This window comes from Pseudomonas fluorescens, assembly GCF_902497625.1.
GTDB lineage: Bacteria > Pseudomonadota > Gammaproteobacteria > Pseudomonadales > Pseudomonadaceae > Aquipseudomonas > Aquipseudomonas fluorescens_BQ.
In genome coordinates this window covers 1-55,996 of the sequence record NZ_CABVGX010000023.1, presented here as the reverse complement: position 1 = coordinate 55,996, position 55,996 = coordinate 1, and the positions used below count along the sequence as shown (strand labels likewise).

The 55,996-nt window shown below is 58.2% G+C and carries 54 protein-coding genes, 2 tRNA genes and 4 pseudogenes (1 of these 60 cut by a window edge); 32 read left to right on the top strand and 28 right to left on the bottom strand.

Annotated elements, in window-relative coordinates:
- The 11 genes and pseudogenes from F8N12_RS15595 to rarD all read left to right on the top strand — a co-directional run.
- Positions 1-1,284 carry the end of an efflux RND transporter permease subunit gene (locus F8N12_RS15595; protein WP_150581227.1) on the top strand. It extends 1,833 nt beyond the left edge of the window, so the window shows 1,284 of its 3,117 coding nt (coding positions 1,834-3,117); its start codon lies beyond the left edge, outside the window; the stop codon is at positions 1,282-1,284.
- Between the two features lie 242 nt (positions 1,285-1,526).
- Positions 1,527-2,168 carry a DUF1345 domain-containing protein gene (locus tag F8N12_RS15590; RefSeq protein ID WP_150581226.1) on the top strand — a complete coding sequence of 214 codons (642 nt, stop codon included), beginning with the start codon at positions 1,527-1,529 and terminating at the stop codon, positions 2,166-2,168.
- A 311-nt stretch (positions 2,169-2,479) separates the two neighbouring features.
- Positions 2,480-2,740 (top strand): annotated as a pseudogene (locus tag F8N12_RS15585) (transcriptional regulator); the annotation flags it as partial.
- Positions 2,733-2,990: pseudogene (locus tag F8N12_RS15580) on the top strand (AP endonuclease); the annotation flags it as partial. The pseudogenes F8N12_RS15585 and F8N12_RS15580, both read left to right, overlap by 8 nt.
- A complete protein-coding gene (locus F8N12_RS15575; protein WP_150581225.1) occupies positions 2,983-4,065 on the top strand; it encodes a sugar kinase in 1,083 nt (360 codons plus the stop codon). The pseudogene F8N12_RS15580 and the gene F8N12_RS15575, both read left to right, overlap by 8 nt.
- 44 nt (positions 4,066-4,109) lie before the next feature.
- Positions 4,110-5,249: pseudogene (locus F8N12_RS15570) on the top strand (MFS transporter); the annotation flags it as partial.
- A gap of 975 nt (positions 5,250-6,224) precedes the next feature.
- On the top strand, positions 6,225-6,776 hold the full coding sequence (locus F8N12_RS15565; RefSeq protein ID WP_150581224.1) for a fimbrial protein: 552 nt from the start codon (positions 6,225-6,227) through the stop codon (positions 6,774-6,776).
- 91 nt (positions 6,777-6,867) lie between these two features.
- Positions 6,868-7,623: a molecular chaperone gene (locus tag F8N12_RS15560; RefSeq protein ID WP_150581223.1), complete on the top strand. Its 756-nt coding sequence runs from the start codon at positions 6,868-6,870 to the stop codon at positions 7,621-7,623.
- A gap of 36 nt (positions 7,624-7,659) precedes the next feature.
- Positions 7,660-10,172 (top strand): annotated as a pseudogene (locus tag F8N12_RS15555) (fimbria/pilus outer membrane usher protein).
- A 72-nt stretch (positions 10,173-10,244) separates the two neighbouring features.
- Positions 10,245-11,339 (top strand): fimbrial protein, encoded by a 1,095-nt coding sequence (locus F8N12_RS15550; protein WP_191623171.1) that lies wholly within the window; start codon positions 10,245-10,247, stop codon positions 11,337-11,339.
- 466 nt (positions 11,340-11,805) lie between these two features.
- Positions 11,806-12,687: an EamA family transporter RarD gene (gene rarD / locus F8N12_RS15545; RefSeq protein WP_150581221.1), complete on the top strand. Its 882-nt coding sequence runs from the start codon at positions 11,806-11,808 to the stop codon at positions 12,685-12,687.
- A 61-nt stretch (positions 12,688-12,748) separates the two neighbouring features.
- Here the strand turns inward: rarD and hppD are convergent, their stop codons facing one another.
- Positions 12,749-13,825 (bottom strand): 4-hydroxyphenylpyruvate dioxygenase, encoded by a 1,077-nt coding sequence (gene hppD, locus F8N12_RS15540; protein ID WP_150581220.1) that lies wholly within the window; start codon positions 13,823-13,825, stop codon positions 12,749-12,751.
- Between the two features lie 424 nt (positions 13,826-14,249).
- Between hppD and F8N12_RS15535 the strand changes: the two genes are divergently transcribed.
- Positions 14,250-15,785, top strand: a complete 1,536-nt coding sequence (locus tag F8N12_RS15535; RefSeq protein WP_150581219.1) for an EAL domain-containing protein — start codon at positions 14,250-14,252, stop codon at positions 15,783-15,785.
- A 234-nt stretch (positions 15,786-16,019) separates the two neighbouring features.
- Positions 16,020-16,385, top strand: coding sequence for a histone-like nucleoid-structuring protein, MvaT/MvaU family (locus tag F8N12_RS15530; RefSeq protein ID WP_150581218.1), 366 nt, complete (start codon positions 16,020-16,022; stop codon positions 16,383-16,385).
- Between the two features lie 150 nt (positions 16,386-16,535).
- Here F8N12_RS15530 and F8N12_RS15525 read toward each other — a convergent pair whose 3' ends face one another.
- The gene (locus F8N12_RS15525; protein WP_150581217.1) at positions 16,536-17,060 is read right to left on the bottom strand and encodes a DUF4946 domain-containing protein; all 525 of its coding nucleotides are present in this window, start codon (positions 17,058-17,060) and stop codon (positions 16,536-16,538) included.
- 143 nt (positions 17,061-17,203) lie between these two features.
- Here F8N12_RS15525 and gloA point away from each other — a divergent pair, with 143 nt between their 5' ends.
- Positions 17,204-17,725 carry a lactoylglutathione lyase gene (gloA, locus tag F8N12_RS15520; RefSeq protein WP_150581216.1) on the top strand — a complete coding sequence of 174 codons (522 nt, stop codon included), beginning with the start codon at positions 17,204-17,206 and terminating at the stop codon, positions 17,723-17,725.
- A gap of 132 nt (positions 17,726-17,857) precedes the next feature.
- Here the strand turns inward: gloA and ahpF are convergent, their stop codons facing one another.
- The 3 genes from ahpF to F8N12_RS15505 all read right to left on the bottom strand — a co-directional run bounded on the left by ahpF (position 17,858) and on the right by F8N12_RS15505 (position 21,190).
- Entirely contained in the window at positions 17,858-19,423 is a 1,566-nt protein-coding gene (gene ahpF, locus F8N12_RS15515; protein WP_150581215.1) for an alkyl hydroperoxide reductase subunit F, read from the bottom strand.
- 127 nt (positions 19,424-19,550) lie between these two features.
- Complete coding sequence (gene ahpC / locus F8N12_RS15510) at positions 19,551-20,114, bottom strand: alkyl hydroperoxide reductase subunit C (RefSeq protein ID WP_028620043.1); 564 nt, start codon at positions 20,112-20,114, stop codon at positions 19,551-19,553.
- A 137-nt stretch (positions 20,115-20,251) separates the two neighbouring features.
- Positions 20,252-21,190 (bottom strand): site-specific integrase, encoded by a 939-nt coding sequence (locus F8N12_RS15505; RefSeq protein ID WP_150581214.1) that lies wholly within the window; start codon positions 21,188-21,190, stop codon positions 20,252-20,254.
- Positions 21,191-21,371: 181 nt separating this feature from the next.
- Between F8N12_RS15505 and F8N12_RS15500 the strand changes: the two genes are divergently transcribed.
- Entirely contained in the window at positions 21,372-22,382 is a 1,011-nt protein-coding gene (locus tag F8N12_RS15500) for a DNA-binding protein (RefSeq protein WP_150581213.1), read from the top strand.
- Here F8N12_RS15500 and gorA read toward each other — a convergent pair.
- Entirely contained in the window at positions 22,379-23,737 is a 1,359-nt protein-coding gene (gene gorA, locus F8N12_RS15495) for a glutathione-disulfide reductase (RefSeq protein WP_150581212.1), read from the bottom strand. The genes F8N12_RS15500 and gorA overlap by 4 nt on opposite strands.
- Positions 23,738-23,866: 129 nt before the next feature.
- Positions 23,867-24,706, bottom strand: coding sequence for a UTP--glucose-1-phosphate uridylyltransferase GalU (gene galU / locus F8N12_RS15490; RefSeq protein WP_150581211.1), 840 nt, complete (start codon positions 24,704-24,706; stop codon positions 23,867-23,869).
- Positions 24,707-24,996: 290 nt separating this feature from the next.
- Between galU and F8N12_RS15485 the strand changes: the two genes are divergently transcribed.
- Both F8N12_RS15485 and F8N12_RS15480 read left to right on the top strand, forming a co-directional pair.
- Positions 24,997-25,185 (top strand): hypothetical protein, encoded by a 189-nt coding sequence (locus F8N12_RS15485; protein ID WP_150581210.1) that lies wholly within the window; start codon positions 24,997-24,999, stop codon positions 25,183-25,185.
- A gap of 142 nt (positions 25,186-25,327) precedes the next feature.
- Positions 25,328-25,609, top strand: coding sequence for a hypothetical protein (locus F8N12_RS15480; protein WP_150581209.1), 282 nt, complete (start codon positions 25,328-25,330; stop codon positions 25,607-25,609).
- 12 nt (positions 25,610-25,621) lie between these two features.
- On the opposite strand, the gene F8N12_RS15475 is transcribed toward F8N12_RS15480, so the two are convergent.
- A complete protein-coding gene (locus tag F8N12_RS15475; protein WP_150581208.1) occupies positions 25,622-25,852 on the bottom strand; it encodes a hypothetical protein in 231 nt (76 codons plus the stop codon).
- 71 nt (positions 25,853-25,923) lie between these two features.
- A complete protein-coding gene (locus F8N12_RS15470) occupies positions 25,924-26,280 on the bottom strand; it encodes a hypothetical protein (protein WP_150581207.1) in 357 nt (118 codons plus the stop codon).
- Between the two features lie 212 nt (positions 26,281-26,492).
- Between F8N12_RS15470 and F8N12_RS15465 the strand changes: the two genes are divergently transcribed.
- The 11 genes from F8N12_RS15465 (at position 26,493) to F8N12_RS15415 (ending at position 34,204) form a co-directional block, all read left to right on the top strand.
- The gene (locus F8N12_RS15465) at positions 26,493-26,795 is read left to right on the top strand and encodes a DUF1883 domain-containing protein (protein WP_150581206.1); all 303 of its coding nucleotides are present in this window, start codon (positions 26,493-26,495) and stop codon (positions 26,793-26,795) included.
- Positions 26,796-26,829: 34 nt separating this feature from the next.
- On the top strand, positions 26,830-27,000 hold the full coding sequence (locus F8N12_RS15460; protein WP_191623173.1) for a hypothetical protein: 171 nt from the start codon (positions 26,830-26,832) through the stop codon (positions 26,998-27,000).
- 127 nt (positions 27,001-27,127) lie between these two features.
- Positions 27,128-27,835, top strand: a complete 708-nt coding sequence (locus tag F8N12_RS15455) for a 2OG-Fe(II) oxygenase (protein WP_150581204.1) — start codon at positions 27,128-27,130, stop codon at positions 27,833-27,835.
- Positions 27,836-27,838: 3 nt separating this feature from the next.
- Positions 27,839-28,504 (top strand): DNA oxidative demethylase AlkB, encoded by a 666-nt coding sequence (gene alkB / locus F8N12_RS15450; protein ID WP_150581203.1) that lies wholly within the window; start codon positions 27,839-27,841, stop codon positions 28,502-28,504.
- Positions 28,505-28,589: 85 nt separating this feature from the next.
- A complete protein-coding gene (ada, locus tag F8N12_RS15445; protein ID WP_150581202.1) occupies positions 28,590-29,654 on the top strand; it encodes a bifunctional DNA-binding transcriptional regulator/O6-methylguanine-DNA methyltransferase Ada in 1,065 nt (354 codons plus the stop codon).
- Between the two features lie 234 nt (positions 29,655-29,888).
- Positions 29,889-30,656 (top strand): molybdate ABC transporter substrate-binding protein, encoded by a 768-nt coding sequence (gene modA / locus F8N12_RS15440; protein ID WP_150581201.1) that lies wholly within the window; start codon positions 29,889-29,891, stop codon positions 30,654-30,656.
- Positions 30,657-31,337: a molybdate ABC transporter permease subunit gene (gene modB, locus F8N12_RS15435; RefSeq protein WP_150581200.1), complete on the top strand. Its 681-nt coding sequence runs from the start codon at positions 30,657-30,659 to the stop codon at positions 31,335-31,337.
- Between the two features lie 3 nt (positions 31,338-31,340).
- Positions 31,341-32,420, top strand: a complete 1,080-nt coding sequence (gene modC, locus F8N12_RS15430) for a molybdenum ABC transporter ATP-binding protein (RefSeq protein ID WP_150581199.1) — start codon at positions 31,341-31,343, stop codon at positions 32,418-32,420.
- 74 nt (positions 32,421-32,494) lie between these two features.
- Positions 32,495-33,565 (top strand): DNA topoisomerase IB, encoded by a 1,071-nt coding sequence (locus F8N12_RS15425; protein ID WP_150581198.1) that lies wholly within the window; start codon positions 32,495-32,497, stop codon positions 33,563-33,565.
- 72 nt (positions 33,566-33,637) lie between these two features.
- Complete coding sequence (locus tag F8N12_RS15420; protein ID WP_150581197.1) at positions 33,638-33,859, top strand: hypothetical protein; 222 nt, start codon at positions 33,638-33,640, stop codon at positions 33,857-33,859.
- A 114-nt stretch (positions 33,860-33,973) separates the two neighbouring features.
- The gene (locus F8N12_RS15415) at positions 33,974-34,204 is read left to right on the top strand and encodes a hypothetical protein (protein WP_028620024.1); all 231 of its coding nucleotides are present in this window, start codon (positions 33,974-33,976) and stop codon (positions 34,202-34,204) included.
- A 333-nt stretch (positions 34,205-34,537) separates the two neighbouring features.
- Here the strand turns inward: F8N12_RS15415 and F8N12_RS15410 are convergent.
- The 3 genes from F8N12_RS15410 to F8N12_RS15400 all read right to left on the bottom strand — a co-directional run bounded on the left by F8N12_RS15410 (position 34,538) and on the right by F8N12_RS15400 (position 36,499).
- Positions 34,538-34,624 (bottom strand) — tRNA-Leu (locus tag F8N12_RS15410).
- A gap of 193 nt (positions 34,625-34,817) precedes the next feature.
- Positions 34,818-34,891 (bottom strand) — tRNA-Cys (locus tag F8N12_RS15405).
- 405 nt (positions 34,892-35,296) lie between these two features.
- Entirely contained in the window at positions 35,297-36,499 is a 1,203-nt protein-coding gene (locus F8N12_RS15400) for an NAD(P)/FAD-dependent oxidoreductase (protein WP_150581196.1), read from the bottom strand.
- Between the two features lie 263 nt (positions 36,500-36,762).
- On the opposite strand from F8N12_RS15400, the gene F8N12_RS15395 reads away from it, so the two are divergent.
- On the top strand, positions 36,763-37,332 hold the full coding sequence (locus tag F8N12_RS15395; RefSeq protein WP_150581195.1) for an RrF2 family transcriptional regulator: 570 nt from the start codon (positions 36,763-36,765) through the stop codon (positions 37,330-37,332).
- A 3-nt stretch (positions 37,333-37,335) separates the two neighbouring features.
- Here F8N12_RS15395 and F8N12_RS15390 read toward each other — a convergent pair whose 3' ends face one another.
- From F8N12_RS15390 to F8N12_RS15380, 3 genes are all read right to left on the bottom strand, one after another.
- Positions 37,336-37,671, bottom strand: coding sequence for a hypothetical protein (locus F8N12_RS15390; RefSeq protein WP_150581194.1), 336 nt, complete (start codon positions 37,669-37,671; stop codon positions 37,336-37,338).
- A 68-nt stretch (positions 37,672-37,739) separates the two neighbouring features.
- Positions 37,740-37,958, bottom strand: a complete 219-nt coding sequence (locus F8N12_RS15385) for a hypothetical protein (protein ID WP_150581193.1) — start codon at positions 37,956-37,958, stop codon at positions 37,740-37,742.
- Positions 37,959-38,133: 175 nt separating this feature from the next.
- Positions 38,134-38,334 carry an SPOR domain-containing protein gene (locus F8N12_RS15380; protein ID WP_150581192.1) on the bottom strand — a complete coding sequence of 67 codons (201 nt, stop codon included), beginning with the start codon at positions 38,332-38,334 and terminating at the stop codon, positions 38,134-38,136.
- A 217-nt stretch (positions 38,335-38,551) separates the two neighbouring features.
- Here F8N12_RS15380 and F8N12_RS15375 point away from each other — a divergent pair, with 217 nt between their 5' ends.
- Positions 38,552-38,914, top strand: a complete 363-nt coding sequence (locus F8N12_RS15375) for an NUDIX hydrolase (protein ID WP_150581191.1) — start codon at positions 38,552-38,554, stop codon at positions 38,912-38,914.
- A 7-nt stretch (positions 38,915-38,921) separates the two neighbouring features.
- On the opposite strand, the gene F8N12_RS15370 is transcribed toward F8N12_RS15375, so the two are convergent.
- The 8 genes from F8N12_RS15370 to F8N12_RS15325 all read right to left on the bottom strand — a co-directional run bounded on the left by F8N12_RS15370 (position 38,922) and on the right by F8N12_RS15325 (position 47,012).
- Positions 38,922-39,695 carry a 1,6-dihydroxycyclohexa-2,4-diene-1-carboxylate dehydrogenase gene (locus F8N12_RS15370; RefSeq protein WP_150581190.1) on the bottom strand — a complete coding sequence of 258 codons (774 nt, stop codon included), beginning with the start codon at positions 39,693-39,695 and terminating at the stop codon, positions 38,922-38,924.
- A gap of 12 nt (positions 39,696-39,707) precedes the next feature.
- Positions 39,708-40,721, bottom strand: a complete 1,014-nt coding sequence (gene benC, locus F8N12_RS15365; RefSeq protein WP_150581189.1) for a benzoate 1,2-dioxygenase electron transfer component BenC — start codon at positions 40,719-40,721, stop codon at positions 39,708-39,710.
- Between the two features lie 10 nt (positions 40,722-40,731).
- Positions 40,732-41,220 carry a benzoate 1,2-dioxygenase small subunit gene (gene benB / locus F8N12_RS15360; protein ID WP_150581188.1) on the bottom strand — a complete coding sequence of 163 codons (489 nt, stop codon included), beginning with the start codon at positions 41,218-41,220 and terminating at the stop codon, positions 40,732-40,734.
- Positions 41,217-42,581, bottom strand: coding sequence for a benzoate 1,2-dioxygenase large subunit (benA, locus tag F8N12_RS15355; protein ID WP_150581187.1), 1,365 nt, complete (start codon positions 42,579-42,581; stop codon positions 41,217-41,219). Before benA ends, benB begins: the two co-directional genes overlap by 4 nt.
- A 900-nt stretch (positions 42,582-43,481) precedes the next feature.
- Positions 43,482-44,438: an AraC family transcriptional regulator gene (locus tag F8N12_RS15345; protein ID WP_150581186.1), complete on the bottom strand. Its 957-nt coding sequence runs from the start codon at positions 44,436-44,438 to the stop codon at positions 43,482-43,484.
- Positions 44,439-44,581: 143 nt separating this feature from the next.
- Positions 44,582-45,511 (bottom strand): catechol 1,2-dioxygenase, encoded by a 930-nt coding sequence (gene catA, locus F8N12_RS15335; RefSeq protein ID WP_150581185.1) that lies wholly within the window; start codon positions 45,509-45,511, stop codon positions 44,582-44,584.
- 51 nt (positions 45,512-45,562) lie between these two features.
- The gene (catC, locus tag F8N12_RS15330; protein WP_028620010.1) at positions 45,563-45,853 is read right to left on the bottom strand and encodes a muconolactone Delta-isomerase; all 291 of its coding nucleotides are present in this window, start codon (positions 45,851-45,853) and stop codon (positions 45,563-45,565) included.
- Between the two features lie 10 nt (positions 45,854-45,863).
- Positions 45,864-47,012 (bottom strand): muconate cycloisomerase family protein, encoded by a 1,149-nt coding sequence (locus F8N12_RS15325; protein WP_191623170.1) that lies wholly within the window; start codon positions 47,010-47,012, stop codon positions 45,864-45,866.
- A 123-nt stretch (positions 47,013-47,135) separates the two neighbouring features.
- On the opposite strand from F8N12_RS15325, the gene F8N12_RS15320 reads away from it, so the two are divergent.
- Positions 47,136-48,020, top strand: a complete 885-nt coding sequence (locus F8N12_RS15320; RefSeq protein WP_150581184.1) for a LysR family transcriptional regulator — start codon at positions 47,136-47,138, stop codon at positions 48,018-48,020.
- A 587-nt stretch (positions 48,021-48,607) separates the two neighbouring features.
- Here F8N12_RS15320 and F8N12_RS15315 read toward each other — a convergent pair.
- A complete protein-coding gene (locus F8N12_RS15315) occupies positions 48,608-49,507 on the bottom strand; it encodes a polysaccharide deacetylase family protein (protein ID WP_150581183.1) in 900 nt (299 codons plus the stop codon).
- 310 nt (positions 49,508-49,817) lie between these two features.
- Here F8N12_RS15315 and F8N12_RS15310 point away from each other — a divergent pair, with 310 nt between their 5' ends.
- Positions 49,818-50,219 carry a hypothetical protein gene (locus F8N12_RS15310; RefSeq protein ID WP_150581182.1) on the top strand — a complete coding sequence of 134 codons (402 nt, stop codon included), beginning with the start codon at positions 49,818-49,820 and terminating at the stop codon, positions 50,217-50,219.
- Positions 50,220-50,232: 13 nt separating this feature from the next.
- Here F8N12_RS15310 and ligD read toward each other — a convergent pair whose 3' ends face one another.
- The 4 genes from ligD to F8N12_RS15290 all read right to left on the bottom strand — a co-directional run.
- Entirely contained in the window at positions 50,233-52,920 is a 2,688-nt protein-coding gene (ligD, locus tag F8N12_RS15305) for a DNA ligase D (RefSeq protein ID WP_150581181.1), read from the bottom strand.
- Positions 52,917-53,909, bottom strand: coding sequence for a methyltransferase (locus F8N12_RS15300; RefSeq protein WP_150581180.1), 993 nt, complete (start codon positions 53,907-53,909; stop codon positions 52,917-52,919). Before F8N12_RS15300 ends, ligD begins: the two co-directional genes overlap by 4 nt.
- Positions 53,910-53,919: 10 nt before the next feature.
- On the bottom strand, positions 53,920-55,305 hold the full coding sequence (locus F8N12_RS15295) for an iron-containing redox enzyme family protein (RefSeq protein ID WP_150581179.1): 1,386 nt from the start codon (positions 55,303-55,305) through the stop codon (positions 53,920-53,922).
- Positions 55,306-55,458: 153 nt separating this feature from the next.
- Positions 55,459-55,996: tellurite resistance TerB family protein (locus F8N12_RS15290; RefSeq protein WP_150581178.1), on the bottom strand; the 538-nt coding region annotated here is incomplete at its 5' end.

Here is a 55,996-nt window from a genome sequence, read left to right as displayed (position 1 = left end):
AGTTTCTCCGGCAGCGGACAGAACGCAGCCTTGGCGTTTACCACGTTGAAAGACTGGTCGGAACGCGGCAGCGACGATTCGGCCAGCTCCATCGCCGACCGCGCCAATATCGCCTTCAGCCAGATCAAGGATGCCGCGGCGTTCTCGGTCCTGCCCCCGCCGGTGGACGGCCTGGGCACTTCGAGCGGTTTCGAATTCCGCCTGCAAGACCGTGGCGGCCTCGGTCATGCGGCATTGATGAAAGCTCGAAGCGAACTGCTCGAGGCCGCCGATAACAGCCCGATTCTGATGAACGTGCGTGAAAGCGCCCTGGCCGAAGCGCCGCAAGTGCAGCTGGAAGTCGACCGCAAGCAGGCGAACGCTCTGGGTGTGTCGTTCGCCGACCTCGGCAACGTGCTATCCACGGCGGTGGGGTCGGCGTACATCAACGACTTCCCCAATCAGGGGCGGATGCAGCGGGTGGTGGTCCAGGCCGAAGGCGATCAGCGCAGCCAGGTCGCCGATCTGCTGAGGATGAACGTGCGCAACGATGCCGGGAAAATGGTCCCGCTGTCTGCTTTCGTGGAAGCGAAATGGACCCAGGGACCGGCGCAACTGACCCGTTACAACGGCTACCCGGCGATCAGCATTTCCGGCGAGCCGAAACCGGGTTACAGCACCGGTGAAGCCATGGCGGAGATCGAGCGACTGGTTGCACTGGGCCCGGCAGGTTTGGGTCAGGAATGGACCGGGCTGTCGCTGCAGGAACGCTTGTCCGGCAGCCAGGCACCGATCCTGCTCGGACTGTCGTTGCTGATTGTGTTTTTGTGTCTGGCGGCGCTGTACGAGAGTTGGTCGATCCCTACCTCGGTATTGTTGGTCGTGCCGCTGGGTGTGCTTGGCGCGGTGCTCGCCGTGACCTTGCGCGGGATGCCCAACGACGTATTCTTCAAGGTCGGGCTGATCACCATCATAGGGCTGTCGGCGAAAAACGCGATCCTGATCATCGAGTTTGCCAAGAGCCTGTACGACGAAGGCCACGACCTGATCGACGCCACCTTGCAGGCCGCGCGCTTGCGTCTGCGGCCGATAGTCATGACATCACTGGCATTCATTCTCGGCGTGGTGCCGCTGGCGATTGCCACAGGCGCGAGTTCGGCGAGTCAGCAAGCCATCGGCACCGGGGTGATCGGCGGGATGATCACGGCGACCTTGGCCGTGGTGTTTGTGCCGGTGTTTTTCGTGGTGGTGATGAAGTTGGTGCGCAAGCGCCATAAACAACCCAAACCTACCGGGTTGGAATAAATCCCCACTGTAGGAGCTGACGAGTGAAACGAGGCTGCGATCTGTTGATCTTGCTTTTATGACCCGTATTTGAGATCAACAGCAAGAGATCGCAGCCTCGTTTCACTCGACAGCTGCTACCCAGTTCAGACATAGCTCGTACACCGCTCCCACACCGCGCCTGCACAGTTCAGACATAGCTGCTACGCAAAGCCTGGTGGCGTGCGTTATGGTGCATAGACCCGCCGCCGTAGTGAGCCCCCATGCCCCATCTCGCCCGCACTCACCCGCGCCTGTCCACCGCAGCCACACTTGGCGTCGCGGTGGGGATTCTGGCGCCGTCCGATTCACTCATCAGCAAAATTCTGTTCGGCTGGAATGCCGGCGTGTGGACCTACCTGGTGTTGATGTTATGGCTAAGTGCGCGAGCCAAGGCGCCGGACGTCAAGCGGATCGCCGAAGTCGAGGATGAAAACGCCGGCCTGGTGCTGTTCGTGGTCTGCATCGCCGCGATCGCCAGCCTGGCGACCATCGCCTTCGAACTGGCGGGCAGCAAAGACCTGGAAAGCACCAGCAGACTGCTGCACTACGGCTTCACTGCACTCACCGTGATCGGTTCATGGCTGCTGATCGGGGTGATCTTCAGCGTCCATTATGCGCGTCTGTTTTACACCTGGGACGGAAAAGACCCGGCGCTGCGTTTCGCTGAAGGCCTGAACACACCCAACTATTGGGATTTTCTGTATTTCTCCTTCACCGTCAGCGTCGCAGTACAGACCTCCGATGTCGGTGTAGCCACGCGGCAAATGCGCCAGATTGTCCTGGCGCAATCCCTGATCTGTTTTCTGTTCAATACCGCGATCCTCGGATTCTCGATCAACATTGCAGCGGGCCTTTTTGGGTAATGCCCGCATTCCGCTACCACCCTCCAGGAGTGCTGCTGTCGCAGGTGTGGGACGAACCGCTACCACCGATAGCTTTTCACGGCACGCTTGCACGGTAGCCAACGGTGGGCGGTTCAGTGGTGGATCCGAGGGTCACCGAAATCATGGTAGATGGCTGACCCAGGGTGTCCCGGGCTGGACAGGTGGTGTTACATCCTTTCGGCCTTGGTGTAAAACCGGATTCGCGCGGGGTCGGACTGCGTGGAGGCGGCAGTTCGCGCGTGGACCTCGATCGTATAATCAGTCGCCGCGATCAAACCCGTCAGTGTGTATTGTCCGACGCGATTGCCTTGCGCATCGAGCAGTCGATTGCCGAATTGGGCTATCGCCCGAACCAGATGGCTCGCGGTCTGAAACGTGGCAGGACCCGCCTGATCGGCATGCTGGTCGCCGACATCCGTAACCCTTATTCGATTGCCGTGATGCACGGTGTGGAAACCGCCTGTCGTCAGCACGGTTACAGCCTTGTGGTATGCAACACTGATCGCGATGACGAGCAGGAACGCCAGCACCTCGCCTTGCTGCGCTCGTATACTGGGACGGCATGTTGGTTACGTGCACTGTAAAGCGGTACAGCGTCGCGCCGACGGCAAACTGGTTGCGACACCGCCGGCCGCGAGCGATTTGCGTGAGTGGGAGCAACTGCTGCGGCACATGCCGCAAGGCGTGATGCGCGCTGCGGAATATCCGCTGCAGGGCGACGACCTGGTGCAACTGACGACTGAGCATGTCGCCACCCTGGCTTGCCTTGGCCAAACCCGACTGGAGCCTGCTGATGTCTGAGATCGATATCCTCTCGTTCGGCGAAACCATGGCGATGTTCGTTGCCGATTACAACGGCGATCTGGCCCACGTCGACCACTTCCACAAGCGTATCGCCGGGGCGGACAGCAACGTCGCCATTGGCCTTTCGCGCCTGGGTTTCAACGTGACGTGGCTGAGTCGGGTCGGCGACGACTCCCTCGGCCGTTTTGTAATGGACACACTGCAAAAGGAAGGCGTGGATTGCAGCCATGTCACCATCGACCCGGCACACCCGACTGGCTTCCAGATGAAATCCCGCGCCGAGGATGGCAGCGATCCGCTGGTTGAATATTTCCGGCGCGGGTCAGCGGCGAGCCATTTGTCAGCGCAGTCGATCATGCCCGAGCTACTCAGGGCTCGGCATTTGCATGCCACGGGCATTCCGCCGGCGCTGTCCGCGACAGCTCGGGAAATGTCCTTTGAATTGATGACGCGCATGCGTGAGGCCGGGCGCAGCGTTTCTTTCGATCCCAACCTGCGACCGGGCCTGTGGGCCTGTACGCAGCAAATGATCACCGAGGTAAACCGTCTCGCCGTCCTCGCCCACTGGGTGCTGCCGGGTTTGAGCGAAGGACAATTGCTGACCGGTTTCGACGACCCCGCCGACATTGCCGCGTTTTATCTGGACAAGGGCGCCGAAGCCGTGGCGATCAAGCTTGGCCCGCATGGCGCTTATTACCGGACTCAGCTGGACGCCGGGTTTGTGGCCGGCGTGGCGGTGGAAACGGTGGTGGACACTGTCGGTGCCGGCGATGGGTTTGCGGTCGGAATGATCAGCGCATTGCTGGAAAATCTCAGCTTTGCAGACGCCGTCAAACGTGCCAACTGGATCGGCAGCCGGGCGGTGCAGAGTCGTGGGGATATGGAGGGGTTGCCGACCCGGGCGCAGATGTCTGTCGAATTCGAGTCCGCCATCGCGAGCAGGCTCGCTCCCACAGTGGATTTGCGCTGTTCTCACCGCCCATGTCCCACAGGAGATCTGCAGAGCCTGGACAATCCCTGTGGGAGTGAGCCTGCTCGCGATGAGGCCCGCCCGGTCACTGAAGATTTTTAACCGTTACCTGCTGCGACAAAAACAACAAGCTCAGGAGCACCCTTATGAAAACTGCAACACTTGCCGCCCGCCGCTGGTGGTACATCATGCCCATCGTGTTCATCACCTACAGCCTGGCGTATCTGGATCGCGCCAACTACGGTTTCGCCGCCGCGTCGGGCATGGCGGCCGACCTGATGATCACTCCGGGCATGTCTTCATTGCTCGGCGCGCTGTTCTTCCTTGGTTACTTTTTCTTCCAGGTACCCGGTGCGATCTATGCGCAAAGGCACAGCGTGAAGAAGCTGATTTTCGTCAGCCTGATTCTCTGGGGCGGCCTCGCGACATTGACCGGCGTGGTCTCCAGCGCCTATTGGCTGATCGTCATCCGTTTCATGCTCGGCGTGGTCGAAGCCGCGGTGATGCCGGCGATGCTGGTCTACCTCTGCCACTGGTTCACCCGTGCCGAACGCTCGCGGGCCAACACCTTCCTGATCCTCGGCAACCCGGTAACCATGCTCTGGATGTCGGTGGTTTCTGGCTACCTGGTGCAGCATTACAGCTGGCGCTGGATGTTCATCATCGAAGGTTTGCCGGCGGTGTTCTGGGCGTTCATCTGGTGGCGCCTGGCGGATGATCGTCCATCGCAGGCGAAGTGGCTGAGCGAAGAGGAAAAGCATGACCTGGAAAGCGCCCTCGCCGCCGAACAGGTTGGCATGAAAGCGGTGAAGAATTACGCCGAAGCGTTTCGCTCGCCAAAGGTGATCATTCTGGCGTTGCAGTTCTTCTGCTGGAGCATCGGCGTCTACGGCTTCGTGCTGTGGCTGCCATCGATCCTCAAGGCCGGCGCGCAGATGGACATGGTCGAAGCGGGCTGGCTGTCGGCCCTGCCCTATCTGGCTGCGGTGATCGCGATGCTGCTGGTGTCGTGGGGCTCGGACAAACTGCAAAAACGTAAGCGCTTTGTCTGGCCGCCGCTGCTGATCGCCTCGATCGCGTTCTACGGCTCCTACGCCCTCGGTGCCGAACATTTCTGGTGGTCCTACACCTTGCTGGTGATTGCCGGTGCCTGCATGTACGCGCCTTACGGACCGTTCTTCGCCATCGTGCCGGAGATTCTTCCGGCCAACGTTGCCGGTGGCGCAATGGCCTTGATCAACAGCATGGGCGCACTCGGGTCGTTCGGCGGCTCGTATCTGGTCGGCTAGGGTATGCCATCGGTTTTGCTATTGCCGCTGTTGTGGCGATCGGGATGGCAGTCCCCACAGGCGGTGCTTCTATATCCTGGGTAGCGGTCGGCATTGCCGTAGTTACAACCGCATTCGCAGGCGTCGGTATAGCAGGTGTTTTTTATGAAAATTCAATGCTCACGAACATCGGCATGATAGGGACGGCCGTCGTGGGCGCTTTGACACTTGCGCGCTTTGGCAGAAACAAAGTAACCGCCAGACTCGAGAAGTCGAGAAACAAAAAAGCGGAAATCCAAAATTCAGACATCCCGGACGCACAGGGGACATCCAATTCGGCGGTGCCATCCGCGAACCCGGTCACGACTGCCCCCCGTCCAGGCTTCGACAACACGGATGCGATAGCATCAAACACCCGACCAAGCGGTGCCACAGCACTTGCTTATGACGGAGGCGATGTCCAACCACCACCTCGTAGAGATTACGCAGGTCGCACTGATACGCTCGGGGACTCAGCTACGAAACAAGTTAAGTATAAAGGCGATTCAGCCCCCCCCCAACCGCCCCACCACAACCAGTTGGGAGGCACGTGGGCGAGAAAATCACGAGCCAGGACGCAGGCTGAAGCGGATAGAAAAGCCGCCGAAGGTGCTCCGGTACATAATTACGAGATGAGACCGGCTGCTGGAGGAATAAGTTACTAATAAGCATTAACCCAAGTGCAAACCCGTTGCGGTTTGCACTTGGCTTTCTCCGTTGATAAATGTCGACACCGTCAGACCTTCAACACTTCTCGCAACACTCCCGCGTAGAATCTCAAACAACAAACTCTAATTGAGAGTTCTCTCATATCTCCGCTTTTTTCTCCCCTATAGCATCTCCTCCCGTCGCGACACCACACTTAACCAAATGAAGCTCGCCTGTTGCAGCAGACTACCTGCATCGTCTCGACCATTAACGCCAGGCACTGCTTACTTGAAAAGGAATTAAATTTTGAAAACGTCGCAACTTGCACTTTGCCTCGGCCTGGCTGCCAGCCTTGCAGGCACTTCGGCATTCGCCACTACCGGCACTGTTAATTTCGAGGGCTCGATCACTGCCAGCACTTGCCCGATCGAAGTCATCAACCCGGGAGATAATTTGGTTGGCATGCCGGTAAAAATGGGCAGCGTTTCAGCCGCTCGCTTCATCGCCATAGGCCATGAGGAACTGGGCGCCCAGTTCGGCTTGCGCATATCGGGAGCTCCAGGCTGCGGCATAACCGCTACCAGTAAGGCAAAAGTCACATTCAATGGCTTCCCCGACCCTACAGACGCTGATTATTTCCAGGTCACACCCGGCGCCCAAGGCGCCAAAGGCGTCGCTATCGCGATCAAGGACACAAGCGGCACTGCAATTGCCCCCGGCGGCACCTCAGTTGAATACAAGCTGAACGAAACTGGCCATTCCGACCTGTTATTCAACGCACTGTACCGCTCGACAGAGGCAATGGTCACTCAGGGAACTGCTTCAGCAGCAGTGCAGTTCAGCGTCGACATCTACTGACACCTGATTCTGCCCCCCTTGGCCATAAACGATCAAGGGGGCTCTACCCGCTATTCAACACGCCCTTTACTCCTGAAAAGGCACCAACCCTATGTTCGCTTTATTCAAGCAGACGGCAATCTCGACGCCTACGTTCAGCGCCAGAATGATTGCGACCATGCTGGCGTTGGGCATGTCCAGCAGCCAGGCAGCCTTGACCCTCAATGGCACTCGCGTGGTACTAGACAGTGATAAGCGCAACGCATCTTTGGTAGTCACCAACCCCGGCAACCAGACATTCGCCGTGCAAACCTGGGTTAACACGGCTGATGATGATGCCGCCACTGCGGTGCCATTTATTTCTTCGCCATCGTTGTTCCGGCTCAATCCAGGCAAAGAACAACAAGTGCGGATTAATGGTCTGCCGAACGATCTGCCAACTGATCGGGAATCACTATTTTATTTCAATGTTCAAGAAATTCCGCAGGCAACTGTCAGCGAAGGCAATGTACTGAACATTGCACTACGCACACGGATAAAGATGTTTTATCGCCCCAGCGAAATCAAGGATAAACCGCTCGCGCGCTTGAAAGACTTGCAGTGGACAGTCACGAGCATTCAAGGCGAAGTTAAATTGGAAGTTTACAACCCTACCCCGTTCCACGTGTCGTTTATCACCATTGCTGTCAAAGACGATCGCGACAAACAGGTCATTGAAAACGCTGGAATGGTCGCCCCGTTATCCCGTCATACCTTTGCACTGAAGGGCACCCATCCCAAACCTGGCCTGCAAGTTGAGTTTTCAGTCATCAACGATTACGGCGGTTATTCCGCTCCGCTGAGCCTGCCCATTCAGATCGCCCCTTGAGAAGTGCCTACTGAGTTCACGGCCAGGATCATGACCATGCCCCTATCTTACGGGCGCCTGCGAGCGCCTGACCGCCTGCATCTTATCCGTCTGTTTGTGCTGGGCGTCAGCAGCGCTTCTATCGCCGAAGCGGGCGCCTCACAACCTACAGCAGCTTTACAATTTCAATCCGGCTTCCTGCGTCAGAGCCCGGGACATGCCAGTAATGCCGGCGATCTGGCTCTGAACGCCCTTGCTCGGCAGAACGACCTGGGCGCCGGGATTTACCGAGTGGACATCAAGGTCAACCAGGCTTACTTCGATCAGCGTGAAATCGAGTTTGTCCTCAGCCCGCAGGGCGACCGCCTGTTGCCTTGCTTTTCGGCCGAGCTGTTGGGACAGATGGGTGTGCGGCTCGACACTCTGGCCGAACCTGGATTGTTGCAAACGCGTTGTGTAGACCTGTTGGCGCTGATCCCGAGCGCCGAAGTCGATTTCGACGGCGCTCAGTTGTCACTGGCCGTTGCAATCCCTCAGATCGCCATGCGCCGTGATGCGGCCGGCCGTATCGATCCCGAACGCTGGGACCACGGCATCAATGCTGCATTTGTCAGTTACCAGGCGTCAGCGCAGCAAGGTACCAGCCGTTATCGTCATCGGACAAACTCGGACGACCTGTACCTCAACAGCGGTATCAATCTGGGGGCTTGGCGTTTACGCAGTAACCAGTCGCTGCGCCGGAACGACCAGGGTGACCGCGAATGGAGCCGCGCTTATACCTACGCTCAGCGGGATTTGCCCGGCGCCTATGGCAACCTGACGCTAGGTGAAACCTTCACCAGAGGTGACGTATTCAGGAGCGTGCCTATAAAGGGGCTGGTGGTTGGTTCGGACCTGGGCATGCTGCCCGACGTCATGCAAGGGTATGCGCCGGTCATCCGTGGCGTGGCGCAAACACGCGCCAAACTTGAAATTCTGCAGAGCGGCTATCCGATCTACTCCACTTATGTCAGCCCCGGCCCCTACGAAATTGACGATCTCAGCATCCTCGGGGGCAGTGGCGAACTGGAAATCGTGTTGACCGAAGCTGACGGGCAGGTCCGGCGGTTTACTCAGTCCTATGCAACCCTCAGCAACTGTTGCGCAAGGGTGTCTGGCGCTACAGCGGCGCCATGGGTCGCTACAACGGCGCCGATGATCTCGACGAACCGCTGCTCTGGCAGGGCACCCTGGCCATGGGAACGGTCTGGGATTCGACACTCTATGGAGGTCTGATGGCCAGCCATTTCTACCAGGCGGGAACTGTCGGGGTCTCCCGCGACCTGGGTTTATTGGGTGCGTTGGCCGTAGACGTCACCCATTCCGGCGCCGATATCAATACGCAGAATTCACAGCACGTCCAGGGTGTGAGTTATGCCTTGAAATACGGCAAGACTTTTGCGTCCAGCACCAATCTGCGTTTCGCCGGTTATCGATATTCCACGGAAGGTTATCGGGACTTCGACGAGGCCGTACGTCAACGCAGTCACAGTACGACCTGGTACGGTAGCCGACGCAGCCGGCTGGAGGCGTCTATCTCTCAAAAGCTCAGCACTCGCAGTTCTCTCAGCCTGAGTCTTGCGCAGCAGGACTATTGGCAACATGACAACAAGGAGCGCCAGTTCCAACTTAACTTCAACACCTATCATCAGGGAGTGAACTACAGCTTATTCGCTACGCAGTCACTGAGTGATACTCGCGACCCGGGTCGTCAGATCGGTCTGAGCATTAGCCTGCCTCTGGAATTCGGTCATTCAACCAACGTAACTTTTGACCTTCAGAAAGTCGGCGAGGGTTACAGCCAACGCGCAAGTCTGGGCGGCAGTGCCGATGCAAGCCGGATCAGTTACCGCGCATCCCTGAGCAACGATGATGGCCGTCAACAGTCTGCGGCGCTTTCGGTTGGCTATCAGGCAGCGTTTGGCAGCCTCGGCGGTGGGCTTACCCAGGGTAACGACTATCGCACCCTTTCAGTCAACGCCAGCGGCGCAATGCTGATGCACGCGGACGGTATCGAACTGGGCCCTTACCTGGGCGAAACCGCAGCGTTGGTTGAGGTCCCGGGTATTGCCGGCGTCGGAGTCCTGAATGCCACAGGCGTTAGAACCAACTCACAGGGTTACGCGCTGGTGCCTTACCTGAGGCCCTACAGACTCAATCACATGGTGCTGCAAACCGATGAGCTAGGACCCGAAGTGGAAATCGATAACGGCACGGCCCAGCTCGTACCGCGGCGCGGCGCGGTGGTTAAAGCGACTTTCCCCGCTCGCATCGTCACGCGAATGCTCCTGACCACGCGCTCCGCCAGCGGCCTGCCCCTCCCGTTCGGGGCACAGGTCAGCGATAGCGAAGGTGCCGTCATCGGCGTTGTCGGCCAGGCAGGCCAGGTCCTCCTGTCTACAAGCGCCGAACCGAAAACTCTGGACGTGCGCTGGGGTGACCAGGTCGAGCCGCAATGCCAACTGCATATCGACCCACTGGCCATGGAGCAACCACAGGGCTATCGACTGCAAACACTGACCTGTGGCTAGCCCCACATCATGCCCCCAGGGTTCAAAGGTAACCGGTCTCGCCCACGTTCCGGCCCAATCAGGAAAATCAACATGCAATTATCGACACGACGGCTGACCGGAGCGCTGGCACTGGTTTGCAGTAGCCAGTTCCTGCCCGCTATCGCCGTAGCCAATACGTGCGATCGGATAACAGGATCTGGCCCCCTATCCTTCACACTGAACATGAACACCATCTTTGTTCCTCGGGATGCTCCCGTGGGTAGCGTGATAGGTATGGAAAGACAGTTTCTTCGCCCGCCGAACAATGAGGGCTCGTCCATTCGATGCTCCAACGATGGCGGCACTCGGCTGATATCCAACGTCTTGACCAGAGCGGGGTTTTTTCCGGGACTACTGCCTGCAAATACCGCGTTGAACGCCCCCCAGTCGATCATGAACACCAATATTCCCGGCGTAGGCGTGACGATAACCCTGGGTTTCCCTTTCGATGACTCGGCAACTAATGCTTTCGTCCCGGATACCGGAAATGCCACGGTGCCTTTCTCAGCTCACCACGAAAGGCCGATGGGCACGACGAATTTGAATTTTTCACGACTGGAAAGCTGGATCACTTTAGTAAAAACCGGCGATATTCCAGCCGGTCCTCAGGACCTGAACGTGTCGGAGATATTCAATGGCACCTTTACCGGCATTCCCGGCAAGGCATTCGGCGCAGGACTGGTCGGCACCGTAGTCCAGGCGCATTGCGGCACCTACAGAGTGAGCGACGACCCCGTGCGTCTGGGTAGCTGGAACATGTCTGACTTTACCGGCCCGGGGTACACCACAACCCCTACACCTTTCCACATCACCCTCAGTTCCTGTGTGGCGGATGGTACCGACAAGAATATCGCCAACGCTCACATTCGCTTCGAAGGCAGCGGCGGATCGGTGCCGATTACTCCGCCGATTACCGGCGTCTTCAGCCTGACGCCAGGTTCTGCCGCCAAAGGCATTGGCATTCAAATACTTCGCGATGACGGGAGCACCCCCGTGGCGCTCGACACCGAAGTGCCGATGGGGGCAATTGGAGCCAGGGATACCGTTCTGGCTTTCAATGCACGCTTCTATCAGATCGGGCCCAGTCGGGACCTCCGTCCAGGTGACGCCAAAGGTACGTTGAACTTCACGCTCACGTATAAGTAGCTGATACCCGGCCCCATTACCACGACCGAGGACGAGCGTTTACTGACTCGCTGGTGGCTGGGGCATGCGTCGACATCCGGGCTCAACGATGGCAACCCCTTGTTTCCGGCAGAGAGCGGGCAATAATCGAGGGGACACCCCGCAACGGATTTGACCAGCAACGGTGGGAACGCGGCTCGCCCGCGATGGCATCAACGCGGTGTGATTGATGCACCGCGGTGCCTGCATCGCGCGCAAGCCACGTTCCCACAAGGTTTGACGGCGATGAACCCACCGTGCATCGACTATGATCTCCTGTCGAGTTGAGCGGCGGCGGGCCAGTTGCCATCGTCGGTACCGGCTCACCGGCTCCGCTGGCAAGTCAGATCGTGCAATGATTGGATCGATGTTGATTGATGAGTCAATATTGAGTTCGAAAACCACGTATCCTCCGCCCCCGTTTCACCTTTGACTTCGCGAGGACAGTTTGTCTAAAGGTATTGCTCTATCGGTGTCAGCCTCGGTGCTGTTTGCCGTCATGTACTACTACACCTCCCTGCTCACGCCGCTGAGCGGTGTAGAAATTTTTGGCTGGCGAATGCTCCTGACAGTGCCCTGCATGACGGTGTTCATGCTGGTGTCCGGCGAATGGGAACGGGTGGTCGAGATTGTCAGGCATGTGAGTGCCAAACCGAAACTGAGCGCTGGTCTGATCGCTTCTTCTGCTCTGCTCGGTGTGCAACTCTGGCTGTTCATGTGGGCGCCGCTCAACGGCTACAGCCTTGATGTATCGCTGGGTTATTTCCTGTTGCCGCTGACCATGGTCCTGACCGGACGCTTCGCCTACGGCGAGCGCCTGTCGTACCTGCAGAAGATCGCGGTATTTCTCGCCTGCCTCGGTGTCATCAACGAGATTTACCAGGTCGGTGGGTTCTCATGGGCGACGCTGCTGGTGTGCGTCGGTTATCCCGCCTATTTCATCCTGCGCAAACGCCTGGCGACGGACAATCTGGGCGGCTTATGGCTGGACATGGCCCTGACGCTGCCCGTCGCGTTCTGGTTCGTGCAGACCGGCGAGCAAGGTTTTGCGGTGTTCGATCAATACCCATGGCTGTCACTGCTGATCCCGCTGCTGGGTGTCATCAGTGCCTCGGCGCTGGTGATTTACATCATCGCCAGCCGGCTGTTGCCGTTCAGCCTGTTCGGCCTGCTGAGCTACGTCGAACCGGTGTTGTTGCTGTGCGTGGCGCTCTTGCTCGGGGAAAGCATCAAGGCGGGCGAATGGCTGACCTACATCCCGATCTGGATGGCCGTGCTGGTGCTGGTGTTCGAGGGGTTCAAGCACCTGATGCGACAGCGGCGACCGTAAACGCCACACAAAAACAATGTGGGAGCTAGCCTCGCTCCCACATTCTTATCGCTACACCGGCTCAGTCGGTGGAAAGCACACCTCGACGAACCTGGTCCCGCTCGATCGACTCGAACAGGGCCTTGAAGTTGCCTTCGCCGAACCCATCGTCGCCTTTGCGCTGAATGAATTCGAAGAACACCGGCCCCATCAGGGTTTCCGAGAAGATTTGCAACAGCAGACGACGATCGCCCGACTCCGAAGAACCATCCAGCAGGATGCCGCGCGATTGCAGTTCGTCAACCGGCTCGCCGTGATTCGGCAGACGGCCTTCGAGCATTTCGTAGTAAGTATCCGGCGGCGCGGTCATGAAACGCATACCGATGCTTTTCAGGTGGTCCCAGGTTTTCACCAGATCATCGGCGAGGAAGGCCACGTGTTGAATGCCCTCGCCGTTGAACTGCATCAGGAACTCTTCGATCTGCCCCGCGCCTTTTGAAGACTCTTCGTTCAACGGGATGCGAATCATGCCGTCCGGCGCGGTCATCGCTTTGGAGGTCAGGCCGGTATATTCGCCTTTGATGTCGAAGTAGCGGATCTCACGGAAGTTGAACAACTTCTCGTAGAAATTCGCCCAATACGCCATGCGCCCGCGATAGACGTTGTGGGTCAGGTGATCGATGATTTTCAGCCCTGCACCCACCGGGTTGCGGTCAACGCCTTCGAGGTAAACGAAGTCGATATCGTAAATCGAGCTGCCCTCACCGAAACGGTCGATCAGGTAAAGCGGCGCTCCGCCAATGCCTTTGATCGCCGGCAGGTGCAGCTCCATCGGACCGGTTTCAATGTGGATCGGCTGAGCGCCAAGTTCCAGCGCACGTTTGTAAGCCTGCTGCGAATCCTTGACGCGAAACGCCATGCCGCACACCGACGGACCGTGCTCGGCGGCGAAGTACGAAGCGACGCTATTGGGTTCGTTGTTGAGAATCAGATTGATCGCGCCCTGACGATACAGGTGCACGGCTTTGGAGCGGTGGGTCGCGACTTTGGTGAAGCCCATGATCTCAAAGATCGGCTCCAGCGTGTTTGGGGTTGGCGATGCGAATTCGATGAATTCAAAGCCCATCAGGCCCATCGGGTTTTCGTATAAATCTGCCATGGTTTGGCGCCTCATCATTGTCTTGTCATTAACGGATCGTTATTGGCGAGGAATGCTGAGACCGGCCGGTGGCGCACAGGAGATGCCCCGCACGCTGCGGGCGAGGAAGTCACCGTAGATCAATTGAAACCCGAAACTCTTCATTGTCGACCCAAGGCTGATGCGGGCGAGGCTTCTGCTGGCAGAAGACGATTATTCTTATATGCGTAACCGGATTCTACACAGCGTAAATGGATTTGTCCGTCTTCTATATGAAATCCATTATTGCGTGGCCAGCGCAAGGCGTCCTCACACCGGATAATTCACGATGGAAGCGGCGCAGACCACTCAGGCCAACTATCATGGCCTGCTGATCGAACTTTTTGTGCGGCACGCCTTAGCTGCCTGCATTTGAGAGCCCTCTATTTCGCCACAGGTTTTGCAAATGCCATTGAGCGTTAAATCCCGCCGCAACCGCAGCGCGCGCATCGTCATCACTGTCATGAGCGGCCTGATCCCTATGGCACTCGGGGTCGCCATCCTTTACATGCAAGCTCAGCGTACTCTCCAACAAAGCACCGAGCACACCGCTGAAGGGGCCGTTCGTCAATTTGAATTGATGCTCGATAATACCGCTCAGGCGGCGCGGGAATTACTGCCGCTGGCTGGCCAGCGTTGCGAAGAGGTGAAACTCGCCCTGCGCGAGCAGGTAACTCGCCGGCCATTCGTGCGCTCGACCAATCTGGTGTGGGACAACGACCTTTATTGCAGCTCGCTGTTCGGTGACTATCAAGAGCCGGTCAACGCCGGTGATTACACAGAGGGCAAGTTATGGCTGATGAACGGCAACCCGGTCACGCCCAATACGTCCCTGCTGGTGTATCGGCTGAGCGAAGGCAAACAGGGCGCATTGACTACACTGGATGGCTATCACCTGAGCAATGTCCTGCGATTGATTGGCCGCACGACTTCCCTGCTGTTGCAGATCGGTCCGAACTGGCTGTCTGCCGACGGCAAGGTGCACAGCGACGCCCTCCCCGATCTGCCGGTGGCCGAAAGCAAACTCACCTCCTCGCGTTATGCCTTCACCGTGGTGGCCGGTTTTCCCGAAGGCGAAACATGGCGCTACATGAGCAGCGAGTATCCGCCGCTGTTCAGCTTGTTGATGTTCTTCGGCATCGTGTCCGGGTCGATTGGGCACTTCCTGCAAAAGCGCTCCACGTCTCCCAGCCACGAAATGCAGCGCGCCCTGGAAGCCGCGGAATTCATTCCATATTTCCAACCGGTGGTGCGTGGCGACAGCAAACAGTGGTCAGGAGCCGAGGTGCTGATGCGCTGGGATCACCCGAGCGAAGGCCTGGTGCGACCGGACCTGTTTATTCCGTTTGCCGAACACTCCGGCCTTATCGTACCGATGACCCGCTCATTGATGCAGCAAACGGCGCGCATCCTCGCCCCGGCGCAGGCTTTATTCAACGGACCGTTTCATGTGGGCATCAATATCACCGCCAGCCATTGCAAGGACCTGGAACTGGTCAGCGATTGCCGGGCATTCCTTGCTGCATTCGAGCCCGGCGCGATCATCCTGGTGCTGGAACTGACCGAGCGCGAACTCATCGAGCCGACCGCTATCACTCATGAGCTGTTCGAGCGCCTTCACGAACTGGGCGTCATGATTGCCATTGATGACTTCGGCACCGGCCACTCCAGCCTTGGCTATTTGCGCGAGTTCAACGTGGATTTTCTGAAGATTGACCAAAGTTTCGTGGCCATGATCGGCGCCGACGCGCTCTCAGGGCATATTCTGGAGACCATCATTGAGCTATCGGCCAAGCTCGATCTCGGCATCGTCGCAGAAGGTGTAGAGACCCAGGCGCAAAGTGCGTACCTCACAGCCCATGGCGTTAACTTTCTGCAAGGTTATCTGTATGGACGTCCGATGTCCGGTGCGGATTTCATTAGCGCATTAAGTAATCATTAACACCAAGTATATGGCGTGGCAACAACGACTCACCAAAGCAAAATCAATCACAACACTACACTTGTTACATGCAGAAAAGATCGATATTTACTCTTTGCTGATTAACTACTACAATTTTTGGTGTCCGCCGTAAATGGCGGACGAGCCATATATCACCGGGTCGCGTCAAGGCTGTCGACTTATAGCTTTGTTGGCGGTTGGTATCAGCCCAAACACACTATTGGAGTAAAGATATTGTCCAGACTCGCTGAATTTCGTGCAGCTGAAAAGGCCCTTCAAGAGCAGCTCAAGCAGCTGGAATCCCTGAAGAACGATGCCGGGCTCAAGAAAGAAATCGAATTTGAAGAAAAGCTTCAGGGACTGATGAAGACCTATGGCAAGAACCTGCGCGACATCGTTGCCATTCTCGACCCCAACCCGACCAAGTCGGGATTGCTGCAGACTGCCGCGCCGAAAACCCGCCGCGCGCGGGTGGTCAAGGTTTATCAGAACCCGCATACCGGAGAGCTGATAGAAACCAAGGGCGGCAATCATCGAGGCCTCAAAGCCTGGAAAGAAAAATACGGCGCTTCTACCGTAGATTCGTGGTTGCGTGGTTGAACCTCTTCAGTTACTCAGAAGAGCCCTGTTCATTACAGGGCTTTATTTGTGAACATCTTGCATAGGCGGCCAACTGCCTCGAATTCATGAAATGCGTAGGAACTTGCAAGACGTTCAGAAAATCAAGAGCGTACTGATTAGTGGACACCATTAAAGTTTCAAGCTGTTACGTGTAGCCTCTATTTCGACTTGACTCGCCTTGTAAGCCTCGGCCTGCCCGGCATAGGATAGAACATAAGCTGCATTGGCATTCACTGCCGCGACCAATGTTTGCGAGAGCACATGTCGCCCGTTCTGCGTAATGGTGCAGGTAGTTTCCAGGGCTGCCAGTCGACTCAGGGTGGCCGGGTGAATCTTGTTGCAAACACTCTGATAGCCACTTTTGAAGAAATCCTTCTGCACCGACTTGCGCATCTCCAGCAACACCCCTTGAAGATTCACTTGATGGTCGCTTGCTACCGGCGTCATGGTCAGCTCCATCACAACCACCGGCGTGCCTGACGCGTCGTTCTTGACCGCGCGTTGGCGGGACACTTCGGGCAGGCCGTCATCCTGAGGTACTGCTTCGACTTCCCAGCCGTTTGGCCAATCGATCACCGGCGTGTCGGCATGGGCACACGCGATCCCGGACAACAGACAAGTCAGTGCAAACAGAGTTTGATGGAATCGGATCATTGCGAGGAGCACTCGAGAATTGACCGTCAAAGTCTGAGCCTCGTACGGTGCACAGGCAATAGCTGAGGGTTTGGATTTGGTGATGCTGGCGCCCTTGCGTATCATTGGCGCATCGTCAGCCCCAACTATTTCCCGGAGCGCCCATGAGCCTGCAAGAACTGAACAATGTCCCGGGCGTTACCGCCCAACCTGACACTGCCACCCGGCAATTCGTGTTCAACCACACCATGCTGCGGGTCAAGGACATCACCAAGTCACTGGATTTCTACACCCGCGTGCTCGGTTTTTCTCTAGTGGAAAAACGCGATTTCCCGGAAGCCGAATTCAGCCTGTACTTCCTTGCACTGGTCGATAAAAACCAGATTCCAGCCGACTCAACGGCTCGCACTGAATGGATGAAGTCGATCCCAGGCATTCTCGAGTTGACGCACAACCACGGCACTGAAAACGACGCGGACTTTGCCTACCATAACGGCAACACCGACCCACGCGGATTCGGCCATATTTGCATCTCGGTTCCGGACATCGTTGCTGCATGCGAGCGCTTCGAGGCGCTGGGCTGCGACTTCCAGAAGCGCCTCAATGATGGCCGCATGAAAAGCCTGGCGTTCATCAAGGACCCGGATGCTTACTGGGTCGAGATCATTCAGCCTGCAGCGATGTAATTCCAATCGTATTCTGCGCGCAAGCCTGTGTGCGCAAGGCTTGCTCCTACAGATGCATGCCCCACACACAGGACGCATGACACAAAAAACCCCATGATCGCTCATGGGGTTTTATGTTTTCAGCGCCAGCGTTTATGCCGGGGCCGAGGTCCGGATCAGGTGATCGAATGCGCTCAGGGAAGCTTTTGCACCCTCGCCCACCGCAATCACGATTTGCTTGTACGGCACGGTGGTCACATCGCCGGCGGCAAACACGCCGGGCATCGATGTCTCACCGCGAGCGTCAACAATGATCTCGCCGCGAGGCGACAGCTCGATGGTGCCCTTAAGCCAGTCAGTGTTAGGCAGCAATCCGATCTGTACGAAGATGCCTTCCAGGTTGATCGTAGTGAACTCACCCGAATCGCGATCCTTGTAAACCAGACCGTTGACCTTCTGACCGTCACCTTTCACTTCACTGGTCAACGCACTGGTGATCACGTCAACGTTCGGCAGACTGAACAACTTGCGCTGCAGGACCGCATCCGCACGCAACTTGCTGTCGAACTCCAGCAACGTAACGTGGCTGACAATACCGGCCAGGTCGATTGCAGCTTCAACGCCGGAGTTACCGCCGCCGATCACCGCAACGCGCTTGCCTTTGAACAGCGGACCATCGCAGTGCGGGCAGAAGCACACGCCTTTGGCTTTGTATTGCTGTTCACCCGGCACACCCATTTCGCGCCAGCGAGCACCGGTCGCCAGAATCAGTGACTTGGTTTTCAACGTCGCGCCGCTTTCGAAACGCACTTCGTGCAGCTCGCCGGGATTTTTAGCCGGGATCAGCGCGGTGGCACGCTGCAGATTCATGATGTCGACGTCGTATTGCTTGACGTGTTCTTCCAGCGCGCTGGCCAGTTTCGGTCCTTCGGTTTCCTGCACGGAGATGAAGTTTTCGATGGCCATGGTGTCCAGCACCTGCCCGCCAAAACGCTCAGCCGCAACGCCGGTGCGAATGCCTTTACGCGCTGCATAGATGGCTGCCGAGGCACCTGCCGGACCACCGCCAACCACGAGCACATCAAAAGCTTCTTTGGCGCTGATTTTCTCGGCCTGACGTTCGATGCCGCTGGTGTCGATCCTGGCGAGAATTTCTTCCAGGCCCATACGGCCCTGGCCAAAGTTGACGCCATTGAGGTAAATACTTGGCACCGCCATGACCTGGCGCTCGTCTACTTCAGCCTGGAACAGCGCACCGTCAATGGCGACGTGGCGGATGTTCGGGTTGAGCACGGCCATCAGGTTCAGCGCCTGGACCACGTCCGGGCAATTCTGGCAGGACAGCGAGAAGTAGGTCTCGAAGCTGAACTCGCCTTTGAGCGAGCGAATCTGCTCGATCACTTCGGCACTGGCTTTCGATGGGTGGCCGCCAACTTGCAGCAAGGCCAGCACCAGCGAAGTGAATTCGTGACCCATCGGGATGCCGGCGAAACGCAGGCTGATATCGGCACCGGGGCGATTGATCGAGAACGATGGCTTACGATTATCGTCACCGTCATCGAGCAAAGTAATTTGAGTGGAAAGACTGGCAACGTCTTTCAGCAGTTCGAGCATTTCCCGGGATTTCGCACCGTCGTCGAGTGAGGCAACGATCTCGATCGGTTGGGTGACCCGTTCCAGGTACGATTTCAACTGGGCTTTAAGAGTGGCGTCCAACATACGGGCGATTTCCTTTTGACATAGACATAAAAAAACGCCCGAGCGAATCTCGCCCGGGCGTTTTTTGAGGGCGGTGCAGCTTACTTAGTAGGTGCGGAGTTCCGCCCTGATGCAGCGTGTCACAGACTTAGATCTTGCCGACCAGGTCCAGGGACGGAGCCAGAGTGGCCTCGCCCTCTTTCCACTTGGCTGGGCAGACCTGGCCTGGGTGAGCAGCGACGTACTGAGCAGCCTTGATTTTGCGCAGCAGCTCGGAAGCGTCACGGCCAACGCCGCCATCGTTCAGTTCAACGATTTTGACCTGACCTTCAGGGTTGATCACGAAAGTGCCACGGTCAGCCAGACCAGCTTCTTCGATCAGAACGTCGAAGTTGCGGGAGATGACGTGGGTCGGGTCGCCGATCATGGTGTACTGGATTTTGCCGATGGCTGGCGAAGTGTTGTGCCAGGCAGCGTGGGCAAAGTGGGTATCGGTAGAAACGCTGTAGATTTCGACGCCCAGTTTTTCGAACTCGGCGTAGTTGTCAGCCAGGTCTTCCAGTTCAGTCGGGCAAACGAAAGTGAAGTCGGCTGGGTAGAAGAACACGACAGACCATTTGCCTTTCAGGTCAGCGTCGGAGACTTTCACGAAGTCGCCGTTTTTGAAGGCGTCGGCTTTGAACGGTTTAACTTGGCTGTTGATGATAGGCATCAGTGACTCTCCGTCAGGGGTTAAGAACTTGATGGAGTGAACTCTACCGACTCGGTGGACGAATGGCTCATTGGCAAACTTGATGCTGCTGATGGGTTTTCGCTATTGCGGAGCATATTAATAGAAGAAAAGCGTCTCTAGCCTGGCATGACCTTTTCCCCCACCCGCGCCATGCCAAGGAATGGACTCGCTTCGATGTAGCGCATCGCCGACTTAAGGTCCTTCCAGCCGACATAGCTCATCAACGATTTGAGGTCCCAGCCGCTCTGATGAGCCCAACTGGCAAATCCCCGTCGCAAGGAGTGACTGGTGTAATGCTCGGCGGCGATGCCGGCACGCTCCAGTGCGTTGCGCAGTAACGGGATGATGCTGTTGGCGTGCAACCCCTCCTCGCTCAAATTGCCCCAACGATCGATACCGCGAAACACCGGCCCGCGAACCAACGCTGCTTCGCTAATCCAGGCGCAATATGCCTGCACCGGGCATAACCGTTGCAGCGCCGGGGTCTGGTAAGTCTTGCCGAGGTTTTCGCGATCACTCTTGCTGCGCGGAAGGTACAGCGTGATGCCCGAACCATCGACCGCGCGCACATGCTCGATGTGCACGCGGCACAGCTCGTCGCTGCGGAAACCACGCCAGAAGCCTAACAGGATCAGGGCCGTGTCACGCCGGGCGCGCAGGAGTGCTGGCTGATCGTTTTTGGATCTTGCAACTTCGGCTTCCAGCGCCAGCGCGGCCACTACCTGCTCCAGATGCTGGAGCTGCAATGGTTCGGCCTGCTTTTCCTGCGCCGGGTGCAGCGCGCGAATGCCTTTGAACACCTTGCGCACCACAGGCGCCTTGGTCGGGTCGGCAAAGCCCTGGCTGCTGTGCCATTGAGCCAGCGCTGACAGACGCAACTTCAAGGTGTTTATCGACAGCTCTGCTGCATACGCAACCAGGTAACGCGCAACGCTGTCGGCGGTGGCCGGGAGAAAACCGCCCCATGTCACTTCGAAGTGTTCAATCGCCGCACGATAACTGCGCCGCGTGTTATCGCGCGTGGCGGCTTGCAGATACCGATCCAGATCGCTCATGAAATTGGCCTTGTGAAGTTCGTGTACATGCAGCACAGCATTCGGAGGCCGATTAACAGCCTCACCTTGGGTAATACCAGTATATCCCGTATTAGAAACATAGATATTTTTTGAATTCTCAGCGCATGGTACAGTGCAGTTTTAGTGGTACATACCACAGTACGGAATCGAAGGAGAGCACATGGCTCGCGGCGGTATCAACAAAGCAGTGGTTCAAACAGCGCGGTCGGCAATTCTGGCCCGAGGCGAACACCCGAGCATCGACGCGGTACGAATCGAGATGGGAAATACCGGCTCCAAGACCACCATTCATCGTTACTTGAAGGAGCTGGACGACGGTGTAGAACCCGACGCGCCCTCCTCCGAACCCCTGGATGACGAGCTGGCGGCACTTGTTGCGCGCCTTGCCCAGCGCCTCAAAGAGCAGGCCCAGGAACCAATCGATCAGGCGCGCGAACAGTTCGAGCAGCAACGTAAACACCTCGCCAGCCAGCTGACAGATGCGCAGGAGGCAAATGAGGAGTTGCAGCAGCAATACGAACTGCAAACCCTGGCACTGACCCAGGAATCCGACACGCTGCAAGACACCCTCTCGCTGCTGCAAAGCGAGCAGACGCGCAACGCCGGGTTGAACCAGGCGCTGGCGGATTTCGAATTACGCTTGCAGGACAAAGACGAGCAGATCCGCTCGCTGGAAGAAAAGCATCTGCACGCCCGCGATGCGCTGGAGCACTATCGCAACGCGGTCAAAGAACAACGTGAACAGGAGCAACGCCGCCACGAGGGCCAAGTGCAGCAGATTCAGATGGAGTTGCGTCAGGCCCAGCAAAGCGCGCTGATCAAGCAGGACGAGATCACCCAGCTGCACCGCGACAACGAGCGCCTGCTGACCGAGAACCGCGGCACGTTGCGCGAACTGAGCCTGATGCAGGAGCAACTCAAGCAAACGCATACCCGCCAGGATCAATTGCTGGAACAGGTCAACCGCATCGACGGCGAGCGCACCCTCCTCCAGGAACGCTTGCGCGCGGCGATGCTGGAAAGCCAGTCGCTCAAGCAAAACGTCGAGGAGCAGTCGCAGATCAATAAAACGCTGGAGGTCACGTTACTCAAGACTCAGGCGAGCCTCGATGAAAGCGTGCGCCTGGCCGCTGTCGTTGCGACAGCGGCAGACGCCGCCAAGGACGATTAACCGGCGACAGGCGTGCGCATCGTCACGAACTCTTCGGCCGACGTCGGATGCACGCCGATGGTGTCGTCGAAGTCGCGCTTGGTCGCGCCTGCCTTCAGAGCGATGGCCAGACCCTGAACGATTTCGCCGGCATCCGGCCCGACCATATGACAGCCCAGCACCTTGTCGCTTTTGCCGTCGACCACGAGCTTCATCAACGTGCGCTCCTGGCAATCGGTCAGGGTCAGCTTCATCGGACGGAAGCGGCTCTCGAAGATCACCACATCATGGCCGGCTTCGCGCGCCTCTTCCTCGGTCAGACCGACAGTGCCAATGCTTGGCTGACTGAACACCGCTGTCGCGATCATCTTGTAATCGACTGGCCGATATTGCTCAGGCTTGAACAAGCGACGCGCCACGGCCATGCCTTCGGCCAGCGCAACAGGCGTGAGCTGTACGCGACCAATCACATCGCCCAAAGCCAGAATCGACGGCTCGGCGGTCTGATACTGCTCGTCAACTTCGATGAAGCCTTTCTTGTCGAGTTTGACGCCGGTGTTTTCCAGCCCGAGGTTGTCCAGCATCGGGCGCCGCCCGGTGGCGTAGAACACACAATCGGCTTCCAGCGCACGACCGTCCTTCAGCGTCGCTTTCAGACTGCCATCGGCGAGTTTTTCAATGCGCTCGATGTCGGCGTTGAATTGCAGGTCCATGCCGCTCTTGGTGAGTTCTTCCTGCAGATGCTTGCGCACCGCACCGTCGAAACCGCGCAGGAACAGATCGCCGCGATAGAGCAGCGTCGTCCTGGCGCCAAGGCCGTGGAAAATCCCGGCGAACTCGACTGCGATATAGCCACCACCGACGACCAGCACTCGCTTGGGCAGCTCTTTGAGGAAAAACGCCTGATTGGAACTGATCGCCAGTTCGTGCCCGGGAAACTCCGGAATCTGCGGCCAGCCGCCGACGGCGACCAGAATGTGTTTAGCGCTGTAGCGCTCGCCATTGATCTCGACCGTATGCGGATCTACGATCTTGGCGTGGCCTTCGTGCAGCGTGACGCCACTGTTGACCAGCAGATTGCGGTAGATGCCGTTAAGGCGATTGATCTCTCGATCCTTGTTTGCAATCAGTGTTGCCCAATCAAATTGCGCCTCGCCCAACGTCCAGCCGAAGCCGGCAGACTGCTCGAAATCTTCGGCGAAGTGCGCGCCGTAGACCAGCAATTTCTTCGGCACGCAGCCGACATTCACACAGGTACCGCCCAGATAACGGCTCTCGGCCACGGCCACTTTCGCGCCGAACCCCGCTGCAAACCGCGCAGCCCGCACACCACCGGAACCGGCGCCTATTACATAAAGGTCAAAATCGTAAGCCATCTTGGATCTCCTCGGCAGGCCAACAGCATACCTGCAGCCGTTGGTTGGGCAAGCGCCGCGAGTTATGTAGGGGCGGAAAACGAAAAAACCACCCGAAGGTGGCTTTTTAGTAACGACAAGTCAACGCTATCAGTAAGCCTTGCCAGTCTTGTAGAAGTTCTCAAAGCAGAAGTTGGTTGCTTCGATGTAGCCTTCAGCGCCGCCGCAGTCAAAGCGCTTGCCTTTGAATTTGTAGGCAATCACGCAGCCGTTTTTAGCCTGCTTCATCAGGGCGTCGGTGATCTGGATCTCGCCGCCTTTGCCTGGCTCGGTTTGTTTGATCAGGTCAAAAATGTCCGGGGTCAGAATGTAGCGACCGATGATCGCCAGGTTCGACGGGGCATCTTCCGGCGCCGGCTTTTCAACCATGTTGCGCACGCGGTACAGGTCATCGGCAATCAGCTCGCCGGCGATCACGCCGTACTTGTTGGTTTCCATCGGATCCACTTCCTGGATCGCGACGATGGTGCAACGGTACTGTTCGTACAGTTTGACCATCTGGGTCAGCACGCCGTCGCCTTCAAGGTTGACGCACAAGTCGTCTGCCAGCACGACCGCGAAGGGTTCGTCGCCGATCAACGGGCGACCGGTCAGGATTGCGTGGCCCAGGCCTTTCATTTCGGTCTGGCGGGTGTAGGAGAACGAGCACTCGTCCAGCAACTTGCGGATGCCGACCAGGTATTTTTCCTTGTCAGTGCCTTTGATCTGGTTTTCAAGTTCGTAGCTGATGTCGAAATGGTCTTCCAGGGCACGCTTGCCACGACCGGTAACGATAGAGATCTCGGTCAGTCCGGCGTCCAGCGCTTCTTCAACCCCGTACTGGATCAGTGGCTTGTTTACCACCGGCAGCATTTCTTTGGGCATGGCTTTAGTCGCTGGCAGGAAGCGAGTACCGTAACCGGCTGCTGGGAACAAGCATTTCTTGATCATATGAGTCCTTGAAAGGGCTGTGTGTACGAGTTTCGGCGCAGTCTAATCAGGCGGCGTGCACCTTACAATGCCCCGCACTGGCTAACCGATGCCATCATAGAGAAATATTCAGGCTGATAGTTCCGCATATAGTTCCGCATCACTTTCGCCGTCTCTTATAGATAGCAGAGATTCCAGCCTGCACCGGCGGTTTCACGAAGAATGCATCCGCACCACCATACGCGCATCAACACCGGTTGCGCGCATTTGGCGCTATCATTGCGCAATTGAACCAGCCAACGAGGCAGATGATGTCGGAAGCAAAAAGCGTCAATGGGTTCCTGATCAATCAGGCAAAAGATGGGCAGTGGTGGGTGGCGGGCGTTAGCGGTGAAGATATTGCCGGGCCGTTCCCGACCGAGGCACTGGCCATTGAGGTGGCCTCCGTCCTGGAGCTGGAACACCCTGCGCCCAAACGGCGCGGCAAGGACAAGTCCTGATTCCGCATTGCCCTGCACCATCAAGCCCTGCCCCGCGCAGGGCTTTTTTACGAAATTCCGAAACGAAGTGGCCTTTCGCTATAACCTTTTGACAGCAGCGCTGTCACAGGCTTAGCCCATCAACATTGACGACGACCACAACATGACTAAATTTTTGCCACTGTTTGCAATACTGGCCCTGAGCGGCTGTGCAACTTCTGAAAAGACTTACCTGGACAATGGCCAAACCGGCCTGACCATCGACTGCTCCGGCGAAGCCAATTCCTGGGCGGCCTGCTATGAGAAAGCCGACGCATCATGCGCCGGCACGGGTTACCGCATCGTCGGCACCGATGGAACGCCATCCACCAAGGAAAGCGAAAAGACCCTGGGTGTCGATGTCGGCAACTACAAAAACCGCAGCGTCGTGGTGGTCTGCAAGTAGGGCGCCCTCACCCTACATGTGAATTTCGGCGAATTTGATTCCGAGGCCGCGCACCGTCTCGATCAAATCGTCGAGACGCCCGAAGGATTCGACCTCATCGTTGTCGTCGACCAGAAAAAAACTGCGCCCTGCGCTCTTCTTGAAGAATACGATCCATTCTTCCGGCGTTGCCGGATTCTGGATCACATGAGTTGCGCAGACGTGCCCTTGCACATGTTGCTCCCGTACCTGTTCTCGCTTCATGTCGACTCCAGAAATGACAATGCCGCCAAAGCGTGACTTTGACGGCATCAATGTTGATCGTGAACAGTTTATCAGCCAGAGATGCACGCAGTCGCCGCGTTGGGTACATCCTTGGGCCGGAACGGTACATTGGAGATCCGCTCGTGCAGCTTGATGCCGCTGCCTCCGGAACGTTCTTCGATATCAAACACCGCAGCGGGGCTCGACGAAAACTTCTGCGGCACGATGACCCGCACGCCATCCTTATGCGATTCAACCTGCAAAGCACCGCGGCTACCGGCCAGTTTCTCGCTCAAGCACTGCGCGTACTCATGGGGCTTCTTGCCCGAAATGACGTTCATGGTCGGCAGCGTTTCGTTGATCTCCGTGACGCTCGCGCAGCCACTCATCAGTAACGCCATCGGCAAGGCCCAGGCACCCCTCATCATAGAAAACCTCCGATAAACACCCTCCGACAGCAACAACGCTGGTTTTCTCCGAGGCTCACTGCTTTTATCGCTCATAGAATTCCGAATATCTGTTTTTAATTGTCAACGCGAGACACGACGGCAGGATAATAACCTGTTCGGGCTGATAAACTGCGCCAATCGCCCATGCTATCGTTTTGATTTTGTAGAAAAAGCCCTTCTGGAGGCGCCTCATGAAATTTATTCACCAGCGCGAGCACCTCAACGAGGACGACATCGTCGTCATTCAGTGCTCACAAACCTGCAACATCCGCTTGATGAACGACGCCAACTTCCGCAGTTTCAAAAACGGTGGCCGCCATACTTATCATGGCGGAGCGTTCGACACCTTCCCGGCGCGAATTACTGCACCGAGTACCGGTTTTTGGAACATCACCATCGACACGGTCAATCGCCGGCCGATCAGCGTGACCCGCAAGCCAACGCTGACCCACTCGATCAAGATCATCCGCCGCTCAACCACTAAACTGAGCTGAGTGCTATCCGATGACAACGCAAACAGGAATGACCGTGGCCCATACGACCAAATACGTCATCAAATACAAACTCAACGGCGAGCGCCGCTTCGAATTTGCCCAGCTTGAAAACGGTACTGAAGAAGAAGCCAAAGTCGTACTGGACGTAATCCACGGTCAGTCCGAAGACGTCATCAGCGAGATCAGTGTGAGCAAGGCGCTGTAACCGACACGGGTTTCCAGTGGACAGGATGTCCCGCCTCTGCCCCTGTTTGACCGCAAGTGCCGGAGTTCGAATACCCATTCAACATCCCAGACTGACGACTTCATCCAAAGGATTCAGGAGTCGGTAAATGTTTGATGCGCGTTCACTTGAAGCAATCGATTGGGCAGAAGTTGAACATCAGCTCGATCAGGATGGCTGCGCCATTATCAGGTGTCTGCTAAGTGCCGGGGATTGCAGTGCGGTCCGCTCGCTCTACCCGCAATCCGCCCGCTTTCGCTCGCGAGTGATCATGGCCCGACACGGATTTGGTCGCGGCGAGTACCAGTATTTCAGCTATCCGCTACCGCAGCTGGTCGCCGAATTGCGCAGCGCGCTTTACCCTCGGCTGGTGCCTATCGCCAACCGCTGGCACGAGCACATGAATTTGCCGGGCTGTTTTCCTCAAGCACACGAGGCATTTATTCATCGTTGCCATGCCGCCGGTCAGGCACGACCCACGCCGCTGTTGCTGCAATACGGTCCGCAGGATTACAACTGCCTGCACCAGGATGTGTACGGCGAGCAGGTATTTCCGTTGCAGGTGGCGATTCTCCTTTCTGCACCAGATGAAGACTTCACCGGCGGAGAATTCGTTCTAACCGAACAACGGCCACGCATGCAGTCGCGCCCCCAAGTGATCGACCTGAAGCGTGGCGATGCCTTGATCTTCGCTGTCAATCAACGACCTGTTCAAGGTGTTCGCGGCTACTATCGGGTGACGATGCGGCATGGCGTCAGTCGCCTGCACAGCGGTAAACGTCATACATTAGGAATCATTTTTCACGATGCGTTATGAACCATGACATCGACCACTTTCGACCTTTTTGCGGATGCCGAGCCTGAGCAACCGCCACGGCATGAAAAAATTGGCGAGCAGTCCTACGTTCTGCGCGGGTTTGCCCTGCCGTGGCTGGAACGCCTTCTGCCTGCGTTGGAAACAGTTCTGACAGGCGCGCCTTTTCGCCAAATGATCACTCCGGGTGGTTTCACCATGTCTGCGGCGATGAGCAGTTGCGGCACCTGGGGATGGACTACCGACCGCAGTGGCTATCGTTATTCCCGTGAAGATCCGCAGACGGGCCTAGCCTGGCCGCCCATGCCAGAGGTGTTCATGCAGTTGGCTCAAGCCGCGGCACGTGAAGGCGGTTTCAGCGATTTCCTGCCGGATGCCTGCCTGATCAATCGTTATGTTCCTGGCGCAAAAATGTCTTTGCATCAGGACAAGGACGAAACTTCCTACGCTGCGCCCATCGTTTCCGTATCACTGGGCCTGCCGGCGATGTTCCTGTTTGGCGGTTTTGAGCGCAGCGATAAAACGCAGCGGGTGCCATTGTTGCATGGCGACATCGTGGTCTGGGGCGGCGTTGATCGCCTGCGCTATCACGGCGTATTGCCGATCAAGCCAGGTCATCATCCACGCTTGGGCGAGCAACGTATCAACTTCACTTTTCGCACGGCGCGATGATGGATGAGTTTGACCGCAAGACTTGGAGTGCGGCGAGTTGGCCGGCTGATTAATCTGGATCAAACAGGTCAACGGACATAAAGCCATGACACGCCAAACCACACCCATCGCCACTGAAAATGATCCACGCTGGGCCGCCGTCGTCGCCCGCGATCCTCGTGCGGACGAACAGTTTGTGTACGCGGTGAAAACCACCGGTGTTTACTGTCGCCCCAGCAGCCTGGCGCGTTTGCCGAATCCGCGCAACGTCGAGTTTTTCGATACGCCAGAGAAAGCGCAGGCCGCGGGTTATCGTCCAAGCAAACGCGCGGCAAAGGACCAGAGTGAGATTGCCGCGCAGCACGCCGCGACCGTTGCCGCTGCCTGTCGCCAGATCGAACAGGCCGAGAATCTACCGACCCTCGGTGAATTGTCGGCTGCGGCAGGTTTGAGCAGTTTTCATTTTCATCGCGTTTTCAAAGCTACGACCGGATTGACGCCCAGGGGCTACGCCACAGCGCATCGCTCGCGCAAGGTGCGCGAACATTTGAGTGACGGTGGCTCGATCACCGACGCCTTGTACGAAGCCGGTTTCAATTCCAACAGCCGGTTCTATGAAACAGCGGATCACCTGCTGGGCATGAAGCCGGGCGATTACCGTGCCGAAGGCCAAAACACCGAAATTCGTTTCGCCGTTGGCCAGTGTTCGTTGGGCGCTATCCTCGTTGCGCAAAGTACTCGCGGGGTATGCGCGATCTTGCTGGGTGATGACCCGCAACAACTGGTGTGCGATCTGCAGGACAAGTTTCGCCGGGCGACACTGGTGGGCGCCGATCAGGATTTCGAGCAGTTGATCGCGCGCGTGGTCGGCTTTATCGAGACGCCCGCGCTCGGTCTCGATTTGCCGCTGGACGTACGCGGCACGGCGTTTCAAGAGCGTGTCTGGCAGGCGCTGCGGGAAATTCCGCTGGGGAGCACCGCCAGCTACGCCGACATCGCCTTGCGCATCGGTTCGCCGAAAGCGGTGCGTGCCGTTGCTCAAGCCTGCGGCGCGAATAGCCTGGCCGTGGCGATCCCCTGTCACCGAGTGGTGCGCAGCGACGGCAACCTTTCGGGATACCGTTGGGGTGTCGAGCGCAAACGGTTGCTGCTGGACCGCGAGTCGCAATAATCCAAGGGAAGCGCTCCCCCAACGACCGCCCCCTGTATCAGCTGCCAAACGCTGCGTTGTAGCAGCTGCCGAAGGCTGCGTCCGGCTACGCAACAGTCGCAGAATCCGCTGAGCCGGACGCAGCCTTCGGCAGCTGCTACAGGTGTGCGTCTAAATCCGCGTTCCTTTCTGGAAATATTCGCTATATATTCCGCTATACAGCGAACTATTCAATTCCCGATTCGGAGCCGTTTCATGATCGCGCGCGCCACACGCTTCGCCCCACCATGCCTGGCAGGCCTGATTGCTGTGTTTGCCATCGGCACTGCTCACGCAGACGAAGTCCAGGTCGCCGTCGCAGCTAATTTCACTGCGCCGATCCAGGCTATCGCGGCAGAGTTCGAAAAAGACACCGGGCACAAACTGATCACCTCCTTTGGCGCAACCGGTCAGTTCTATACCCAGATCAAGAACGGCGCGCCGTTCGAAGTGTTTCTCGCCGCCGACGACAACACCGTGCAAAAACTCGAAACCGAGGGCGACACGGTCAAGGGATCACGCTTCACCTACGCCACCGGCACCCTTGCGCTGTGGTCAGCCAAGGACGATTACGTCGATGCCAAAGGCAGAGTCCTGAGCGATAACCAGTACCAGCACCTTTCCATCGCCAATCCGAAAGCCGCGCCATATGGTCTGGCCGCCACGCAAGTGCTGGCAAAATTGGGCCTGACCGACAAGGTCAAAGCCAAGCTGGTCGAAGGCCAAAGCATCTCTCAGGCTTATCAGTTCGTTTCCACCGGCAACGCGCAACTGGGCTTTGTTGCCTTGTCGCAGATCTACAAAGACGGCAAAGTTACGGGTGGCTCGGCGTGGATTGTTCCTGCCGACATGCACGATCCGATCAAGCAAGATGCGGTGATCCTCAACAAAGGCAAAGACAACCCGGCCGCCAGGGCGTTGGTGGATTACCTCAAGGGGCCGAAGGCTGCGGCGGTTATCAAGTCCTACGGCTACCAACTCTAAATGACCTTGTCGAGTGCCGATTTTTCCGCCATCTGGCTGACCTTCAAACTGGCCTCCCTGACGACGGTCATCCTGCTGATCATCGGCACACCGATTGCCCTGTGGCTCTCGCGCACCCGGTCGTGGTTGCGCGGTCCGGTCGGGGCGATAGTCGCCCTGCCCTTGGTCTTGCCGCCGACTGTGATCGGTTTTTATCTGTTACTTGCATTGGGCCCGAACGGGTTCGTCGGTCAGCTCACGCAGGCGCTGGGCCTGGGCACGCTGACCTTCAGCTTTACCGGGCTGGTAATTGGTTCAGTGATCTACTCGATGCCCTTCGTGGTCCAGCCGCTGCAGAACGCGTTTTCCGCTATCGGCACTCGCCCTCTGGAAGTGGCAGCAACCTTGCGCGCCAATCCCTGGGATACGTTTTTCAGCGTCATCCTGCCACTCGCCCGTCCGGGTTTTATCACTGCTGCCATCCTCGGATTCGCGCATACCGTGGGCGAATTCGGCGTAGTGCTGATGATCGGCGGCAACATCCCCGACAAAACCCGCGTGGTGTCGGTGCAGATCTATGATCACGTCGAAGCCATGGAATACGCTCAGGCTCACTGGCTGGCCGGCGCGATGCTGGTGTTTTCGTTTGTCGTGCTACTGGCGCTCTACTCCAGTCGTAAAACCAAAACAGGCTGGAGCTGATCGATGATTCATATGCGCCTTGATGTGGATTACTCACCGTTCGCTCTGAACGTGGACCTGCAATTGCCCGGCCGTGGAGTGACGGCGCTTTACGGCCATTCCGGCTCTGGAAAAACCACCTGCCTGCGCTGCATCGCCGGACTCGAACGTGCCGAACGCGCGTTCATTCAGGTCAATGGCGAGGTCTGGCAGGACAGCGACAACACTGTTTTCGTCCCACCTCACAAGCGCGCTGTGGGTTACGTGTTTCAAGAAGCGAGTCTTTTCCCGCATCTTTCTGTGCAGGCCAATCTGGCGTTCGGTTTCAAACGGGTTCCCAAACAGCTCCGCCGGGTGGACATGGCGCATGCCACCGACTTGTTGGGAATCGGCCACTTGTTGCACCGATATCCGCACAATCTCTCGGGCGGGGAGCGCCAGCGTATCGGCATTGCCCGCGCGCTACTCACCAGCCCTGAACTGCTGTTGATGGATGAACCATTGGCCGCGCTGGACACTCAGCGCAAAAGTGAAATCCTGCCGTATCTCCAACGCCTGCACGATGAGCTCGACATCCCGGTGCTGTACGTCAGTCATTCCCAGGATGAAGTGGCGCGACTGGCCGATCACATTGTGCTGCTGAGCGACGGCAAAGCGCTGGCCAGCGGTCCCATCGGCGAAACCCTGGCACGGCTGGACTTGCCATTGGCGATGGGCGATGACGCGGGTGTGGTCATCGAGGGTCACGTCAGTGACTACGACATCGATTACCAGTTGCTTACATTGCAACTGCCCGACACGGCGCTGAACATTCGCGTTGCGCACACGCCGATGCACATTGGGCAGACGCTACGGTGCAAGGTCCAGGCGCGTGATATCAGCCTCAGCCTGCAAAGTGTCGAGCACAGCAGCATCCTCAATCGCCTGCCGGTGACGGTGATCAGCGAACTGGCCGCCGACAATAGCGCCCATGTGCTGATTCGACTGGAGGCGGCGGGCACACCGCTGCTGGCACGAATCACCCGTTACTCTCGTGATCAATTGAATGTGCACGCCGGCCAGCAGCTCTGGGCACAGATCAAAGCGGTGGCGGTGCTGGCGTAAATTCGCTGGCACGACTGCAAGGGCGTGCGGTCAATGGCTTATCGGCCCTCTGATCTTCGCCTAGGATTACCGCCATGCCCGATTCCGCACTACTCGACGGGCTTCCGCCCGACCTGCATTACGTTGACGACACGTTGCCCGGCATCACCCGCAAGAAATTGCGCGGCAAGTTCTGCTACTTCGATCCTAGCGGTCAACGCATTAAGGACGCCGACGAAGTTAAACGCATCAATGCCCTCGCTGTGCCACCGGCCTATACCGATGTGTGGATCTGCGCCGACCCTCGCGGCCACCTGCAGGCTACGGGGCGCGACGCTCGCGGCCGCAAGCAATACCGTTACCATGCGCGTTGGCGCGAAGTGCGCGATGCCGACAAATACTCGCGCCTATACCAGTTCGGGCTGGCATTGCCAAAATTGCGCAAGCAACTCGAAGCGCTGCTGGAAGCGCCGGGCTTCAGCCGCGATAAAGTCATGGCCACGGTGATTACCTTGCTCGATGCGACACTGATCCGCGTGGGCAACACGCAGTACGCCCGGGACAATCGCTCGTATGGGCTGACAACGTTGCGCGACCGTCACGTCGAAATCAACGGCAGCGCGATCCGCTTCCAGTTTCGCGGCAAGAGCGGCGTCGAGCACGAAATCACGGTTAAAGACCGACGTCTGGCTCGGATCGTCAAACGTTGCCAGGACATTCCGGGACAGAACCTGTTTCAGTATCTGGATGAGAATGGCGAACGCCACACGGTCAGCTCTTCCGATGTAAATGCCTATCTGCAAACACTGACCGGGGCAGATTTCACCGCCAAGGATTACCGCACCTGGGCCGGCAGTGCACTGGCCTTATCGGTATTGCGCAAATTGCAGTGGCAACCGGAAACGGATGCCAAGCGGCATGTGGTGGAAATGGTGAAGAGCGTTTCGCAGCAGTTGGGCAATACCCCCGCCGTCTGCCGCAAATGTTATATCCACCCTGCCGTAATGGACGGATTTCTCGCCGGAGCCTTGGAGCAGTTACCACGTCCGAGAGTACGCAAAGGGCTCAAGGCCGAAGAAGTGGCCCTGGCGATGTTTCTGGAGAAAGCCATGGAATCGGCCGAGGCAGTGGAAGTGCTGCGTTCCGCCGCCGAACCGACGAGTTGATCCCTGCATTTTTTGCACGACGGCGAATGACTTCTATAGTGGGAAGTGGACACACATCGCTTCGGTGAGGACATGGAAGACATTTTCGTTGTGCAGCGCTGTAACAAGATCATCATTCATGGGCGCCGCGCCGGAGAAGCCAGTCCCCCGCCACCCGAGGCAGAAGCCTGGTATCGGATTGCCGATACGCGCACCTTGGGCTATATCGGCGATGGATTCGATTCAGAAGAAGAAGCCCTACGCGCATGCCAACAGTTGAATGCGCGTTCGCAGGTATCCATCCTGCAAGGCTGACCCAACGGTCTATACTGACGGATAGCTCAAGGACTGGCGTCTCATCGGCATAAAGCTCGCTCCCGGCGGGCTTTTTGTTGCCATTACACGATTTCTTCAACGGAGGTGTTAACCATGTCCGAAAAAGAGTCCATCACCACCCTGCTCACTCTACTTGATACCCGTCAGGCGCGTCTGGCTGCGGCCTGCAAGGAAATCGCCGACTGGGTCGACCATCAAGGTGGCCACCCGACAGCGCTGAGAATCCGTGATCGTCTCAACGAAGTAGAAAGAGACGCTCCGCTGATTCGCAATACATTGTCATCGTTAAAACCGGTCGACCGGCCGCTGCCGCGATTTAGATGAGCATGGTTTTTTGTTTCGAAGCAGCAGCTCGACAACATCAGGACGCATAAACGGCGACCAGTGTGTCACCGGGTGCGTCCTTGCCTGAACGACCAACAGACCCAAGTCACCCAGCCGAGCGCTGGGATTTTTTTGACTTCAATTTCACATGGCATTCACAACCGAAGCAGTACAGTCCACCTACTCCTTCTGATGAACCCCCCCTTGGCCCGCCCGCATGCGGGCCATTTTTTTGGCCACTGTTTATCTTCGAGCCAGAAAAGCAAAAAATTCTAAAGCCAGAAACGAACAAGGGCTTGCATCAGCTTTCGCCAGCAAACCCTTGATTTAAAATGGTGCCCGAAGCCGGAATCGAACCGGCACGCCCTTACGAGCGGGGGATTTTAAGTCCCATGCGTCTACCAGTTTCGCCATTCGGGCGGTAGCGCGATCAAGCAGTTGAAGACTAACCCATGAAACCTGGCAGTCCTGCCGCTTATGTTGCAGAGGGGGAAATATATACGCCCACCCCCGGTGAAGCAAGTTCGCCGACGACCATTTCAAGACTAAATCTTGCAGGATCTCGGCAATAAAAAAGCTCCGTAAATCATAGATCTACGGAGCTCGTTTAAAGTGGAGGCCGAGGTCGGAATCGAACCGGCGTAGGTGGATTTGCAATCCACTGCATAACCATTTTGCTACTCGGCCTCAAGCATCTGGTGTCATGAAGCACAACACCGAACGCATACAAATCTGGATTTAGATTCAAGATCTAACTCCTTGAAAACATTGAGCTTTTTCAGCTGCCAGTGCTTTCGATGGCGTGAATTATGTACTGAAATCCGGAAGCTGGCAACCCCTTGATTTCAAAAAAAATTCCGTCCGGACAAATACTGCGCAAAAAAAAATCCCGGGCAGCTGATGGACGCCCGGGACTCAAAATGCATAAACCGTGGTGGTAAACGCGAGGTGAATGTTACTGACAATTGCACCATGTAACAAGATGTTTTAATTCACCATTCAGTTACTAACATCGCTAACCCACTCTATATCCACACATTTTTTAAGGGTGACCAGGCTCAAGGGGCTCTGCGTCTTGCTCGATCACCCAAGTCAGGCTACAGGAATCATAGGATCCGCCGCTGCCAATGCGGCTGCCCGGTCAGCGATCGGCGGATAGATCCACACCGTGTTGATCTGGGTTTTCAGGTTCTTGCCCTCCTGTTTCACTAACTTGACCTGACGATCCCAACCTTCGGTATACACAGCGCCCCAGCTGCCGAGATCCAGGCACGTAACATATTTGGGCTGGCTGTACGGCGTCGGGTCTACCCCGAGAATATGCGCAGCGACATTGTTACCTGCGTGACGTCCCAGCGATATAGCGTGCTGACAAGTCATCAAGGCGTAGTTGCCGATGTCGTCAGAGGCCGCGTAAGCGACGTCACCCGTCGCGTAGATATCGTCCTGGCCGATGACTTTCAGGTGGCTGTCCACGTGCAGCCGACCAAGATGATCACGCTCCCCCGGGATCTGCTCGGTCAATGAGCTGGCGCGGACGCCGGTGGTCCAGATCACGGTTTTGCTTTCGATGCGCTGACCATCGGAGAGCGTCACGCCGTCCGCATCGACGCTCACCACTGACGATTTGAGACGCCAGGTGACACCGGTTTCGATGCTTGCTTCTTCGATGGACCTGGCGATTTCTGCACCCATTGAGCCGCCAATCTTCTCGCCTCGATCAACGATGATCACTTCGAAAGCGGCCTCATCGCCCAGAATCGCTCGCAGCCGAGCTGGCATTTCGGTGGCCGTTTCAATACCGGTGAAACCGCCGCCCGCCACTACCACAGTGTTGCGAGCTCGACTCGACGGCAGGCTCGCCAGCGCTTTGAGATGGTTCTCCAGACGCATGGCTTCTTCAATCTGATCGACATCGAATGCGTGCTCGACCACCCCTGCAGTCGCCGGAATAGCGAGACGGCTGCCGGTGGCAAGAACGAGCTTGTCGTAGCTGCACTGCTGTGTGGCACCGGATCCATCGATGTAGCCAACGCTTTTGCGCGCCACGTCGATGGTTTCGGCTGCGCCTTTGATGAATGACACGCCGACCGCGTCGAACAACTCGCCGATCGGAGCGGCCAGTTGATGGGCGTTCGGCTCGTAGAAGCGCGGACGCACACGCAGCTCGGCCTGCGGGGCCAGGACAGTCACTTCAACATCGTCACGCCCATGGATATCGAACAGACGCGTTGCACTCAACGCCGCCCACATGCCGCCAAAACCTGAACCGATTACCAGAATGTGCTGTTTCATTTTCAACTCCGCGAGAGACCGATTGTTGGATTTGATAAAGGTCATGCTCATGCCGATGCCGACCGAGCAACTACGAATGTATTGATCCTAGTTTAAATTATCAATCGGTTTCTGCTGATGGTTGCTATCGCAAACTTCGATTACTCGAAACGGCTTCTACGACAACACTTACAGGGTAGACAGTGAGCAAGAAGACATCCGGACTCATTGCTCATCCAGCGACCAGCTGATAGCATTGACGACAAATTCAGTCGGAGATCACTATGTCTCTCTACAGCGCGGGTGTTGAGTACGGCATCCATTGCCTGCTTTTTCTGGTGGGTAATCGCGGCGAAACGCGAGAGGCAAGCGTGCGAGATCTCGCGGAATTACAAGGGGTGCCGGGGGATTATCTGGCGAAAATCTTCACCAAGCTGGCCAAAGCCAAACTGGTCGTGGCGACTGAGGGCGTGCGCGGCGGATTCAAGTTGGCGCGTGCTTCGGACGAGATCAGCGTGCTGGATATCGTCAATGCGATCGACGGGCAGAAGCTGATTTTCGATTGTCGCGAAATCCGTGGCCGTTGCGCGCTGTTCGAAGGCGACGCACCGGCTTGGGCGGTCACCGGGCCATGTTCTATCCACGCGGTCATGATGACCGCGCAGAAGCGTATGGAAGAGGCTCTCGCTCAGCAGACCATTCTGGATCTGGCGAGAAAAGTTGCACGCAAAGCACCTGCGCCATTCAATGATCAAGTGGACAGCTGGATCAGCGAACGCCGAGACAGGAAGATCATCGGCAATGGACCGGCCAGCGATGACACCCGTCTCACACTGACCGAGGTCAGCGACTGACGCTTACAGGCAATCACGCACGGCCTGGCGTAACGCGCCAGACTTGGCCCACGGCGGGCCTTGGTACAGTGAAACGTGACTGCCATTCTTCGATTTCACAATGTCGAGAATCTCATCCGCCGTGATGATGCTCGGGGCAGTGATTCGATAGCCGTTGGAAATGCCCGTCTGAGCTGACTTCGAGACATGCGATTGCCAGATGGGCAATACGCAGGCGGCGTATTCCTTGGGCGGCTTTTCACTGTACTTGCTGACATTCGGTTCACCCGGTACCAGCGACGCAGGCAACGAACAGCCCGCCAATGACGCCATTACCACTCCCCCCAACAACATCCGCATGACGCTTCCTTAATCATAAAACGGGGAATGTAGCGTGTCATCGCGCAGACATCCATTCATTGAACGGTTTATTGCGGGGCATTCTGATCGCCGGCATCGGGGTAGGACCTGGCGTTCATGTAGGTAGTCCATCTTTCGTAGGCATCATGCTGCCACCTGGACACACGATCCCACTCCGGGCCGCTCATCTGATGAGCGCAAATCAGCTTCATCATTTCCGTGGTGGCCGCGTCGAGGTCGACGATCAGTTCATGCGCGTGGAAACGGAAATCATCGGTGGTCGTCATTTTGAAGAAGCCTCAAGGCCTGGCGAGAATTCACCACTTCAATACGACATCCGATCCGGACGATCACACTCAACGTCCCGACAGGAGGCACTACCGCCCGTGCCGAGAACAACCTGGAATGATTAATTGAGCCGCCTTCAATGAAAAAACCCCGGTGATGCGGGTTTTTTGCGTTTCAGTTCTCGGCTTTCTGACTCGCAGGCGTCTTGGCGCGGGTTCGGTAGCGCGGCAGCGATGCCGCGAAGGCCAGTGCTTCCTCCCTGCTGGCAAAAGATCCGAGCCGGTCGCCCTGGGTGCAGACACGCCAAGGGCCATTGTTAACGCTGAGTACGTCGTAACCGTTCATGTGCATCTTATTCAGCATCGGAACGCTCATAAATCACCTCCATTTCGGTACCGGTATCCACCACTGACACGCCTACCTTACACCCAGGCCCGGGACATCGGCCGACCAGACGTCGTGACGGCTTGGAAATCCGATAGCACGATCGCCACCCTCCACTACTCAAACCGGATAGACCTCGACATTCAAACTCGCGTCCGTATATTGCATTTGCATGACACTTTTGTGACATCTAGCGGTCAGTCAATACATGAAAATACGCGCAACCGTTATCTGTGAACAGGATCGACATATCCTTCTGGTGCGCAAGCCAGGAAGTCGCTGGGCCTTGCCTGGTGGAAAGGTCGAGCGAGGTGAAACCACTGCGGGCGCTGCGATGCGCGAGCTGCAGGAGGAAACCGGTCTCGGAGTTGATGGCCTGCTGTACCTGATGGAATTGCAGTCGGGACGCACGCAGCATCATGTTTACGAAGCGTCGGTACTCAATTGCGATGAGGCGCGGCCGCAGAACGAAATTTTCGATTGCATCTGGTACCCGCTGGATGCCGTGCAAAACCTCGACACCAGCGACGCCACGCGCAGAATCGTGCGGGCGTTTCAGCGTCGCCTGTAGTTGTCCGTCAGCCCTGATCTCCCCCGCCCACTGGCATGACCATCCCCGTAATGTATGAAGCCTCGTCGCTGGCCAGGAACAGGATGGCCGCCGCCTGCTCGTCCAGGGTTCCGTAGCGCTTCATCAGACTGCTGTCGAGTGTCTGATCGACGATCTGCTGGTACCAGCCTTTCTCCTGAGCAGTCTGTTCGGCGCTGTTGCGCGGAATCTGTCGTGGCGGCGCTTCTGTACCGCCGGGCGCAGTCGCGTTCACCCTCACTCCGCGCCCCGCCGTCTCGAAGGCCAGGCACGCCGTCAGCGCATTCACCCCGCCTTTGGCCGCGCCATACGGCACGCGGTTGATGCTGCGCGTGGCAATCGATGACACGTTGACGATGGCGCCGCTGCCTTGCTCCAGCATGAACGGCAGGGCCGCATGGCAGCACCACAGCGTCGGGAATAAAGAGCGGCGCACTTCAGCTTCGATCTGCGCCGCCTGGTAATGCTCGAACGGCTGCGCCCAGATCGTCCCGCCGACGTTGTTGATCAACACGTCAAGACGGTCGAAGCGCTCCACGGCGGCGTGCATGACTCGGCTGCATTCTTCGTATTGTTCGAGATCGGCCGTCAACGCCAGCACCTGGCACACGCCCGCCAGCTGCTTTTGCACCTCGAACACCAGCTCGGAACGATCGACCAGAATCAGTCGCGCGCCTTCCTCAGCCAAGCGCTCGGCGACGCGCCGGCCAATACCCTGTGCAGCGCCGGTGATCAGCGCGACTTTGTCTGTGAACCTGTTCATGGACACTCCCGTTCACGCCGCACTGGCGGCAAATTTTTCATAATAGAAATTCGCCGGCGCGATGCCCTGTTCGCGAATGAACTGACTGACAGCCTCGACCATCGGCGGCGGGCCGCACAGGTAAACGTCGACGTCGCCATCGTTCAGGTGCTGCGGTTGGATGTGCTGCGTCACGTAACCTTTGAGCGGGTGCCGACTGTCGGGGCTGGCAACGCAAGCGCTGAAGCTGAAATTGGCAATGCGCGCCGCGAAAGCTTCCAGGCGATCCATTTCCACCAGATCGACATCGTGAGTCACGCCGTAGATCAGGTGTAGCGGATATTCGCTGCCCTGCTCGGCGATTTTCTCCAGTATCGCAGTGAAAGGCGCCAACCCGGTGCCACCTGCCAACAGCAGTAAAGGACGCCGGATCTCGCGCAGATAAAAACTGCCGAGCGGCCCGGCCAGACTCATGCTGTCGCCCGTCTTCGCCATGCCGGTGAGAAAGCTGCTCATCAAGCCACCCGGCACATTGCGGATCAGAAAACTGACCTCGCCATCACGCTGCAAAGAGCTGAACGAATAAGCGCGGGTGTGCTCGCTGCCGGGAATACCGAGGTTGACGTATTGCCCTGGCAGAAATGCGAGGGTGCTCAGCGATTCGTCTTTGATCGACAGCGCGATGGTACTGTCGGACAACTGCCGCACAGCGCTGATCGTCGCCTCGTAACTGGCCTGGCGGGTGCGGCAAACTTGCGATGAAGCAGGCACGCGGATCACGCAATCGCTCTGGGCGCGCATCTGGCAAGTCAGGACGAAGCCCTGCTGCGCCTCTTGCGGGCTGAGGGCGTCTTCGATGTAGTCATCGCCCAAATCATAGCGCCCGGCTTCGGCGAAACATTTGCAGGTGCCGCAGGCGCCGTCGCGGCAATCCAGCGGGATATTGATGCCCTGGCGGTAAGCGGCATCGGCCACGGTTTCGCCGCTATCAGCGTCGATGAAACGGGTGACGCCGTCTTCGAAATTGAACGCAATGGAATGAGTCATGACGGCCGCCTCAGAGGTGGTAGACATCAATGACCTGTCGAACGTAGTCGTTCTTCAGGATCACTTTCTTGGCCTTGATCAGGAGGCTTTCACCGCGCAGGTCGAGGGTGTAGAAACTGCTGCCGAAATAGCTGTCGACGGTCTTGTAGCGAAAGCTCAGGGTGTGCCAGTTGAAGCGCACCTTGCAGAAACCGTCGGCCTGTTCCAGCAGCTCGATATTGCTGATGTTGTGCGAGGTGCGCGTGTCCGGAATGCTCGCGCTGGAGCGCTCGGTCTTGATGCGGAAGACGCGGTCTTCGAGGCCGGTGCGATTGCCGTACCAGATCAGCGATATTTCCCGCTGCGGGTCTTCAGTCAGCTCGTCATTGTCGTCCCAGGCCGGCATCCAGAACGTCGCGTCCGGTGCGTACAGCTCCAGCCAGTCGTCCCATTGTTTGTCGTCGAGTAGGCGCGCTTCGCGATAGAGGAAGTCGCGCACGGCATCATGGGAAATGCTCATTGCACGGCCTCCACTGCGATCATTTCGGACTGCTGGGCGGCGAGCGCCTTGAGCATGGTTTGCTGCCAGTACTTGTGTTGCAGCACGAACAGGCCTTCGTCCTCGGTACGCACGCCGCTGAGCAACGGGCGCAGGTCGATTTCCCTGGCGGCGTCGTCGGCGCCTTCGATCCAGTGCTCGGCGCCCCGGGACATGTCGTTCCACGTGGTGACGCTGCCTTCGTAGCTGGTCTGGCAAGAGCGAAACTCTTCAAGGTCGTCCGGCGTAGCCATACCGCTGACGTTGAAAAAATCTTCGTACTGACGAATCCGGCTCGAGCGCGCCTGATCGCTTTCGCCTTTTGGGGCGATGCAGTAGATGGTGATTTCCGTGCGGTTGACGGAGATCGGCCGGGCGATGCGAATCTGTGAACTGAACTGATCCATCAAGTACACGTTCGGGTACAGGCACAGGTTGCGCGAGTTCTCGATCATCCAGTCAGCACGAGCCTTGCCGAAGTCTTGCGCCAGCTCGTCACGGCGTTCGTACAGCGGGCGATCCTCGGGGTTGGACCAGCGTGTCCAGAGGAGCATGTGGCCCTTGTCGAACGAGTAGAAACCACCACCCTGTTTGGCCCAGGTGCCGGCGCTCATGGTCGGGTTGCTATCGCCGGCTTCGCGCTGTTTGCGTTGATTCTGCGTGGCAGCGTAGTTCCAGTGCACGGAGCTGACGTGGTAACCATCGGCACCGTTTTCGGCGGTGAGTTTCCAGTTGCCTTCGTAAATGTAGCTGGACGAACCGCGCAGTACTTCGAGGCCATCGGCAGACTGGTCGACAATCATGTCGATGATTTTTGCCGACTCGCCGAGATGATCGACCAGCGGCTCGACTTCGGCCTTCAGGCTACCGAACAGAAAGCCGCGATAGGACTCGAACCGGGCGACTTTGGTCAGGTCGTGGGAGCCGTCGCAATTGAAACTGGCCGGGTAACCCGCTTGCGCCGGGTCTTTGACCTTGAGCAGTTTGCCGGAGTTGTTGAAAGTCCAGCCATGGAACGGACAGGTGTAGGAACTCTTGTTGCCGGATTTGTGCCGGCACAGCGTCGCGCCGCGATGGCTGCAGGCGTTAAGGAATGCGTTGAGCTCACCGTCCTTGTTGCGCGCGATGAAAATCGACTGGCGTCCCATGGTGGTGGTGTAGAAATCGTTTTTGTTGGGGATCTGGCTTTCGTGGGCGAGGTACAGCCAGTTGCCTTCGAAGATGTGTTGCATCTCGAGATCGAACAGGCGCGGATCGGTGAACATCTCGCGCTTGCAGCGGTAGATGCCGGTGTCTTTGTCATCTTCGAGCAGGGAATGAAGATATTCGGGTCGCAGGGTCATGGCCGCCGCCTCCATTGTTATTGTTCAGGCAGGGCCATGCTAGGACGGGGGATGTGGACGGACTATCCGCTGGGTGCAGACCTTTGTCCGTTTTGTGCAACTAAGGAAGCTACGATCGGTTTGTGGTAAAGGCACCTGTGGCCGAAGCACACCTGTAGCAATGGCATTACCCGTGGCCAAAGCATTCCTCTGTGGCGAGGGGGCTTGCCCCCGTTGGGGCGCGAAGCGGCCCCGATCTCACCCGGCACAGATGTGTTTGGGCCTGACAAAATTCAGGGCGGCTTCGCCACCCAACGGGGGCAAGCCCCCTCGCCACAAAGGTGAAAAATCCCCTCTCTACAGGGAGGTCACAAATGCCTTCTCACAGGAAAGTGACAAATGCCCTCTCCCAGCTGATGCGTCGGCCACTGAGATCATGGCGACGCTTGAGGGTGTCCAACGGCTGCTCGCGTGGCCAAAGCATTCCTCTGTGGCGAGGGGGCTTGCCCCCGTTGGGGCGCGAAGCGGCCCCCAGATCTCACCCGGCACAAAGATGTTTGGGCCTGACAAAATTCAGGGCGGCTTCGCCACCCAACGGGGGCAAGCCCCCTCGCCACAAAGGTGAAAATCCCCTCTCCACAGGGAGGTGACAAATGCCCTCTCCACAGGGAGGTGACAGATGCCCTCGCCACAGGTGATGCGTCGGTCACTGAGATCAATGCCGACTCTTGAGGGTGTCCAACGGCTGCTCGCGTGGCCAAAGCATTGCTCTGTGGTGAGGGGGCTTGCCCCCGTTGGGGCGCGAAGCGGCCCCCGATCTCACCCGGCACAGATGTGTTTGGGCCTGACAAAATTCAGGGCGGCTTCGCCACCCAACGGGGGCAAGCCCCCTCGCCACAGGTGATGCGTCGGCCACTGAGATCAATGCCGACTCTTGAGGGTGTCCGAGGGCAACTCGCCGAACTGCTTGCGGTAATGCTCGGAAAACCGTCCCAAATGCAGAAACCCGTAATCCATGGCGATTTCCGTAACGCTGCGCACGTTGCAGGTCGGGTCGCTGAGGCAGGCATTGATCCGTTCGAGGCGTTTTTCGCGGATGTAGTTTTTCGGCGTGGTGCCGGCATGGCGCTCGAACAACCCGTACAGCGAACGCAGGCTCATTCGGGCCTGGCGCGCCAGGTCTTCGCTGACGATGTCATGCTTGAGGTGTTGCGCGATGTAGTCGGCCAATACGTCGAACGTCGCCGTATGCGAGCCAAGGCAGATGCGGCTGACGTTGGTCTTCATCAAGCTGAGCATCTTGCTGACGATGATTTGCGCGTAGTGCTCCTGCACCCTGGGCAGCTGTTCCGTGGCTTCGGCTTCCTGACAAATCATCGCCAGCAGACCGACAAAACCTTCCAGCTCATCAAGCTGATAGCGGTTTTCCAGAAAACGCACGCCCTGGCCGGGATAGCGCCAGCGCTGGTCGTCGCAGACCGACTTGAACAGATGGGTGGGAATTTTCAGGATAAATTTTTCGCAATCATCCGAATACGTCAGGTCCACTGTGTCGTCCGGATTGATCAGCAGTAATTCACCGGGAGCGAAGTAATGTTCCTGACCGTGACCGCGCCACAGACAGTGCCCGCGCAGCAGCACCTGCAGGTGATAAACGCTTTCCAGCGCCCCCGATGTCACGCGCACGCTGGCCCCATAACTGATACGGCACAGGTCAAGGCTGGCGAACTTGCGGTGATCGAGGCTGGCCAATGGTCGCCCCGCTCGGGGCATCAGGATGCAGTGATTGCCGACGTGCTGATTGACGTAGCCCGACACCGCGTAGGGGTCGGCATGGTCGAATACTCTGCTGCGCTGACTCAGTAATTGCGCTTGCATCGTCGGGTTACTCTCATTGATGTATGGGGTTTCACTGGCAAACACTGTGGGAGCGAGCCTGCTCGCGAAAGCGCACTGTCAGTCAACATGGATGTTGTTGCTGAAGGCCTCTTCGCGAGCAGGCTCGCTCCCACCGTGCGCCGTCAATCCTCGAGCGCGCGAACCCGCTCGATGCGCTGTTGCTCTTCGGGTTGCGCGGAGCTCTGCAGGGTGAAGTCGAAATCGATTTCGGCAAAGCGCCCGCTCACACCGTAGGCTGTTGCACGCTGCTGATCTTCGCTGAAGGTGATTTTAGCAATCAGCTCATCGCGCGTGGCGTAGGCGAAATCGTCGTGCAGGTACTGGTCGCCGTCCAGGTTGATCTGGGTGGTCAGGTGGCGATGATCCGGCGCGGAAATGAAGAAGTGAATGTGCGCCGGGCGCTGACCATGCCGGCCCAGTTGATCGAGCAGTTGCTGGGTCGGACCGTCCGGTGGGCAACCGTAGCCCGACGGCACGATGCTGCGAAAACGGTAGCGTCCCTCGGCATCGGTGACGATGCGCCGACGCAGGTTGAACTCCGATTGCGTGGCATCGAAATACGAATAGGTGCCGCCGGTGTTCGCGTGCCACACGTCGACGATCGCCCCGGCGAGTGGCTCACCGGCGGTGTTTTTCACCTGGCCCTGCATGAATAGCACCACGCCCGGATCGGCGCCGTCATCCAGGCGCGCTTCGAAATCAGACAATGGCGCACCGGCGACATACAACGGCCCTTCGATGGTCCGCGGCGTCCCGCCAGCGATGCCGTTCTGTTGGTCCTCAGCATCCATCAACAGGTCGAGGTAATGCTCCAGACCGAGCCCGGCGACGACCAGCCCGGCCTCCTGCCGTGCACCCAGCACGTTCAGGTAATTGACGGCTTTCCAGAACTCTTCCGGGGTCACGGCGAGGTCTTCGATGATATTCACCGAGTCGCGCAGGATGCGATAGATCAGCGCCTTGGTGCGTGGGTCACCGGCATCGTTGGTCAGCCCGCTGGCCTCTTCGAGAAACTTCTGGGCGCTGGCAGTGTGGGAAATCTTGACGTTCATGGTGGTTCCTCATCTTGTAATTATTAGCGTAGCGAACTGAACAGACGCGGTTCAGCGGTCATCCTCGCGGATTGAAGAAGGATGCCGGCACATCGCGGTGACTTCGATCGCCATGTACGGGTAAAGCGGCAACTGCATCAGCAGGTCGTGCAGTTCCTGAACGCTGTCGACATCAAACACGCTGTAATTGGCATATAGCCCGGCGATGCGCCACAGATGACGCCACTTGCCTTGATCCTGCAAGCGCTGAGCCAGGGCTTTTTCTTCAGCCTTCAGACTGGCGGCTGCTTCGGGATTCATGTCGACCGGCAGATTCACGGTCATTTTTACGTGGAACAGCATGATGCACTCCTCAGACTTGATGAACGACAGTGGATGATTTGTCGCGACGGAAAAACGCCAGGCGCTCTTCATCCAGTTTCAGGCCCAGACCCGGTGTTTGCGGTACATGCAGCTCGAAATCGCGGTAGACCAGTGGTTCGCTGAGAACATCCTCAGTCAGCAGCAACGGCCCGAACAGCTCGGTGTCCCAAGCCAGTTTGTTCAGGGTGATAAAGGCGTGCGCAGAAGCCATGGTGCCGAGGCCGCCTTCAAGCATGGTGCCGCCATACAGGCCGATGCCGGCGGCTTCGGCAATCGCCGCGGTACGCAGCACGGCACGCGGGCCGCCGTTCTTGGCGATCTTCAAAGCGAACACCGACGCTGCGCCTTCGCGCGCCAGATTGAACGCGTCTTCCACACACTCGATAGATTCGTCGGCCATGATCGGCGCCGGGCTCATCACGTTCAGGCGCGCCATGCCGGCGCGGTTATTGCGTGAGATCGGCTGTTCGATCAGGTCGATGCCGTTGCTGCCGAGGATCCGGCACGCGCGTATGGCGACTGCCTCATCCCAGGCCTGATTGACGTCGACCCGTACACTGGCGCGATCGCCCAGAGCTTTTTTGATGGCGATGACGTGAGCCAGGTCGCGATTGACTTCACCGGCACCGATTTTCAGCTTGAAGATGCGATGGCGACGCAGGTCGAGCATCTGCTCCGCTTCGGCGATGTCTTTGGCCGTGTCGCCGCTGGCGAGGGTCCAGGCTACTGGCAGCGCATCGCGCAAACGGCCACCCAGGAGTTCGCTGACCGGCAGGCCAAGGCGTTTGCCCTGCGCGTCGAGTAACGCGGTTTCGATGCCGGATTTGGCGAACGTATTGCCACGGATGCTGCGTTCCAGGCGCAACATGGCAGCATTGATGTTGCTCGCGTCCTGGCCCAGCAGCAACGGCGCGAAATGTCGATCGATGTTGGTCTTGATGCTTTCCGGGCTTTCATTGCCGTAGGCAAGGCCACCGATGGTGGTGGATTCACCGAGGCCTTCGATGCCGTCTGCGCAGCGCACACGAATAATCACCAGCGTCTGGTTCTGCATGGTGTGCATCGCCAGCTTGTGCGGGCGGATGGTCGGCAGATCGACAATGATTGTCTCGATCGATTCAATGGCTGTTGCGCGCATGGCGATACCCGTCAGGTTCTTAAAGTTCTTGAACCGATTCTCGTACGGCTTTTTCCGGGGAGCCAATATAGAATTAGTCTGGCTTGATACCTTTAAGGTATGCAAACTCATTGCGGAGGTCCCATGGAACTGCGTCACCTGCGTTATTTTCAGGTGCTGGCTCAAACCCTAAACTTCACCCGCGCCGCCGAGCTGCTGCACATCGCTCAACCGCCGTTGAGCCGGCAGATTCAGCAGCTTGAGGATGAACTGGGCGTGCTGCTGCTGGAGCGCGGGCGGCCGTTGAAGCTGACCGAAGCCGGACGGTTTTTCCACGAGCATTGCACCGCGCTGCTCGAGCAACTGGGCAAGGTGTGTGACAACACGCGGCGTATCGGCCTCGGCGAAAAAACCTGGCTGGGCATCGGTTTTGCGCCCTCTACCTTATATGGCGTGTTGCCGGAACTGATCCGGCGGCTGCGCCGTGGCGAGCCGCTGGAACTTGAACTGGGGCTGTCGGAAATGACCACGTTGCAGCAGGTGCAAGCGCTGAAGGCCGGGCGCATCGATATTGGCTTCGGTCGAATCCGCATCGACGATCCGGCAATCGTTCAGACAGTGTTGACCGAAGACCGCCTCGTCGCCGCCCTGCCCGCCGGCCACCCGTTGCTCGCCGGGCCGATCAGCCTGCGTGAATTGGCTAAAGAGCCCTTCGTGCTCTACCCCGGCAATCCGCGCCCGAGTTATGCCGACCATGTGATGGCTTTATTCGAGTCCTACGGTGTGAGCATTAACGTGGCGCAATGGACCAACGAGCTGCAAACGGCCATTGGCCTGGTGGGGGCCGGGATCGGCGTAACGCTGGTGCCGGCCTCGGTGCAACTGCTGCATCGCGACGACATCGGTTTTACGCCTTTGCTGGAAGACAACGCGACCTCGCCAATCATCCTCAGCCGACGCGTGGGTGATGTTTCGCCGGGGTTGAACCATTGTTTGCGGATGATTGATGAGCTATCGCCGACGGATTGAAGCCGCTCGGTTCACACAAACACCCCCGTTGACGCCAACCCCTGTAGCAGCTGCCGAAGGCTGCGTCGGCGGCCTACCAGATGGCCGGTGATCATCAATTTAAACCGGCTACGCCGGACGCAGGCTGCGCCAGCTGCTACAGGGTCTGCGGTGCACCGAAACCTGTAGCAGCTGCCGAAGGCTGCGTCGGCGGTCTACCAGATGACCGGTGATCATCAATTTTAACCGGCTACGCCGGACGCAGGCTGCGCCAGCTGCTACAGGGTCTGGGCTGCACCGAAACCTGTAGCAGCTGCCGAAGGCTGCGTCGGCGGCCTACCAGATGGCCGGTGATCATCAATTTAAACCGGCTACGCCGGACGCAGGCTGCGCCAGCTGCTACAGGGTCTGCGGTGTACCACAACCTGTAGCAGCTGCCGAAGGCTGCGTGGGCGGTAAAACAGATGGCCGGTGATCATCAATTTAAACCGGCTTCGCCGGACGCAGGCTGCGCCAGCTGCTACAGGGTCTGCGGTGTACCACAACCTGTAGCAGCTGCCGAAGGGCGCGTCGACCGCCACTCGATCGCGCTATTTATGAAAAACGCCTCAACGCTCATCACTGCCCCAGATCCAGTTCCACATTCCCGGCAATTCCACCGGCTCTGAACTGTCGCGAACCGTCCGCGCCATGGCGGCTCGCTGCAGTTCGGCGGGATCGTCGTAAAACGCTTCAGGCGCAAGATTCACTCCGGTGGCGCGAGCACTGTCGATCAGTATCTGCAGATACTCGCGCAGGTGGCGGGCGGTGTAACGGTTGAGATCGTGGAAGGTCACGACCACCGGAGTGGCTCCGTCCACCGCAGGTAACTCACCCCGCGCCACCCTCTCGCGCACTATCGACAATTGGCTCAACAGGTTGGCCCGCCGCCGGGGACTGGCGTTGAAACCCCAGATTTTGCCGTCATTGGCGCTCAGGTCGGTCAGCAGCACATGGAAACCTTGGCGTTGATAAGCGGCGAACGTGCGTTTGTCATAGTTCCAGAAAGGTGGACGAATCAGGCGCGGTGGCGATCCGGTGATTGATGCGATGTCAGTGCTGCCAATGCCGAGCGTTTGTTCCAGTTCAGTCGGGTCCAGCAATCGATGGTTGCTGTGGCCGGACGTTGCGGTATGCAAACCCAGGATGTGTTCCTCGGCGTGTTCGCGACGCATGAGCTGTCGCCCCAGCTCACTCCCGCCCGCGCGCGACGCACGAGTCTGGACGAAAAACACCGCTTTTATATCGGACTGCAGCGCATTGCGGGCCAGGCTATCGAGTACGGTTGCGGTCGGATTCCACCAGTCGGACGCACTCGGGCCGTCGTCAAACGTCAGCAGAAAGCGAATCGGCGCTTGCCCGCGCAGGCGCTGCTCGGTCTGTGGCGTCAAGGCGATGGGCGCAGCAATGCATCCAATCAGGCTGATTGCCAGGGCAAATAAGGAAATAACCTTGAGCAACTGATTCATATGTACCGTGCGCTCAGACTTCGTGCGGGTTGGACAGGGTACACAGGTTTTGTTCCGGAGTTGTGCGGATCCAACGATGGTCTGGCTGGTCAGCAGCCTGTGTTGCAGCTGCCGGAGGCGGCGGTCCGCTGGGCGACTGTATTAGCCAGGAATTCGCTTGTTATACGACTGCTGCGTAGCCGGACGCAGTCTTCGGCAGCTGCTACAGAGTTGCCCCCAGAGCAGCCACAGAGCGGGTGCTTTGGCGATGGGTGTTTGGGGGCGTTTTCGGGATGGGCAAACCCGGGTGGAGCACTCTATGATTGGCGGCATGACAACCGCGCTCTCGATCCGCCAACCCTGCCCGCCCGGCGCTTGCAACTGCGAGCGTGAACCGCTGCTGGAAACACCGGATGCCGATATCCGCATACTGCTGCTGACGCGCAATGAGGAAAAGCGGCTGCTCGAGCGCCTGGAAAATCTACAGAGCCTCAGTGATCTCGAACGTCTGCAACAGCGCATGTTTGAACAGCTGGGGATCCGGGTGTCGATCGCGCCCGGGACCAATGAAGTGCGCACCATGCGTGGCATCGCCATTTCCATCGACAATTTGCCGGGGCTGTGTCGCAAGACCCGCCAGGCGATTCCGGCGGCCATCCGCCGCGGCCTCGAAAAGCGCCCGGAAATCGCCTACGAATTGCTTAACGCCAACGACTTGCTGCGTGACGCCTGAGCGCCTGTTCGCGCTATTTTTTCATCCCTACCCGGCGGCGCATCTCAGCGGTGATTGTCTGCCTGGCTTTCTTCCAGTCCGCCCACGGCTCATTGCCAACCTCGACCAAACGCTCATGCGCGTTGTGCACGTTCCACTGATTGCCGCCCTTGAGCTCCGCCACTTCCTCACGGAAGATTGGCATGGACACAGGCAGGCCTTCACGCGTCCGTGCGGCATAGGCACTGATGGTGGTAGCGCCCAGGCCGTTGCGCAGGTAATCGATGAAGATCCGCCCAACCCGGTTCTTCGGCCCGGACACTGCGGAAAAACGGTCCGGCAGCAGCTTTGCCATGTGGCTGACAATCGCGTGACTGAATTCCTTGACCTCATCCCAGCCGGCCTTGCGGGTCAGCGGTACCATCAAGTGAATGCCTTTGCCGCCGCTGGTCTTGAGAAATGCCGTGAGTCCCAGTTCGTCCAGCACCGTCAGCGTCAGTTGCGTCGCCTCGACCATGCTTTTCCAAGGCAGGGCCGGGTCCGGGTCCAGGTCGAGGACGAAGCGGTCCGGTTTGTCGAGATTCACCGAAGTGGCGTTCCAGGTGTGCAGTTCGACCGTGCTCATCTGCACTGCACCGATCAGCGCTTCAGGATTATTGATCAGCATGACCGGCTGACCGGTCAGGGCTTTGTCCAGCGTACTGATCCCCGGGATCGCCAGGCGCTCGGCGTTCTTCTGGAAAAACAGTTCGCCGGCAATCCCGTCCGGGGCGCGCACCAGAGCCACCGGGCGATCCTTGAGCTCGGGCAGGATCCACTCGGCGACACTGGCGTAATACTCGGCCAGCTGCAACTTGGTGGTGCCGCTGCTGGCGTCGATCACCCGGTCGGGGTGGGTAATGCGCACTTTGCCACCGCCGAGCCCGAGCTGGGAGGGCGCGGTGTCGGCTTTGGTGGATTTCTTGACGGGAGCGGCAGCGGGTTTGTCTGCGCTGGTTTTCTTCGCCGTGGCAGGTTTTTCCGCAGCGGTCTTTTTTGCTGCTGCGGCTGGTTTTTCAGCAGTTTTTTTCGCCGCAGCAGCGGGCTTTTTCGCAGATTCGGCTTTCACGGCTTTCGGACGCTCCTCAGTGATGTCTTCGGCAGGCTTGTCGTTGCGCAAGCCATGGAACACGGCATGCCGCACCGAGCCCTCCTTGGTCATTTCCGCAAAAGCCACCTCCGCCAGCAGCGTTGGTTTGAGCCAGTGCACGCCTTTAGCGTCGAAGCCGGTCGGCGGGTTGACCACCGCCGGTTTCTTCGTCTGCAGCGGTTTCAGCTGTTCATAAATTCGCTTGAGGGTTGACTCATTAAAACCGGTGCCGACCTTGCCGGCATAGCGCAGCTCGCCGCTGTCGCGGTCATGCAAGCCCAGCAGCAACGCACCGAAAGCATTACGCGAGCCCTTGGGGTCGGTAAACCCGACAACGACGAATTCCTGCCGGTGCTTACACTTCAGCTTGATCCAGTCATTGCTGCGCCGCGACACGTAAGGCGAGCCCAGCCGCTTGCCGATAAGACCCTCCATTTGCATCTGACAGGCACTATTGAGCAGCGCTTCGGGCTCTTCGCCAAAGGAATCGGAAAAACGCAGCAGCGGGTCTTCGTTCGGTTTGAGTACCGTGGCCAGTGCCGCGCGCCGCTCTTCTACCGGGACTTCGCGCAGGTCCACGCCGTTGAGGTACGGCATGTCGAACAGGTAGTAAATGATGTTGCCACTACGACCCGAATCGAAGGCATTTTGCAGTGCCTGAAAGTCCGGCACGCCTTGCTCGTTGGCCACCACCATTTCGCCGTCAAGCCACGCTGATTCAAGCCCCAACGCCGTCAACGCCTCAGCTTGCTTCGGCAGTTTGTGGGTCCAGTCATGGCCATTGCGCGTGAACAGTTTGACTTCCCCATGATCCAGCCGCGCCATGATGCGGTAGCCGTCGAACTTGATCTCGTAGCTCCAATCGCCACCCGGAGCTTTTTCGACCAGGGTCGCCAATTCAGGTTTCAAGGTGTCCGGCAACCTGGCTTTGTGTGCGCCGGTCAACGGCGTCGACTCTTCCTTGGGCGCTGCTTTCGCCGGTTTTTTCACCGCCTTGGGTTTGGCTGCGGCTGTTTTCGATTTTTTCGGCACGATGGTGCGGTCGCTGAGCACGCTGTCCGGCGCGGCGACGACCACGTCGTAGTCGCTTTCAGGTTTGGCGGCGCTGTCCTGATGCTTGATCAGAAACCACTGTTCCTGCTTGCCGGGCATATGCGTGCGCACCAGGTTCCATAATCCACCGAGCTTCTCACCCTGCAGCTCGAACTTGAGCTTGCCTTTGGCATACGCTGTGGCGGGGTCCTCTTGAGGGATCCACACGCCCCGGTCCCAGACGATCACGTCACCGGCGCCATAATGGCCTTCGGGGATGCTGCCTTCGAAGGTGGCATAGTCGAGCGGATGGTCTTCAACATGCACGGCCAGGCGTTTGACGTGAGGGTCCAGCGAGGGACCTTTAGGCACTGCCCAGCTTTTCAGCGCGCCGTCGAGCTCCAGGCGAAAGTCGTAGTGCAGGCGCGAGGCGTCATGCTTCTGGATGCAGAACTGCAACGCATGGTCTTTCGCAGCTTTGCGTTTCGAAGGCTTGGCGGCCGGTTCCGAGGTCGCCGAGAAATCGCGCATGCGGTTGTAATCATCCAGATTTTTGCTCATGGCGCACCTGCCGATTCAACGCTGCCCCCGATGCCGGGGCCGATACGGGTGACGATCAAGGCGACCACTGCGATCCTTTCCACCCGTTGATAGCCAGGAGTCAACAGCTCCTCGCCGAAAACATCGGGGTCGAGCTCACGGTAGGTCCAGGCGAACAGCGATGATTCGAGGCGCGGGATCAGCGCCTCGAGAAATGGATCGCGACCGTCGATCATCGCCACACCGGTGTACAGCACCAGTGAACCGCCCGGAGCCAGGCGATTCAGGGCTTGCTCGACGATGCGCAGCGACAGCTGCTCGCCAAATTCACCCCCGCCATGACGGTAAGCGCGCTCGGCGGGATCGGCCATATACGGCGGGTTGGCGACGATCAAGTCGAATTGACCGTCGACGTCCTGGAGCACATCACTGGTCTCGATCGTGATGTTGGCCAGCTCGGCCAACGCAGCGTTGACGGCCGTCATGCGTAACGCTGCCGGATTGATGTCGACCGCCAGCACCTCGGCTTCGCGACGGGCGCGGGCAATCACAATCGCCCCGACGCCGGCGCCACAGCCGATGTCGACGGCGCGCCGCACGGGCGCGAAACACTGCTGCAGATGGGCGTGAATCAGTTGCGCGAAGCGGTAGGAATCCGGACCGAAAAACACCGCGTCGGCGGCCTCGGTGGGGAATCCGGAATGGACGAACAGCACGTCATCCAGGCTCGACCAGCGCACCAGGCTTTTCAGCCGCCCGTTGCTCTCCTGGAGCACATCCGCCTGCCGCAACTGGCGCTGCTCATCCATCGATAACAGCCCCGGTTCAAATGGCCGCGACCAACCGAACACCTCGCGCAGCGTGCGCGCGGGCTGCCCGAAAGCGCGATCGTTGACGCGCTGGTGAGTGAGCGGGGTCGGAGTGATAAAACGGTACCCATCAGCCTGCAAACGGCGGCCCAATTGCAATAACGCGAGATCGGCGCCGCCGAGTCGTTCTTCCTGATTCATGCAGTGCTCCCTAGCGCAGGCTGGATTTGAGTTCGATGAATCGTCGCGTGGCCATCAGCCCGGCAGGATGAGAGTGGCGGCGCGCCGACAGCCAGGGGATCAATGCTTGCATCTGCTCGTGCCTGGACAGGCCTTCGAGCGCCGATTGCAGGCTTTGAATATCCGGATCGTTGACAGGCAACTCAGGCTCGGCGCCTGCACAGGTGCCACGCCGAAATGGGGAAGGTGAGCGTTCAGGTTTCCAGTCACCGGCAATCCAGTCCTGCAAGAGTTGCTTTTCATATGGGCTGAACACGCCGAACATGGCCGCGCCGTCACCATCGATCAGCTGCCAGAAGCGGCTTTGCTGCGGGTCCTGATGCCGCTTGATCCAGCCCTTGTTTTCCATGGCCGTGAGAAACGCAGGCAACTGTTCCGCAGAAGACAACCATTCGTTAACGGTCTTGCCCTCGAAGCGGCAATAGTCAGAATGCATGTGCTGACCAAACGGACGCTTGCGCTCGAGCATGTTCAGCACTTCGCCATAGAGGTCGAACGACTCGATGATCGCGCGGCTGCCCTGCCCCAGGTCATTCAGCCGATAGCCCAGCGCAACCCTGCGCATGAACTCTTCGCGGTCGCCTTCTATCGGCAGCAGTTCAAGCACCGACTGCACGGCTTTTTGCGCGTGGCCGGTACTGGCGTTGTCGATGGTCACATGGAGCGTGAAGTAATACGGGTCGATGCCCAGCTCGCTAAGTTCGTAGGAACTGATCAGCAGGTGCAGCGGAAGTTGCTCGTAGCCGAGGTTGTAGCCGATGACTTCTGGCAGAAAACTGTCGGTGCATTCACCCAGAGCCAGTTGAATGGCCCCTTGCAGGTAGTGCTCGTCGGCAATCACGCCATTGTCCTGCAGGCCGTGTTCGGCGAGCAACTTGCGATAAATGACTACATGGTTCTGCGCCGGGTTGCCATCGCCCAGCTCTTCCAGGTAGGTACAGATCAGGCCTTCGAAACGCGGGTCGCGCCAATGTTGCAACAGGCCATACAGCCACGCGCCATCCACCAGTTTGGTCGGGCCGACGGCTTGCAGGAAAAACAATGCGTGGGACTTGTTGCTGAAAAACTGCCGGGGCCCGCCCGCTTTGCGTTGTTGCAGATAGTCGGCATATTGGCGGGCGACGTCGGCGCTGTGCTGCTCGACGAAGGACTGCAAGGCCGACAAGTCCCGGGGCATTTCCTCGGGCAGCTGCGCGGCTTCGAGTATTTGGGCTTCCAGAAAGCTGTGGGCCAAAGCGCAGCGGTGCTCGGCATCATCGCTCTGCAGCAACTGTGCGTAGATTTGCTTGGTCGTACCGGCGCCAGGAATCGGGTATTCGTGGGCGGGCCGGGATTCAAGTCGGGTCAGGGCAGTCATGGACATATCTCTTGGTCTGAGGCCAGTGGCAGGACGCTGGATCAGCTCGTCTCTACATCAGCAGAGCGATGGTTCCGAAGAAAAATTCCATTCTTGTTGAAAATGCCCTGACAGACGGCTTGCAGGGCGGTATCGGATCAGTGCGCGTTTACCTTAGGCTAGCTGGCCTTTGGCTTGCTGCTCCAACTGCACCTGCAACTGCGGATCGATCTTCAGTGCGGCGGCGAGCTCATCCAGATAGCTACGTTCCGCGTCCTGCTGGTCGTCCACCAACATGACGCTGGCCAGGTACATTTCGGCGGCCACGGCCGGATTTGTCGCAGCTTGCGCCACGTCCGCAACGTCGAGCGGCCGGGCCACCTCGGCGTCCAGCCAGTGCTGTAATTGGGGATCGTCCGTGTGCCGACGGATTTCGCCGCTTATCATCTGCTGTTCGGCTTCATCAATATGTCCATCGGCTTTGGCCGCTGCGATCAATGCACGCAGGATGGCGTGGCTGTGCTCCTCGACTTCAGGGCCCGACAACAGATCCACGGTGCGTGGCGTCTCCTGCGGTGCTGTTGCCTGATTGCGTTGCCAGGCTTGATAAGCCTTGAAGGCCATCATCCCCAGCGAGGCCAGCGCCGCGTAGTTGGCCCCGCCCGAACGGCTGCGGCCGGTTGACGAGCCGCCACCCAGCAAACCACCGAGC

What these genes read in the sequence shown, in the direction of transcription:
- F8N12_RS15560 (WP_150581223.1), top strand. Translation starts at nt 6,868, where the DNA reads ATGTTCGCTTTATTCAAGCAGACGGCAATCTCGACGCCTACGTTCAGC.
- F8N12_RS15425 (WP_150581198.1), top strand. Translation starts at nt 32,495, where the DNA reads ATGCCCGATTCCGCACTACTCGACGGGCTTCCGCCCGACCTGCATTAC.
- F8N12_RS15480 (WP_150581209.1), top strand. Translation starts at nt 25,328, where the DNA reads ATGACTAAATTTTTGCCACTGTTTGCAATACTGGCCCTGAGCGGCTGT.
- catC (WP_028620010.1), bottom strand. Translation starts at nt 45,853, where the DNA reads ATGCTGTTCCACGTAAAAATGACCGTGAATCTGCCGGTCGACATGAAT.
- F8N12_RS15550 (WP_191623171.1), top strand. Translation starts at nt 10,245, where the DNA reads ATGCAATTATCGACACGACGGCTGACCGGAGCGCTGGCACTGGTTTGC.
- modC (WP_150581199.1), top strand. Translation starts at nt 31,341, where the DNA reads ATGATTCATATGCGCCTTGATGTGGATTACTCACCGTTCGCTCTGAAC.
- ahpC (WP_028620043.1), bottom strand. Translation starts at nt 20,114, where the DNA reads ATGCCTATCATCAACAGCCAAGTTAAACCGTTCAAAGCCGACGCCTTC.
- F8N12_RS15415 (WP_028620024.1), top strand. Translation starts at nt 33,974, where the DNA reads ATGTCCGAAAAAGAGTCCATCACCACCCTGCTCACTCTACTTGATACC.
- F8N12_RS15380 (WP_150581192.1), bottom strand. Translation starts at nt 38,334, where the DNA reads ATGAGCGTTCCGATGCTGAATAAGATGCACATGAACGGTTACGACGTA.
- benC (WP_150581189.1), bottom strand. Translation starts at nt 40,721, where the DNA reads ATGACTCATTCCATTGCGTTCAATTTCGAAGACGGCGTCACCCGTTTC.
- modA (WP_150581201.1), top strand. Translation starts at nt 29,889, where the DNA reads ATGATCGCGCGCGCCACACGCTTCGCCCCACCATGCCTGGCAGGCCTG.
- catA (WP_150581185.1), bottom strand. Translation starts at nt 45,511, where the DNA reads ATGAACGTCAAGATTTCCCACACTGCCAGCGCCCAGAAGTTTCTCGAA.
- F8N12_RS15470 (WP_150581207.1), bottom strand. Translation starts at nt 26,280, where the DNA reads ATGATGAGGGGTGCCTGGGCCTTGCCGATGGCGTTACTGATGAGTGGC.
- F8N12_RS15390 (WP_150581194.1), bottom strand. Translation starts at nt 37,671, where the DNA reads ATGCGGATGTTGTTGGGGGGAGTGGTAATGGCGTCATTGGCGGGCTGT.
- F8N12_RS15575 (WP_150581225.1), top strand. Translation starts at nt 2,983, where the DNA reads ATGTCTGAGATCGATATCCTCTCGTTCGGCGAAACCATGGCGATGTTC.
- F8N12_RS15345 (WP_150581186.1), bottom strand. Translation starts at nt 44,438, where the DNA reads ATGCAAGCGCAATTACTGAGTCAGCGCAGCAGAGTATTCGACCATGCC.
- F8N12_RS15325 (WP_191623170.1), bottom strand. Translation starts at nt 47,012, where the DNA reads ATGCGCGCAACAGCCATTGAATCGATCGAGACAATCATTGTCGATCTG.
- F8N12_RS15400 (WP_150581196.1), bottom strand. Translation starts at nt 36,499, where the DNA reads ATGAAACAGCACATTCTGGTAATCGGTTCAGGTTTTGGCGGCATGTGG.
- F8N12_RS15385 (WP_150581193.1), bottom strand. Translation starts at nt 37,958, where the DNA reads ATGACGACCACCGATGATTTCCGTTTCCACGCGCATGAACTGATCGTC.
- F8N12_RS15535 (WP_150581219.1), top strand. Translation starts at nt 14,250, where the DNA reads ATGCCATTGAGCGTTAAATCCCGCCGCAACCGCAGCGCGCGCATCGTC.
- F8N12_RS15320 (WP_150581184.1), top strand. Translation starts at nt 47,136, where the DNA reads ATGGAACTGCGTCACCTGCGTTATTTTCAGGTGCTGGCTCAAACCCTA.
- F8N12_RS15310 (WP_150581182.1), top strand. Translation starts at nt 49,818, where the DNA reads ATGACAACCGCGCTCTCGATCCGCCAACCCTGCCCGCCCGGCGCTTGC.
- gorA (WP_150581212.1), bottom strand. Translation starts at nt 23,737, where the DNA reads ATGGCTTACGATTTTGACCTTTATGTAATAGGCGCCGGTTCCGGTGGT.
- ligD (WP_150581181.1), bottom strand. Translation starts at nt 52,920, where the DNA reads ATGAGCAAAAATCTGGATGATTACAACCGCATGCGCGATTTCTCGGCG.
- F8N12_RS15465 (WP_150581206.1), top strand. Translation starts at nt 26,493, where the DNA reads ATGAAATTTATTCACCAGCGCGAGCACCTCAACGAGGACGACATCGTC.
- F8N12_RS15315 (WP_150581183.1), bottom strand. Translation starts at nt 49,507, where the DNA reads ATGAATCAGTTGCTCAAGGTTATTTCCTTATTTGCCCTGGCAATCAGC.
- F8N12_RS15420 (WP_150581197.1), top strand. Translation starts at nt 33,638, where the DNA reads ATGGAAGACATTTTCGTTGTGCAGCGCTGTAACAAGATCATCATTCAT.
- modB (WP_150581200.1), top strand. Translation starts at nt 30,657, where the DNA reads ATGACCTTGTCGAGTGCCGATTTTTCCGCCATCTGGCTGACCTTCAAA.
- ahpF (WP_150581215.1), bottom strand. Translation starts at nt 19,423, where the DNA reads ATGTTGGACGCCACTCTTAAAGCCCAGTTGAAATCGTACCTGGAACGG.
- benA (WP_150581187.1), bottom strand. Translation starts at nt 42,581, where the DNA reads ATGACCCTGCGACCCGAATATCTTCATTCCCTGCTCGAAGATGACAAA.
- F8N12_RS15590 (WP_150581226.1), top strand. Translation starts at nt 1,527, where the DNA reads ATGCCCCATCTCGCCCGCACTCACCCGCGCCTGTCCACCGCAGCCACA.
- F8N12_RS15455 (WP_150581204.1), top strand. Translation starts at nt 27,128, where the DNA reads ATGTTTGATGCGCGTTCACTTGAAGCAATCGATTGGGCAGAAGTTGAA.
- F8N12_RS15295 (WP_150581179.1), bottom strand. Translation starts at nt 55,305, where the DNA reads ATGACTGCCCTGACCCGACTTGAATCCCGGCCCGCCCACGAATACCCG.
- galU (WP_150581211.1), bottom strand. Translation starts at nt 24,706, where the DNA reads ATGATCAAGAAATGCTTGTTCCCAGCAGCCGGTTACGGTACTCGCTTC.
- ada (WP_150581202.1), top strand. Translation starts at nt 28,590, where the DNA reads ATGACACGCCAAACCACACCCATCGCCACTGAAAATGATCCACGCTGG.
- F8N12_RS15500 (WP_150581213.1), top strand. Translation starts at nt 21,372, where the DNA reads ATGGCTCGCGGCGGTATCAACAAAGCAGTGGTTCAAACAGCGCGGTCG.
- F8N12_RS15395 (WP_150581195.1), top strand. Translation starts at nt 36,763, where the DNA reads ATGTCTCTCTACAGCGCGGGTGTTGAGTACGGCATCCATTGCCTGCTT.
- gloA (WP_150581216.1), top strand. Translation starts at nt 17,204, where the DNA reads ATGAGCCTGCAAGAACTGAACAATGTCCCGGGCGTTACCGCCCAACCT.
- alkB (WP_150581203.1), top strand. Translation starts at nt 27,839, where the DNA reads ATGACATCGACCACTTTCGACCTTTTTGCGGATGCCGAGCCTGAGCAA.
- F8N12_RS15300 (WP_150581180.1), bottom strand. Translation starts at nt 53,909, where the DNA reads ATGAATCAGGAAGAACGACTCGGCGGCGCCGATCTCGCGTTATTGCAA.
- F8N12_RS15375 (WP_150581191.1), top strand. Translation starts at nt 38,552, where the DNA reads ATGAAAATACGCGCAACCGTTATCTGTGAACAGGATCGACATATCCTT.
- F8N12_RS15485 (WP_150581210.1), top strand. Translation starts at nt 24,997, where the DNA reads ATGTCGGAAGCAAAAAGCGTCAATGGGTTCCTGATCAATCAGGCAAAA.
- F8N12_RS15505 (WP_150581214.1), bottom strand. Translation starts at nt 21,190, where the DNA reads ATGAGCGATCTGGATCGGTATCTGCAAGCCGCCACGCGCGATAACACG.
- F8N12_RS15525 (WP_150581217.1), bottom strand. Translation starts at nt 17,060, where the DNA reads ATGATCCGATTCCATCAAACTCTGTTTGCACTGACTTGTCTGTTGTCC.
- F8N12_RS15370 (WP_150581190.1), bottom strand. Translation starts at nt 39,695, where the DNA reads ATGAACAGGTTCACAGACAAAGTCGCGCTGATCACCGGCGCTGCACAG.
- benB (WP_150581188.1), bottom strand. Translation starts at nt 41,220, where the DNA reads ATGAGCATTTCCCATGATGCCGTGCGCGACTTCCTCTATCGCGAAGCG.
- F8N12_RS15475 (WP_150581208.1), bottom strand. Translation starts at nt 25,852, where the DNA reads ATGAAGCGAGAACAGGTACGGGAGCAACATGTGCAAGGGCACGTCTGC.
- hppD (WP_150581220.1), bottom strand. Translation starts at nt 13,825, where the DNA reads ATGGCAGATTTATACGAAAACCCGATGGGCCTGATGGGCTTTGAATTC.